The sequence below is a fragment of the Allorhizobium sp. Av2 genome (assembly GCF_021462805.2).
GTDB lineage: Bacteria > Pseudomonadota > Alphaproteobacteria > Rhizobiales > Rhizobiaceae > Allorhizobium > Allorhizobium vitis_G.
Genome location: NZ_CP192700.1, coordinates 230,686 through 282,788, shown reverse-complemented (window position 1 = coordinate 282,788; position 52,103 = coordinate 230,686). Strand labels below are relative to the sequence as shown.

The following is a 52,103-nucleotide window of genomic DNA, read 5'->3' as shown; positions in this document are numbered from 1 at the left end:
GGTGTAATCTCTTGTCACGGTTAATTGGCGCGTATTGCCATTTATCCGTGACGATTACCCAATGCGTGTGAGGTTGCAAGACGTTTTTGGTTAATGAAAGGTTAAACACGTTTCAATCGAAATCATAAAAAATGCCGATTCTTCAAATGCTATCTGTTAGTTAGACAGATTCCCTCCTTCTGTGCGACGTGTCACCACGTGCAGATTTGCACAACCTTGTCGGCATCTAGCCGTTCTCACCCACTCGCATTCTATGCCCTGGAACACCGACTCGGTAGAATCACCTCAGGTGCAAATCTGCACGTAGGCACACGCGCCGCGAGATGATTTTTTGTTCGCATGACCTGTTCATGTGGAGATCGTGATGCAGATACTGACAGTCTCGCCGGACCAATACGAACGTAGTCGAAGCTTCCTCAAACAAATGCACCGTCTTCGCGCGACGGTGTTCGGCGGCCGCCTGGAATGGGAAGTCTCCATTACAGCCGGGCAAGAGCGCGACCAGTACGATGGTTACAAGCCGACCTACCTTCTGGCGATTACCGATAGTGGACGTGTCGCAGGTTGCGCCCGTCTTCTTCCGGCTTTCGGCCCTACGATGCTGGAGCAGACTTTTCCGCAACTCCTCGAAACGGGTTCGCTCGTCGCGCATTCCGGGATGGTCGAGAGCTCGCGCTTCTGTGTCGATACCGCGCTTGTCTCGCGGAGGGACGCAAGCCAACTGCATGTCGCCACGCTCACCCTGTTCGCCGGCATCATCGAATGGTCTATGGCCAATGGCTACAACGAGATCGTCACCGCGACCGATCTTCGCTTCGAGCGCATCCTGAAGCGGGCGGGCTGGCCAATGCAACGGCTCGGCCCACCGGTCGCAATCGGCAACACCATCGCCATTGCGGGCAGCCTGCCGGCAGATAGGACGAGCTTCCGGCAGGTTTGCCCACCGGGCTATCATTCGATCCCCCGGATCGACGTGGCAGCGATCAGGAGTGCCGCGTGACCCAGTTGCGCTCCCATTCGCGTCTGGTCCGGAAACTCCAGGACGCCCTCGGCGATCAGCTTTGCGTCGCGCTTGATGATGCGATGGTGGTCGAGATCATGCTCAATCCCGATGGCAAGCTCTTCATTGAGCGCCTGGGTCATGGCATGGCCCCGGCTGGCCAACTCAGCCCCGCCGCCGCAGAAGTTATCATCGGCAGCGTCGCCCACGCACTACAATCAGAGGCCGACGACGAGCAACCGATCATCTCTGGCGAACTCCCGATCGGCGGTCACCGCTTCGAGGGTTTGCTGCCGCCGGTCGTTTCCGGGCCGAGCTTCACGATCCGCCGGCGTGCTTCACGCCTGATCCCGCTCGACGACTATCTGAAACACAAGATCATGACCGAGGCGCAAGCGTCGGTTCTGCGCAGCGCAATCGCGTCTCGCATGAATATCGTGATCTCCGGCGGTACTGGCTCCGGCAAGACGACGCTCGCCAATGCCGTCATTGCCGAAATCATCGCGAATGCGCCGGACGATCGGATCGTCATGCTGGAGGACACCGCCGAGATTCAGTGCGCGGCCGAGAACGCCGTGGCGCTCCATACAAGTGAAACGATCGACATGGCCCGCCTGCTCAAGAGCACGATGCGCTTGCGGCCCGATCGCATCATCGTCGGCGAGGTCCGCGACGGGGCGGCGCTTACACTGCTCAAGGCGTGGAATACCGGCCATCCTGGCGGTGTCACCACCATTCACTCGAACACGGCGATGTCCGCTCTCCGTCGACTGGAACAGCTGACAGCAGAAGCGAGCCAGCAGCCGATGCAGGAAGTGATCGGCGAGGCAGTCGATCTGATCGTCTCGATCGAACGAACGGGGAAGGGGAGACGGGTTCGCGAAGTGATCCATGTCGAGGGCTTCACCAACTCCCGTTACCAGACCGAACATTACGCCCAGATCGATGAGGACAGCCATGTCGCGTAAGACCGAGACTGCCATTGCACTTGCGGCGTTCGCCGTTGTCTTCTGCGTCAATCTGGCGGACCCAGCCTTCGCCTCTTCGGGCGGGGGTGGGTTGCCGTGGGAATCTCCGCTCCAGCAAATCCAGCAGTCGATCACGGGACCGGTGGCCGGCTTCATCGCCCTCGCAGCGGTGGCGATCGCCGGCGCAATGCTGATCTTCGGGGGCGAGTTGAATGATTTCGCAAGGAGGCTTTGCTACGTCGCCCTCGTGGGCGGCGTACTTCTCGGCGCGACCCAGATCGTCGCTCTCTTCGGAGCGACAGGCGCTTCGATCGGCAAGTTCGAGGCCCGACCCGCGTCTGGGAATGTCAAGATGTCGGCGGCACCTCGACCGGAAGGGGAGGGGGCTCATGGCTGAACCGGGCTCCAACCTCGCCCGCTCACGGGTCCATCGAGCGCTGTCACGCCCGAACCTGCTGATGGGCGCCGACCGCGAACTGGTGCTGCTCACCGGCCTTACCGCCGTGATCCTGATCTTCGTGGTGCTGACCTGGTACGCCGCACTGTTCGGCGTGGCCATCTGGCTGATCGCGGTCGCTGCCCTTCGTATGATGGCGAAGACTGATCCGCTGATGCGCCGCGTATATCTGCGGCACGTGTCCTATCGATCTCTCTACCGGCCGACCTCTACGCCGTGGCGCAAGTTCTGAAGAGGCGGACATGGTGGCACTGAACCTCTTCCGACACTCCGGACCGTCATTCGCCGATCTGGTTCCCTATGCGGGCCTGGTCGACAATGGCGTGATCCTTCTGAAGGACGGCTCACTGATGGCCGGCTGGTATTTTGCCGGCCCGGACAGCGAAAGCTCGACGGATGCAGAGCGCAACGAGGTGTCGCGGCAGATCAATATGATCATGTCGCGGCTGGGTTCGGGCTGGATGATCCAGGTCGAGGCTTTGCGGGTTCCGACGATCGACTATCCGGCAGACGACGCCTGCCACTTTGCTGATCCCGTCACGCGTGCGATTGATACCGAGCGCCGGACTCATTTCGAGCGGGAGAGCGGGCATTTCGAGAGCCGGCACGCGTTGATCCTGACCTGGCGGCCGCCCGAGCCTCGGCGCTCCGGCCTGGCGCGCTACGTCTATTCTGACACCGCCAGCCGTTCGGCCACCTATGCCGACACGGCGCTTGAGAGCTTCCGGACCTCCATCCGCGAGGTCGAACAGTACCTCGCCAATGTCGTCTCCATCCGCCGCATGGTGACGCGCGAAACCGAAGAACGCGGCGGCTTCCGGATCGCCCGCTATGACGAGCTGTTCCAGTTCATCCGCTTCTGCATTACCGGTGAGAACCATCCGGTCCGGCTCCCGGATATCCCGATGTACCTCGATTGGCTGGTCACGGCTGAACTCCAGCACGGCCTGACGCCGACGGTCGAGAGCCGATTCCTCGGCGTCGTCGCCATTGACGGCTTAGCCGCGGAGAGTTGGCCGGGGATCCTGAACAGCCTCGACCTGATGCCGCTCACCTATCGGTGGTCGTCGCGCTTCGTTTTTCTCGACGAGCAGGAGGCACGCCAGAAACTGGAGCGCACCCGCAAGAAATGGCAGCAGAAGGTCCGTCCGTTCTTCGATCAGCTTTTCCAGACCCAGAGCCGCTCGCTCGATCAGGATGCGATGATGATGGTCGCCGAGACGGAGGACGCAATCGCCGAGGCATCGTCGCAGCTCGTCGCTTATGGATATTACACGCCGGTCATCGTGTTGTTCGATGAACAGCAAGAACGGCTTCAGGAAAAGTGCGAGGCGATCCGCCGATTGATCCAGGCCGAAGGATTCGGCGCCCGGATCGAGACGCTGAACGCGACCGATGCCTTTCTCGGCAGTCTGCCGGGAGTTTCCTATGCCAATATCCGCGAGCCGCTCGTCAACACGCGCAATCTCGCGGACCTCATTCCGCTGAACTCGGTCTGGTCGGGAAGCCCCGTCGCGCCATGCCCATTCTACCCGCCGGGATCGCCGCCGCTCATGCAGGTCGCCAGCGGCTCGACGCCGTTCCGGCTCAACCTCCATGTCGATGACGTCGGACACACGCTGGTCTTCGGCCCGACCGGTTCGGGCAAATCGACTTTGCTGTCGCTGATCGCGGCGCAGTTCCGACGCTATGCGGATGCGCAGATCTTTGCGTTCGACAAGGGGCGGTCGATGCTGCCGCTAACGCTCGCCATAGGCGGTGATCACTACGAGATCGGCGGGGACGCGGCCGAAGGAGGGGAGAGGGACTCGCCACGACTAGCCTTCTGCCCGCTCGCCGAACTCGCGTCCGACGGCGACCGTGCCTGGGCGGCGGAGTGGATCGAGACGCTGGTCGCCCTGCAGGGCGTCACGGTCACGCCTGACTATCGCAACGCCATTTCCCGGCAGCTTGCCCTGATGGCGGAATCCCGCGGCCGCTCGCTTTCGGATTTCGTCTCAGGCGTGCAGATGCGCGAGATCAAGGACGCGTTGCATCACTACACGGTCGATGGACCGATGGGCCAGTTGCTCGATGCAGAGCAGGACGGGCTGGCGCTCGGCGCTTTCCAGTGCTTCGAGGTCGAGGAGCTGATGAATCTGGGCGAGCGCAATCTCGTACCGGTCCTGCTCTATATGTTCCGGCGGGTCGAGAAGCGGCTGACGGGGGCGCCCAGCCTTATCATTCTTGACGAGGCCTGGCTGATGCTCGGTCATCCGACGTTCCGCAACAAAATCAGGGAATGGCTGAAGGTGGTGCGCAAGGCCAACTGCGCCGTAGTGCTCGCGACCCAGTCGATCTCGGACGCCGAGCGTTCCGGGATCATCGACGTGCTGAAGGAATCCTGCCCGACCAAAATATGTCTGCCCAACGGCGCGGCACGCGAGCCAGGGACGCGCGAGTTCTATGAGCGCATCGGTTTCAACGAACGGCAGATCGAGATCGTCGCCACCGCACTGCCGAAACGCGAATATTACGTCGCCTCCCCCGAGGGCCGCCGGCTGTTCGATATGTCGCTTGGTCCCGTGGCGCTTTCCTTCGTCGGCGCTTCCGGCAAGGAGGACCTGAAGCGCATCCGCGCCCTTCACTTCGAACACGGGGCGGATTGGCCCAAGCACTGGCTCCAGCAAAGGGGGATCGCCCATGCCGAAACACTTTTCCAGGCCGCTTGAAGCGGCGCGCGCCGCTATGATCACGGCCATCATGATCCCGGTCGCTCTCCCGGTTCCGGCCTTTGCCGGCGGCGTTACCGGACAGGCAACCGAATGGACGCAACTCGCCAACAATGCGGAGCTCATCAGTCTTGTCGGCAAGTCGGCCGAGCAGGTGAACAATCAGATCACCCAGATCAGCCAGCTTGCAGAGCAGATCCAGAACCAGATCAACATCTACAAGAACCTGCTGCAGAACACCGCGCAGCTGCCGAACCATATCTGGGGTCAGGTCGAGAACGACCTCAACAAGCTCCAGAACATCGTCGCGCAAGGGCAGGGCGTCGCGTTTTCGATGGGCAACGTCGATGACGTCCTGAACCAGCGGTTTCAGAGTTTCGCCGACATGAAGAGCAACCTGCCGGACGGCCAGAGCTTCTCAACGACCTATCAGAACTGGTCCGACACCAATCGCGACACGATCGCCGGCACGCTGAAGGCGGCGAACCTCACGGCCGAGCAGTTTTCCAGCGAGGAATCCACCATGTCCTCGCTGCGCTCGATGTCGGAGAGCGCCGACGGCCAGATGAAGGCCCTGCAGGTCGGGCACCAGATCGCAACGCAGCAGGTGGCGCAGATGCAGAAGCTGCGCGGGCTGGTGTCACAGCAGACCACGATGATGGGAACATGGTTCCAGTCGGAACAGGCACAGAAGGATCTTGCCCAGGCCCGGCGCGAGAAATTCTTCAACGCGCCAACCAATAACATCCGCGGCGGGCAGACTATGGAGCCCCGCTGGTGAGCCCGCGTATCATCATCGCCCTCGCAGTCGCGGGTGTCGTCGCCTTCGGAGCCGGCATGATCGTCTGGGTGGTGGTCCAACCGGATGCTGCGACTGAAACACCGGCCGGGACGTCGCGTTTTGGCGCAGCGCACCGTGAGCACCGGGAGCGCTTCTTCGGGGGCGACCCGGATCGCGACGTGCGTGGCGGGCAGGAAATGAAGCCGCGATGGTAGTCATTCGCCCGTCCCGCAAGCTCGAAACCGCATTCATCGTCGTCGCGATCCTAGCTCTCGCGACAGCGCCGGCGCTCGCCCAACAGGGTTCCGTGCTCACCACCTTGGAGAACCAGGTCGTCACCGCCGCCAAGGGCTGGGAGACGACGATCATGAACGCGGCGCGCTCCCTGTTCTGGATCCTCGCCGGGATCGAGATCGGCATCGCAGCCGTGTGGCTGGCGATCAATGCGGCAAGCCTCGACGCCTGGTTCGCCGAGCTCGTGCGTCGGATCATGTTCATCGGTCTCTTCGCCTTCATCCTCGATCGCGCCCCTGCGCTCGCGAAGGCGGTGGTGGACAGCCTGTTCCAGATCGGCGCCGGCGGGGGCTCCGCTTCGCCGGCCAACATTTTCGATGCCGGTATCCGCGTAGCCTCCAAAATGTCGGAACAGGCGAAGTTCGGGCTTTGGGAGGATAACGCACTGGCGATCGCCGCCGTCTTTGCAATGATCGTGGTCGTCGTCGCCTTTTCGCTCGTCGCAGCGATCTTCGTCGCTGTCATGGTCGAAATGTATGTAGGACTGCTGGCCGGCATGATCATGCTCGGTTTGGGTGGCAGCTCCTATACCAAGGATTTCGCGGTCCGTTACCTCGTCTACGCCTTCTCCGTCGGCATGAAGCTGATGGCACTGGTCATGATCGCCAAGATCGGTTCCGACATCCTGATCGGGCTGGCCGAAGCGCCGACGGCGACCTCCGACCAGTTCATCACCACAATCGGCATCGCCGGCATCTCCGTCGTCGTGTTCATCATCGCCATGTATGTCCCGCCGATCATCCAGGGCGTCGTCCAGGGAGCATCGGTCTCGGGCGGCATGGAGGCGATCCGGCATGGCGGGCAGGCGGCTTCGTTCGCGGCGGGCGCCGCCTTCCTCACGGCAGGCGCTGCCAGCAAAGGTTTTCAGGCGGCGAGCGCCGCAAGGGCAGGGGGAGCGTCACTTGGCTCTGCCGCCATGCGCGGCATGGAAGCTGGCATCGGCGGCGCGAGCAGCGCAGTCGGTTCGGCAGCAAGGGAAAAAGCAATCGGATCGCCCGGCGCCTATGCCGGCTCACTGCTCGGTCTTGCAAACGCCAAGCTTGATCAGACCCGGCAATCCGGCAGGCCCTCGGCGCCTCCTCCGCCTCCACCCGTCAACGAAAACAAGTAAGAGGCTGACCGCACATGGCCGGACGCACCCCGCCCGACAATCCCTATATCGCTGCGAGAACGGAATGGAACGAGCGCTACGGCTCCTATGTGAAGGCAGCCGCGGCCTGGCGCCTGGTCGGCGTCACCGGGATGACCATGGCGGTGATCGGCTTCAGCTACGCTCTCTACCAGAGCACGCAGGTCAAGCTGGTGCCGTATATCGTCGAGGTCGACAAGCTCGGCACGGCCTCAAGCGCCGGGTTCCCGCAGCAGATCGAATATGCCGATCCGCGCGTGGTGCGCGCCACGCTTGGCAGTTTCGTCTCGAACTTCCGGTCGGTGTCGCCGGATGCGGTCGTGCAGAAACAATATATCGACCGCACCTATGCGCTGCTCCGCACCTCGGATCCTGCGACCGAAAAGGTCAACGCCTGGTTTCGCTCCTCGTCGCCCTTCGAGAAAGCGAAGAACGCAACGGTCGCCGTCGAGGTCAACAACATCGTCGCGCTGTCGAACCAGTCCTACCAGATCGATTGGACCGAGTTCGAGCGCGATCGCCGCGGCAAAGAGACAGCCACGCGCCGGTTCCGCGGGATTGCTACCGTGACGCTTACACCGCCGCAGGACGAGGGCGTCATCCGGCTTAACCCGATCGGACTCTATCTCAGGGATCTCGACTGGACCGCGCAGCTTTGAAAGGCATGGCCTCGAACATGAACATTCGACTGAGACGTTTTTCGGCCACGCTGACTGCTGCCACGATCGTCGTTGCTCTCGTGCCGTTGTCGGCTTCTCTTTCCTCACGCGCGCTCGCAGCCGATGGCGTCACCGCCAATGAGGCGAAGGGGATGGGGATTTCCACTCAGTGGCGCGGCTCACGCGGACTTGTCACGAAAGGACCGGACGGGAAGGTGATCTTCCTTTACGGCGAGGTGCAGCCCTCCGTCGTCTGCTCGCCGCTGCAGGTGTGCGACATCGAGCTTCAGGGCGGCGAAGTGGTGCGCGACGTCCTCGTCGGCGACACCGTAAGGTGGAAGGTCGAGCCGGCGACGTCAGGTGCTGCGGGTGGGCAGGCGATCCACCTGATCGTCAAGCCATCAGAGCCGAACCTCGTCACCTCGATGGTGGTGACGACCTCGCGCCGCACCTATCACATCCAGCTCAAGTCGCATCAGACACAATACATGGCCCGCGTCGGATTCGAATATCCGGAAGACGTGTCCAACAAAGTCGCCGACATCAATGCACGGATGGAGGCGAGCACGATCCCCGGCGCCGGCGTACCGGCCGAGCAGTTGAATTTCTCCTATTCCGTCTCCGGCAATGCCGGCTGGCGGCCGACACGGGTCTATAGTGACGGGGAAAAGACCTATATCCAGTTCCCGCGCTCGATCTCCGGCCAGGACGCGCCGGTGCTGTTTGTCGTCTCCGGCGGTCAGAACCGCATCGTCAACTACCGGATGAAGGGCGATATGATGGTGGTCGACTATCACGTCGATCGCGCGGTTCTCGTTTCCGGCGTCGGCTGGAAACAGGAGAAGGTGACAATCAAAAGGGGAGGGCGGTGATGCCAAGCCTGCCCTCCCGCACGCACCCCTTGCGCCCCCTCCGCAGCCTCGCTGCCACCTGCGCCCTCGCCCTCCTCCTTTCCGGATGCCAATCCGCCGGGACGGACGGGTTGAGCTCCAGCAATGCCCCTGCCGAGATCTCGGGGCCGGCGGCCAGCGCCATTGCCGGCGACATGGTGAGCAGGCTCGCCGAGCAGATCGGTCCTGGTACCGCGACCGTCTCGCTGAAGCAGGACGGCTCGCCCTTCGGGCAAGCGTTGGAGGCGTCCCTCAAGGGATGGGGTTATGCGGTCGTGACCGACCAGAAGACGGATGGCACGACGCGCACCGTGCCGCTCGCCTATGTCGTCATTCCCTTCGAGGGGCAAGTGCTCGCCCGTCTGTCGACCAACAGCGTCGAACTCGGCCGCGCCTATACCGTCACAACGATGAGCGCGCAGCCGGCGAGCGCGCTCTCGGTCATGCAACGCGGTTAGTGGAGAGGGCGGTCATGGTTCAATCGCTCAAGCTCGGCGGCTCTAAAAACGAGGAGGTGGGCTCCGGCATGCGCCGGATCAACCGCATGCCGATCATCGTCGTGATCGTGCTTGTGGTCGTCTTTCTAGCCGTCATCTTCTACGGCCTGACCTCACGCGGACTGTATTTCCGCGACACCGGCCCGGACACAAGCTCCGGCAATCCGGCGTCAACCTTCGCCGATCAGATCAAGCGCGGCGTTTCCGACGGCATCATCGGCGAGCCGCAGCAGGTGACGACGCTGCAGCCGACGCCGGTCGAGAGGGAAGAGGAGAAGCGCTCCGTCAATCCATTCACACCTCAGCCCGGTCAAAGGGAAGATGCGCGGACGGAACCGCAACTGGAATCTGAACAGGTCTGGCGCGCCCGCTTGCAGCGCGAGCAGGAAGAGCAATATCTTCGTGAGCGGCAGCGCCAGAGAATGGCCCGGCTGCAGGCCAATGACGCCGCCTATGACTCACCGATCGCTATCGACCGCGGCAAGTTTGACAGGCAGGGAGCTAATGCAAACGACACGGCCGGGACGACTAACGAGGTTTCCACGGCAACGGCTCCCGGAGCATCCGACCTCTACGCCGCCGCTCTTCGTGCGGGTCTCGCCGGGCAAAATGTTGATCCGAACGGCCAGAAGACGAAGGAGGATTTCTTCAATGCCGACCTCAAGGAGCTCGGTTATCTTCCGAACCGTGTCGTCCCCCAGCAGTCGCTTTACGAACTCAAACGTGGCTCGGTCGTTCCCGCGACATTGATCACCGGGATCAACTCCGACCTGCCCGGGCGTATCACTGCCCAGGTAAGCCAGAACGTCTATGACTCGGCGACAGGACACCGCCTCCTGATCCCGCAGGGAACGAAACTGTTCGGCCGCTATGACAGCAAGGTGTCGTTCGGCCAGAGCCGTGTGCTCGTCGTCTGGACGGACATCATCTTCCCGAATGGCTCGACGCTCCAGATCGGCGGCATGTCCGGGACGGACGCGCAGGGCTACAGCGGTTTCCGCGATAAGGTGGATCGGAAGTGGCTCCAGACGTTTGGTTCGGCCGTCCTTATTGCGGTGATCGGCACGGGGATCGACATGGCCGTGCCCGAGAGTTCGACACTGGCGACGCAGGATACGGCCTCCGATGCGGCGCGTCGGAACTTCGCCGAAACCTTCGGTCGTGTCGCTGACCGGACCATCCAGAGAAACATGGACGTGCAGCCGACGCTCGAGATCCGGCCTGGCTACAAATTCAATGTGCTGGTCGATCAGGACATTGTTTTCCCGGGAGCATATCGATGAGACACGTGTCCAGTCCCAACAAGTCTGCTGTGTTCAGGCAAAACAACACCGTGTAGAAAAGTACCCAACCGCTCGAATTGCGTAGACGCCCACCGCAGCGCTGCTTAAGATCAACGATGGTGACGCAGTCCTCCGAGCTCTGGGCGACCATTGATCGAACAAAACGCAAGAGCAGCGGTCCGACCGATCGACACCTAAAGAACTTTGGAAAGAAACTCTTTCGTCCGCAGGTCCTGCGCGTGGTCAAAAAGCTGAGCTGGCGGACCACTCTCTACGATCCGACCGGCATCCGTGAAATAGACCCTGTCGGATATTTCCCGAGCGAAACCCATCTCATGGGTAACAAGTACGCAGGTCATGCCCTCGGCCGCCAGTTCCTTGATGGTAACGAGGACCTCCTTGACCATCTCGGGATCCAATGCAGCAGTCACTTCGTCGAACAGCATGACGTCAGGACGCATGCAGAGGCTTCTGGCGATCGCCACACGTTGCTGCTGCCCGCCGGACAGCTCGGCCGGATAGGCATCGGCTTTCCCTTCGAGACGCACTTTAGCAAGAAGAGAGCGCGCGCGTTTCTCGACTTCGCCTCGCTTTTCACCAAGGACCAGCGTCGGCGCCATCATCAAGTTTTGAAGCGCTGTGCGATGAGGAAACAGATTATACTGCTGAAATACCATGCCAACTTTACGGCGGAGGGCCAACTTGTCCAGGTTTGCGTCGTGGACCTCTTGCCCCTCCACCTTTACAGATCCCTTCGTGACCGGCGTGAGACCATTGATCGTTCGGATCAGCGTCGATTTCCCGGATCCTGACGGCCCGATGATGCAGACGACCTCGCCTTTCATCACCTCCATCGTGATGCCTTTCAAGACTTCGAACGTGCCGAAAGACTTGTGCACGTCCTGGAGAGCGACGATCGGCTTGTCGGGCGACCAATTTGTAGAGGTGTTCATTTCAAACGACTCCGTTACGAGCCGGTCCCAAATCGCCGTTCGAGACGGCGCGTGAAAACCGAAAATGGATAGATGAAGGCGAAGAAGATCGTCATGAGGAAGAGATAGAAGGGCACCAGAAACTCCGGGCGTGAGCCGGCGGCTTCCATAGCCGCTTGCGTGTTTCCAAGTGCTTCATGAACACCAAGAATAGCTGCCATTGGGGTCATCAGTGTCAACAAAGCAAACCAGTTCATCCATGGAGGAAGCATTCGTTTGATGCACTGGGGTAAGATGATATGCCTTAAGTGTTGATTGCCACTGAGAACTGACCCGGTAGCATAGGATAGGGGGTGCGGACGAAAACTTGGACCACCAGGAGGTAGTTCATGTATTCCTACGCAGACAGACTTCGAGCTGTTGAGCTCTATATCCGACTTGGCAAGCGGCTCAAGGCGACCATTCGCCAGTTGGGTTATCCCACGAAAAATGCCCTGAGGGGCTGGTACCGCGAGTACGTCGAGAATCACGACTTGCGTGTTCAGGCGGTAGCTCGACCGCCAAAGTTTTCCGAGGCGCAAAAGCAGGCTGCCCTTGAGCATTACCGCACTCACGATCGTTGCATCTCTTCGACGATGAGGGCGCTTGGTTACCCTGGTCGAGGAACTCTAACCGCATGGGTTCGTGAGGCGTTTCCGGAGGCGCGGACATCGATGGTCGGTCGATCGTGGCACCCTGGCTATTCCGAGGAGGTCCGGCAAGCGGGGGTCATCGGATTATGCAGTGGAGATGAAAGCGCTCAACAGGTAGCTGACCGACTGGGCGTCTCAAGGCCGACACTGTACAGCTGGAAAGATCAGCTACTCGGTCACGAGGCTCCCTCATCCATGAAACGCCGCAAATCCAACCCCAAGGTGCCTGAACGTGAAGAGCTCGAGCGACAGCTTGAAGCCCTCCAGCGTGATGTCCGCCAGTTACAACTCGAGCATGATCTCCTGAAGAAGGCCAACGAACTCCTAAAAAAAGACCTGGGCGTCGATCTGCAGATCCTGAGTAATCGGGAGAAGACACAACTGATTGACGCCCTTAAGGAAGTTTATCGCTTGCCAGAGCTGCTTGCCCAGCTTCGGATTGCCCGAAGCTCCTACTTCTACCATCGCGCCCGCATGTGCCTGGCAGACAAGTATGCCGCCGTCCGCCACAGCCTAGCGGAGATCTTTGAAGCGAACCGTCGTTGCTACGGTTATCGACGACTGCAGGCGTCGCTGGCCAGACAGAGCGTGATAATCTCGGAAAAGGTTGTCCAGCGATTGATGAAGCAGGAGCAGTTGGTCGTTGCCAGTCCGCGTCGACGGCGGTTTGGATCCTATCTGGGAGAGATCAGTCCAGCGCCCGAGAACCTGATCAATCGCGACTTCCATGCAAAAGCGCCGAACGTGAAGTGGCTGACAGACATCACCGAGTTCCAGATCCCAGCTGGCAAGGTGTACCTTTCGCCTATCATCGATTGCTTTGACGGCATGGTCATCAGCTGGTCGATCGGAACGCAACCAGATGCGGGGCTGGTCAACACCATGCTGGATGCAGCCATCGGAACCGTCGCCAACGGCGAGGAACGGCCAATCATCCATTCTGATCGCGGAGCCCATTATCGATGGCCCGGCTGGTTAACCCGTATCAGCGAAGCAAGACTGGTTCGCTCGATGTCCCGAAAGGGTTGCTCGCAAGACAACGCCGCGTGCGAAGGGTTCTTCGGTCGGTTGAAAACCGAGCTCTTCTATCCACGAGACTGGAAGGCCATCACAATCGAACAGTTCGTGGCTGAGGTGGATGCCTATATCCGGTGGTACAATGAGAAGCGTATCAAGATATCGCTGGGATCGCTCAGCCCGGTCGAATATCGTAAAAGCCTCGGCTTGTTATTATGAAGCAGTCCAACTTTTTATCCGCACCCCCGCCGGGTCAGTTCTCAGTGAAAATCAACAGCGCGTGCGCTGGTCGGACGCAACAGCCTCACGTTCATCTCAAACGGCCTCGACATCGTGGCGGAACTGACCCGTGTCGAGGGGCAGAACTTATATTCTGTCGGTGGGGAATACTTTGAGGCGAACCGCTCGTTTGGTGGCCCGTTAGCCGAGCAGTTCATTCGCCAGTTCAACGTCGACAAGCTCATCCTCAATGCCGCGTCCATCGATGTGGATCGGGGACTGGTCTGCACCTCGACGCCGGTCAACGCGAGTATCGCGCGTGCCATGATTGAAGTTTCTCGCCGGGTGATCGTCGTGGCGGACCACTCCAAGTTTACAAAGTCTAGCATGTCGGTCACCGCAAAGATCGAGGACATCGGCGTCATCGTGACCGACGCCGGTGCTCAGTCCATCATCGAAGCGGCTCCGGAAAAACTGCGGAAGAAGTTCGTCATCGCGAGCTGACGTCCCGCACCAGGGCGACACACAGAAATATCCAGCGGAAACGGCTCGGAGCAATCCGAGCACGGTGTTGCTCGCTCAAATTTCCCCGTCGCAGATCTGTGCATGAGGGAAGACACCGCCGTACCGGCGGTTGTGGTTGGTGAAACAAGATCATTCGCGGGTACGGCAAGACCAGCCCGCTTTCTCAAGGAGTGGCTTCAATGAAGAGAAGAACCTTTATCGGTACGGCTGCTGCGATTGCCGTATCGCTTTCCAGTGGAATCGCTTTCGCTCAGGAGGACACGCGTCCGGACTTGCGCATTGCGGTTCAAAAGAACCCCGAAACGCAAGAACCGGTGGATACCGCATCGAACGTTGCTTTCCGCAACAATCCCTCGATCCACGAGACCCTGTTGAAACTCGACCTCAACGGTGACTACACGGTACAACCTAACCTCGCAATCACTTGGAAATGGGTCGATGACAAGACCCTTGAACTGAAGCTCCGCAAGGACGTCATTTTCCACGATGGCCGCGAGATGACCGCTGACGATGTCGCCTTCTCCTTCGGCCCGGAACGTTTGACCGACACGAAGGCCCCCGGTTATCCATCGTATCTCACGAATTTTAGCAGCCTCGATCATGTCGAGGTTGTCGATCCGGAAACCGTGCGCTTCGTGACAAAGTTCAAGGATCCTATTCTGTTGCAGCGCCTCGCCGCCTATCCGGCGGTTGTCATCAGCAAGGACGCTTGGGTAAAGATGGGCAGCGACTGGGTCAAGTGGAAGCAGAAGCCCGTCGGTGCCGGCCCGTACAAGGTGGTCGAATCTGTCGCGAACGACCATGTCACACTGGCTGCCAACGACCAGTATTTTGGTGGAAAGCCGAACGCAAAGACCATCACGTTCAAGGTCGTGCCTGAAGTTTCGTCTCGTATTGCTGGCCTTCTCGCGGGTGACTACGACATTGCTACCGATCTCCCCCCGGACCAGCTCGACGTTGTAAACAAATCGGACAATGCAAAGATTGTCGGTGGCCCGGTTCCTAACAACCGTATCCTGTTCTACGACAAGAACAACCCGGCGCTGAAGGATCCGCGGGTCCGTCAGGCGCTCAGCCTCGCCATTGATCGTCAGGCGATTGTCGACTCCATCTGGAACGGCAAGACCGTCGTCCCGAATGGCGCGCAATTCAAGGAATTCGGACCGGTCTACCTGAAGGGCCGCCCGAAACCCGAGTACAATCCGGAAAAGGCACAGCAGCTCCTGAAGGACGCCGGCTATGACGGCGAGCAGATCACGATCCGCTCGCAGAACAACTATTACACGGCAGAAAACCCGGTCAGCGAGGCGATCGTTGCCATGTGGCAGGCCGTCGGCATCAATGCCAAGCTGGAATTTGTCGAAGCCGGCAAGCTGTTCGACAATGCCAATGGCCGTGCAGCCGGTAATTGGTCGAGCACCGCAGTCATTTCGGACCCGTATGTTTCAATCTATGCGCTCTCGTTCGCAAAGACCGCGACGATGGGCACGCAGAAGATCTGGATCAACGACGATTTCGACGCCCTCGGTGCGAAGCTCGAACAGGCCGTCGCTCCAGCCGATCGCGCCAAGACCTTCTCCGACATGCTTGATATCATCGAGTTGAAGGATCCCGGCATCACCGTCCTGCACCAGAACGCCGTCTTCTACGGGATTTCCAACAAGGTGAAGTGGGAACCGAAGCAGAGTTTCGCCATGGACCTTGGCCCCCTGAGCCTCTCCTTCGGAAACACCCGGTAAAGTCTGCGAGCGGACGCTTTTCTCGGCGGCCGCTTTCATGCCTTGCCGTGGCCGGTATTGTGCCGGCCATGGCCACTGCTTTTCAAGGCGAATGGGGAGACCACGCCCAACGGTCAAGCCAGGATCATGCGGGGGCTCAAGAGCAAAATCTGCTCTGTCGACAATGCGAGCCTCCTATCCGCGGTTTCGGGCCCTGTTTCACCTGATTGGCTGACGCGTCGGCGTCAATCCCGGGGTGCTGCCCCGAAGCTTTGGATCTCGGGCAACCTGACGACACAACCACCATCAGCCTGATTTGCCTTTTATGATCGATTTCGCTCAACATACAGCAGGATTTGTGCGACGCAGCACACAATTAATTCAATTCGTCAGCAGATTTACTATGCAAAAGCCAACAAAGCTGTCATATAGCTGTCATCTACGGGAGGTAGATATCGCTCACGATTGATCGATAAGCATCACATACGGACGAGGAGGAAACGCGTGTTGACCCAAGCGGAAGATCGCCAAGCGAAAATTGTCGACCTGCTGCGGACGCGTAATTTCGTGGATATTCGTACACTGACGGAGCACCTCGACATCTCGGTCGCGACTGTCCGCCGTGACCTTGGCGAGATGGAAGCGGCCGGATTGGTGCGCCGGACGCACGGCGGCGCCGTCAATATCAACCAGGTCGCGATGGACGCATCCAACGCCGCCCGTGCCGTCTCAAACCAGACCGAGAAGGCGGCCATTGCCGCTGCCGTGGCTGAGATGGTTGTCGATGGCGACACTGTTCTTCTTGATGCAGGCACGACAGCATTGGAAGTCGCCAAGCACCTCGCTGGACGCAACACCCTCACATTCATTTCCAACGGCCTCGACATTGTTGCCGAACTGACGCGTGCCGAAAGGCAGAGCATTTACTCGGTAGGAGGCGAATATTCCGAAGCGAACCGCTCTTTCCGGGGGCCGCTGGCGGAGCAGTTCATTCGCCAGTTCAATGTCGACAAGCTTATCCTTAACGCGGCGTCGATCGACATAGATCGTGGTTTGATCTGCACCTCAACGCCCGTGAACGCGAGTATCGCTCGCGCCATGATCGAGGTTTCCCGGCGTGTCATCGTCGTGGCGGATTATTCGAAGTTCACAAAGTCCAGTCTGTCGGTGGCAGCAAAGATCGAAGACATCAGCGTCATCGTCACCGATGCGGGCGCCAAGTCGATGATCGACACCGCTCCAGAGAAGCTGCGCAAGAAGTTCGTGATTGCAACGTGAGGGTCCACGCTCGGTGTGCGTCCATCCTCGAACAGAGTTCGATGGGCATTGATTGCCCGTCTCAGGTCTCGTCTCGCCGGATCAAAGCGTGGGGGAAGTCGCCAACATAGCGTCGGCGACAGGGAGTGAAAGCAAGAAGCACCGGCTCGGTACAGCCCAGCTGACCGGCCTCGTCAGGGAGTGGAGAATATGAAGAGAAGAACATTCATTGCGTCGACGGCACTCGTCATTGCCTCGCTGGCGGCCGGGGCAGCCGTCGCTCAGGAGGACAATCGTCGCGACTTGAGAATAGCAGTTCAGAAAAACCCCGAGACCCAGGAGCCGGTCGACCAGGCATCCAACGCCGCGTTCCGCAATAACCCATCGATCCACGAAACTTTGCTAAAGCTCGACCTGAACGATTACACGGTTCGGCCGAACCTTGCGATCTCGTGGAAATGGATCGACGACACGACCCTGGAAATAAAGCTTCGCAAGGGCGTCATCTTCCACGACAGCCGTGAAATGACCGCAGACGACGTGGCATTTTCGTTTGGTCCGGAACGCTTGACTGATCCAAAGGCGCCTGGATATCCAACCTACCTGACAAGCTTTAGCAGCCTTGATCATGTCGACGTTGTCGATCCGGAAACAGTGCGCTTCGTCACGAAGTTCAAGGATCCCGTCTTGTTGCAGCGTCTGGCGAACTATTCCGCCGTTGTCATCAGCAAGGACGCCTGGGTGAAGATGGGCGGCGACTGGGTCAAGTGGAAGCAGAAGCCAATCGGCGCGGGCCCGTACAAGGTCATTGAGTCTATCGCGAACGATCATGTCACGCTGGCTGCTCACGATCTATATTTCGGCGGTAAGCCCAATGCTAAAACCGTTACTTTCAAAGTGGTGCCGGAGGTCTCGTCGCGCATCGCCGGTCTTCTCGCGGGCGACTATGACATCGTCACCGATCTTCCGCCGGACCAGCTCGACGTTGTAAACAAATCAAATGAGGCGAAGATCGTCGGCGGTCCGGTTCCGAATAATCGCATCCTGTTCTACGACAAGAACAATCCTGTGCTCAAGGATCCGCGCGTTCGCCAGGCGCTAAGCCTGGCCATTGATCGACAGGCAATCGTCGACTCCATCTGGGATGGAAAAACCGTCGTCCCGAATGGCGCGCAGTTCAAGGAATTCGGACCGATCTACCTGAAGGATCGTCCAAAGCCCGAGTACAATCCAGAAAAGGCGCAGCAGCTCCTGAAGGACGCCGGCTATAACGGCGAGCAGATCACGATCCGGTCGCAGAACAACTATTACACGGCAGAAAACCCGGTCAGCGAGGCCATTGTCGCTATGTGGCAGGCCGTGGGTATCAATGCCAAGCTGGAATTTGTCGAAGCCGGCAAATTATTCGAAAACACAAATGCTCGCGCGACGGGCAATTGGTCCAGCACTGCCATCGTTTCGGATCCTTATGTATCCGTGTACGCGCTTTCGTTCGCAAAGACCGCAACGATGGGTACACAAAAGATCTGGGAGAACCCGGAATTCGACGCTCTCGGTGCGAAGCTCGAACAGGCCATCGATCCGGCTGATCGCGCCAAGATCTTTTCCGACATGCTGGACATCATCGAGTTAAAGGATCCGGGCATCACCGTCCTGCACCAGAACGCCGTCTTCTACGGGATTTCCAACAAGTTGAAGTGGGAGCCTAAGCAGACTTTCGCCATGGACCTCGGCGCCCAAAGCCTGTCCTTCGCAAACACCACCAAATGAGGATGCGCCAATGAGTGAACCCGTTCTCTCCATTCGAGACTTGAGCATTTCCTTTTTGAAACTGACTCCAGTCAAGTCCGTCTCTTTCGATGTCAAGGAAGGCGAAATTCTTGGGATCGTGGGAGAGAGCGGTTCGGGAAAATCGCTCTCCTGCCTCGCCATAGCCGGCCTCCTGCCGGCTATGGCTCATGCTTCCGGTACGGTGACGATCGGCGACCACGCATTTGAAGCCTCCGATCTGCCAGGGGCACTTGCGTCGAAAATGCTTCCACCGATCGGTATGATTTTCCAGGAGCCGGTCTCCTGTCTTAATCCGGTGCGAACTGTTGGCGAACAAATCGCCGAGGCCGCAAGAAGTGCCGGACACTCTGCGGAAGAAGCTCGCAAGATAGCACTGCAGCTCCTGAAGGACGTCGCGATCGACGAGCCTGAAAAGCGTTATCACTACTACCCCTCGCAATTTTCCGGAGGCATGTGCCAGCGCGTCATGATCGCAACGGCCCTTGCTCTTGAACCGCACCTGGTCATTGCAGATGAGCCGACGACGGCCCTGGACGTTACTGTTCAGGCCCAGGTCGTTTCGCTTCTCGTTTCGTTGGTCCGTAAACGCGGCATCGCCATGATCTTTATCAGCCATGATCTCGATCTAATCGCCGAGGTCTGTGATCGCATCGTCGTCATGTACGGCGGCGAAATCATGGAAATCGATACGACTGAGAATATCTACGAGCGGCCGAGCCATCCCTACACACGCCTCCTGCTGGACGCGATGCCAGGACACGGCGAACCGCTGACCAGGTTGGTGGAAATGCCTCAGAACTGGCGGCTCGAAGCCGTAGCATCAACAAACGAAACGGAGCTCTCGCCATGAGTCTGGAAACATTGGGCAGGACGACCGTTCTCGAAGCCCGCGATCTTGATTTCACTTACAAATCCGGCTTTTCACTTTTGCCGAATAGCCACAAGGGTCACCATGCCGTCCGCGGCGTCTCCCTCACCCTCGGCCAGGGCGAAACGCTCGGTCTGGTCGGTGAGTCTGGATGCGGTAAATCGACCCTTTCCGCACTTCTTTGCGGTGACCGCAATCCCGATAGCGGATCGCTGGAGCTGTTCGGCGAGCCATTCAAAACGTATCTCCGGCCGAACCGTCGGCGCCTGGCACGTGTCCTTCAAGTCGTCGCCCAGGATACGCTTGGCGCTTTCGACCCGCGCCATACGATCGGTCACCAGATCGAGGAAGTGCTCGCCATTCATTCGATCGGACGCAAGACAGATCGGCGTGATATGGCCAGGGATGCGCTCGATGCAGTCGCACTTCCAAGCGCGATGCTGGACCGCTATCCCCATCAGATGTCGGGCGGCCAGCGGCAACGCGCCGCCATCGCCAGGGCGCTCGTTGCCGAACCGAAGATCCTGCTCTGCGACGAACCTGTCTCGGCGCTGGACGTGTCGGTCCAGGCACAGGTTCTCAATCTCCTGCTCGATCTTCAGGAGAAGCGCGGTCTCTCCATCCTGTTCATCAGCCATGATGTGCGCGTGGTGCGGCATGTGTCGCATCGCGTCGTCGTGATGCAGGCCGGTCGCGTGGTGGAGACAGGACCGACCGCAAAAGTCTTTGCCGGGCCCTCCGATCCCTACACGGTGAAACTGCTCGCGGCGGTCCCGAAAGGCAGGCGCCGGGCAAATTCGGCGGATTCCGCATCCAACCGCCAGATACCTACGGAGGCTGCATCATGCTGAACACAATGACCAGCGCAGTCCTGCGCGCAATCTTAACGGTCTGGCTCGTCATCACCTTCACCTTCGTCATGCTTCGCATCAGCGGCGATCCGATGACTTCGCTTCTTGGTGTCGAAACCCCACCCCAGGTCATCGAGATGCTGCGCCAGCAATGGGGTCTGGATCGTCCTGTCACCGAACAGTATTTCGCTTATATCGGGCGCATGCTGACCGGGGATTTCGGAGTGTCGCTACGTAGCGGCCAAGACGCGCTCGGTACAGTCCTCGGAAAGCTTCCGGCCACTTTGCAGCTCATGGCGGCAGCACTTGTACTTGCTCTCGTCGTCGGTGTTCCACTCGGCATCGTGGCCGCACGTTACCGTGGCGGTATCGTCGACCGGACCGTGATTGGCCTTGCTGTGCTGACCCATTCCGTCCCGACTTTTCTGACCGGAATTCTCCTCATCCAGCTCTTCGCCGTGAAATTGCGGATCCTGCCGTCCGGCGGAGGATCGACGCTCGCTCACCTGGTGATGCCCACATTGGTAATCGGTCTTTACAACGCGGGAGTCATCGCGAGGTTCGTTCGCTCCAGCGCCCTCGAGGTCATGGGCCAACGCTATATCCTCGCGGCGCGCGCGCGTCGTGTCTCGGAGTGGGGACTTATCGTCAGGCATGTGATGCCGAACGCGGCCCTCCCACTTCTGACACTGCTCGGATTTCTGCTTGGTGGAATGATCGGTGGATCGGCGGTCGTTGAAGCCGTCTACGCATGGCCCGGCGTCGGCCTCCTCCTCATCAGTTCCGTGGCGTCCCGCGATGTCGCGGTCGTGCAGGCTATCGTCATTCTCATCACGATCGCCATGGTCAGTGCAAATCTGCTCGTCGATTTCCTCCAGACGCTGGCTGACCCGCGCCTGCGCTACTCGAACCGGTCTTGAAGGAGGCATCCATGACAGATCTTACGCCCGCTACTCCGAAGAGCTCCGACCTCGTCTCGAAGCTGCCGCGCATCAACCCTCTGCTGGCCATGTGCCTTTTCGTGATGGTTGCAGCTATTTGCCTGGCCGTCTTCGCCGACAAACTGGCACCATACGGATTTGCTCAGATTGACCTGAAGGCGCGTAAGATGCCGCCGCTTCACGTCGGGACCGGCGCCGTGCACTGGTTCGGCACGGATGAGATGGGGCGCGATATCCTCAGCCGCATCTTCTATGCACTGCGCATGAGCATCATGATATCGCTCGGTGCGGCGATCATCAGCATGACCATCGGCACCACGCTGGGCCTTATTGCCGCCTTCCGCCGTGGTCTCGCCGATGCCATTATCCGGGTAGCTGTCGATTTCCAGGCATCCATGCCGTTTATCATCATCGCACTAACGGTATTGGCCTTCCTCGGAAACAGCCTGACGCTCTTCATCTGCCTGCTTGGCTTGTTCGGGTGGGAGCGTTTCGCGCGACTGACGCGGACCATGGCCGGTCTTGAACTGGAAAAACCGTATATCGCTGCCTTGCATCGCAATGGCGCCGGCAGCTTCCGTATCGCGGTGAAGCACGTTCTTCCCAACATTCTTGCCATCGTGCTCGTCACGTTCACGGTCGTGATGCCCGAGGTTCTGATTCTGGAATCTTCATTGAGCTTCCTTGGGCTCGGTGTGCAGCCACCGATGGTCAGCCTTGGATCGCTGGTTGGTGCGGGCCGCGACTACATCATGACGGAATGGTGGATTTCGATCGTTCCCGGAGTCGTCATTTTCGTACTTGGACTGACCATCAGCCTTATCGGCGATCAGTTGCGCGACATCTTCGACCCCACGCTGAAATGACCGGAACGGTTTAATTTCGTCTGACGCCCCACTCCGGCCAGATAGTCCACAACCGGCGTCCGGACGGCGTACTTAGCCAGTGACAGGATTTATACCATGTCGATTTTACGATCAGAGACCGGGACAGTTCATATCTGCGGACACCGCGGTCACCTTGTCGCTTCGCCTGAAAACACGTTTGCGTCCTTCCGCATGGCAAAGGAGCTCGGTGCAACCATTTGCGAGACCGATCTGGTCCTGTCGGCCGACGGTGAGTTGATCCTTTTCCATGATGCCACGGTCGACCGCACATCGAACGGCAAAGGCTTGGTGTCAAAGATGACGCTGGCCGAACTCAAGGCGCTCGATGTCAGCAGTTGGTTTTCTCCGGAGTTTGAAGGCGAGCGCGTACCGACATTGCGCGAGGCCATCGTGTTTGCCCGGGAGAACGGGATGCTGCTGCAACTTGAGCTGAAGGTTCAGGGACTGGACGACCTGCTCTTTCCGAAGACGGCTGCGTTGCTCGATGAGCTGGATGCCCACGACGTCGTGTGGTTTTCGTCGCTCGACTTCAGGCAACTTCGGGACATCAAGAGACAGATCCCGGAGGTCCCGACCGTCGGTCTCAGCCACACCAGCTTCATGGATCCGGTCGCGCTTGCGAAAGAGGCGCATCTCGATGCGCTTCAGTTCGATTGGCACCGGTTCTCGCCAGAGGAGGCAATCCTGCTCCACAGGAATGGCATCGCAGCCACTGTCGTCGTCATCGCAACCCAAAAGGAGATCGAGCGTCGAGCCTCCTATGGCGACGATATCGAACGCCGTGTGGCCGGTTGGATATCAGATGGACATATCGACCAATTGCTGGGCGACGACGTTGCCTGGGTCGAACGCGTCGTGCGCAGCGCAAGCTGACATCCGCCTGGAGATGGGCAGTTTTTGTATGCCGACAGAAATTACCTGCGTGATCTCCCAACGCGCAGTTCGGTTGAACGAAAGGAAAGAAAATGAATCCGCTTAGAATGACGCCGCAGACTCTGCGTCTTGGTGGTCACCGAGGCCATAGCGCCGGCGCTCCGGAGAATACGCTCACAGCCTTTAGAAAGGCATCCGAATTCGGGGGCCCCAAGGTCACCTGCGAGACCGACCTCTCGATCACGCGCGATGGCGAACTGGTCCTCATTCACGACAAGACGGTCGACCGGACCACCAACGGTCGCGGTCTCGTCCAGAACATGACCTATTCGGAGATTTCCAGGCTCGACGCCGGAAGCTGGTTCGGCGAACAATTTGCCGGAGAACGGATCCCGCTGCTGAAAGATGCCCTTCAGCTCGCCCGTGAACTCGACATGATCTATCAGGTCGAGCTCAAGATCTACGACCAGAATGACATCTTCTTCCCGAAGCTGAGAGCGCTCGTCGACCAACTGGGTTGTGCCGACCTTATTCAGTTCTCCTCGTTCGATTATGTCCAGCTGAAGGCCGTGAAAGCAGCGATACCGGAAGTGCCGACCGTTGGTCTCATGCACTCCCGCCTGATCGACCCTGCCGCTATTGCCCGCCAGGCCAATCTCGATGCGATGAACATTGAGATCTACCACTTCGCCAGCGGCGAGGCGCGCCAGCTTCGGGACGAGGGCTTCGCGGCATTCTGCTATTTGCCAGCCGGACATCACGAAAAGCTGATGCAGTACGGCGTCAATGTCGAAGCTCAGGTCGTTCAGGGGATTCGCGATGGTCAGCTCGACCAGCTACTCGGAGACGACGTCGCACAGGTTGCAAGGCTGAAAGAAGAAGCAAATGGCTGATCAGAATAATCCGAAGTCTGCGGGCCAAGATACCGCGGCCATTGTCGAGAAGATCGCGCGCAAAGCCGGCGAGCGCGCCCTTGCTCACTTTCGTTCCCTGTCGAGCCTTCCGGTAGAGACAAAGGGACACCTTGATCTCGTTACCGAGGCTGACAAGGACGTTGAGGAATTTCTGATTGCCAGCTTGCGAAAGGCATTCCCGGATGACGGCATCATGGGTGAGGAGAGTGGCGAGATCGCTGGTACCTCCGGTCGCGTCTGGGTCATCGATCCGATCGACGGAACATTCAACTTCGTCCGCGGCGGCCAGAACTGGGCAATCTCGGTCGGCCTTTACGAGAACCGTCGTCCATCATTTGGGGTGATTTATGCGCCTGTTCGAGATCTGACTCTGGTCGGCGGGAAGACTGTTCCGACTCAACTCAACGGTCAACCGATCAAGCCGCTGCCTGCGCTTGATATGTCGCGCGCCTCGACCGGTTTTAGCTATCACCCCTCGGCATCGACGGCTGACCGGCTGGAGGTCATTCGCTTTATTTCGGATGACCTGAATATCAGCTTCCGGTTCTGCGGGGCGGCGACGCTGTCGATGATCGAAGTGGCGATGGGCGAGACCGACGGCTACGTGTCGCTCGGGGATTCGACCTGGGATGTGATGGCAGCACTGCCGATACTCAGCAATCTGGGTATCTCCAATACGATCGACTGGGACAGCATCGATCTCTCTTCGAAGCTCCGCTTTGCGTGTGGAAGCGAGGAATTCCTGAGCAAGGTGCGCCCGCTGATCGAAAAGGTCTCTGCGGCTGCATAGTCGCGGCCCTGGCGGTTTGATTGGACACCTCTTCGCAATCCGGGCGCCGCGTCATTGCTGGTCGCGGCGCCCCTCAAAAGCCGGGCGCGGTCCCTTGTTTCAGGGCGATGCTGCTTCGGAAAGGAACATTCAGTTCGTAGAGCGTGCCCCTCACCGAGGATGGCCGCCATCGCTTTCTCAATTTGAGGGTGGATCACGCCATGCCCGGTGAACCTGCAGGACAAACAGCTTTAACGCGGTTGACCCTGGTAGCAGACAAGCTCTGGAACAGAGAGAGCAGGCCCCAGTACGCGGCGATCTGCTACCGGCGAACCGGCGAAAGTTCATGCCCAATTGAGATTCTTCTCATCACCAGCCGCGGGACCGGTCGATGGGTCATACCCAAAGGTTGGCCAATGGGGAAAAAGAAGCCGCACGAGGTCGCAAGCCAGGAGGCCTGGGAAGAGGCAGGTGTCCGGGGGCGCGTCCGAAAAAAGGCTTGGGGTCACTTCACCTATGTCAAGAGGCTCGATGACGGTGAGCTCATCCCGGCAACGGTGCAGGTTCATCTTCTCGATGTCCAGACAACGGAAGATGACTTTCCGGAGCGCCATCAGCGCGATCTTCAATGGTTCAGCCCGAGCACGGCGGCATCTGCGGTCGGAGAGCCGGAACTGCGCGGCCTCTTCGCGAGACTGGAACAACGAGAAAAGCAACGGACCGCAGGCGGCGCCTCCAAGGCGGGCTGAAACATGAGGAGCGGAAATCACTATGAGCAATATCATTGCAACCGGCTTCAATACGGCATCGGCAGACGGCGAGCTTGGCAGCCTCGAGAGAGATCTGCGCCGGCTTCAGTCAATCGGCGTCGACACGGTCGAACTGGCCCTTTCCAGCCTCGATCTGATCGCGGGCGGCCGTATCATCAAAGAGCGAGCCAATCGGCTCAGGACCCTGCTTCAGACATTCTCCTTTCGCTATACCGTCCACGGCCTAGTGTCCTCGAACTTCATGGACCCCGCCACGCACCGGTATCAGGTCGATGCTGCAAAGGCATTGGTCGAGATATGCGACAGCATTAACGCGCGCGTCCTCGTCCAGCACGCGGGGTTTCTTCGCGCCGACCAGGTTGCTGAACGCGCCAGCGCTGACGAGCGCCAACGCGAAGCCCTGTCCGAATTGGGCGAGCACGCCAAAGGATACGGTGTTCGCATCGCTTTCGAGAATATTTTTACCACAGAGCCGGGCCAGTATCGTCAAACTCCGGCCGAGGTTGCGGCGACGGTAAAGGCCGTCAACCACCCGAATGTCGTAGCCCTGATCGACTTCAGTCACGCCTATCTCGAATCAACCTATCGGGGCCTTGATTTTCGCGATCAGCTCCGCGCCATGGCCCCGGTCGCTGGTCATCTGCATGTCCACGATTCCTTTGGCCGACCGTTTGAATTCTACAAGGGACATTTCCCCCAGGAATACACGGCACTGGGTATCGGCGACTTACACATGCCTCTCGGGTGGGGCGATATCCCTTTCGACGAAATCTTTGCCGAACTCGACTTCCTTCCGGAAACCATCCTGATGATGGAGATCAACTCTCGCTATCGCAGCGAACAACCGGACTGCCTTCAGCGCGCCCATGAGCTGATCGACTTAAATCGAGGTCGATGAAGATGGCCGAGGGCTTCGACATGGATACTGATCTCCTAAGACGAACAGCAGATCTGCGTGCTCTGGCAGATATTCGGCTTGTGACACTGGACGACGGACCAGGGCGCGGCCAGCGACTGTTGATCGGCCGAAATGCAAATGGCGTCGCATTCGAAATCGCGGTCGATCGAGGCTTCGATGTTTCGGGCCTGTCGTTCAGAGGCACCAATGTCGGATGGCATTCTCCGACTCAAATGGTGTTTCCGACCCACGATCCCGACTCCGAGGAAGGATTGGGCTTTTTCCGCAATTTCGATGGCTTCATGGTCACATGCGGCCTGGATCAGTACAGCAGGCCTTATGACGCCGACGTAGGGCACTACAACTATCCCAACCTGAGAACCCGGAGGATGCCCCAGCATGGCAGGATCTCGACTGAGAAAGCGCGACTGCATCGATATGTTGTAGAACCAGGAACCTTGAGAATCGTATGCGAGGGGATCGTACGCCAGGCAAGCGTCTTTGGCGAGGTTTTGGAACTGCATCGCAAGATCACCCTCCCCGTTTTCGAAACCGCTCTGATCATTGAAGACACAATTACGAACCGCAGCTTCCGACCTTCGGACCATGCAATCCTCTATCATCTGAACTTCGGCTATCCCTTTCTGGATGACGGCTTGACGATCGCCGGACTTCCGGAGGGGATCCTCGCTGAGATCAATTCCACGCCGCCCGTTCCACAGGATGGCTTTGGCGAGAAAGTCGACCACGTCGATTTCCGTGTAACGCCACACGAGGCACCGATCAGACTTCACAACCCGACGTGTGGGTTTGCCGTCTCTTTGAAATATGACCAGAGCGCCCTTCCTAAGTTCGCGGCATGGCGGGCATATCAGTCGGGAGTCTTTGCGCTTGGCATCGAGCCGCGCTCGGATCTTCGGCCGGCTGAAGGAGGAAAACTCGGCCCTGGTGAGAGCCGTAGCTATTCTTTGCAATTGAGCTTCACTCAAGAATGACGGCGGGATCGAAGCACATAGCCCCGCGCGAGGGGCCTCGCGAAATGGCAAGAGCTCCCTGGCGACCGATGTCTGCTGGTGCAGATCAAGAGACAAGCAAGCTTGAGCTCTTCCCTGTCGCTCCCACCAAGGCCAGCGCCTTTCGCCAAAACAAGACACTTATCCTGCCCGCGTGGCAAAGTCGGCAGGATAACGGTGGGCAGCGATCCTCCCTTGCTGTCCACCGACCTTTTCAAGCTGCTGGATCGACGAAATACGTGAGGATCCTCATCGCGCGACGCGCGTCGGCCAAACCCGTGTCCATACCATCACCTTCAGCGGTCAACGTTCAGTCGTGCGGTGTGCCCGGCCGATCGAGAAAGGAATAGCCGTTGGAATCGACCATCGTCATGATCAATCTGCTTGGCGCCGTGGCATTGCTCTTGTTCGGCCTCTCTCAGGTGAAGGACGGCGCGACCCGCGCATTGGGAGCCAGATTGCGATCTGGTCTCGCAACGGGAACGCGCAGCAGTCCCCGTTCTTTCCTCTCCGGCTTCGTCGCCACCGTCGCCCTTCAAAGCTCCACGGCAACAGCACTGATGGTCTCGTCCTTTGTGGAACGGGAGCTGATCAAGCCAAGGATGGCGCAGGTAGTTCTGCTCGGCGCCAACGTTGGAACGGCTGTCACGGCATGGATTGTGGCAACCGGCATAGAATGGATTTCACCCGTTCTCCTTTTTCTTGGCATCATACTTCATCGGAGTGGCTCGACATCTCGCCAAGGCGCAGGAGCGGCACTGATCGGCATAGCCCTTATGTTGCTCTCTCTCCATCTGCTGAGCACCGCCACCGAGCCTTTGCGGCATTCTGCGGCGCTTGCAGCCTTTGTCGGTTTGCTCGACAACGCCTGGCCGGTGGCTATGATTTTCGCAGCCGTCATTGCCTTCGTGTCATCGTCAAGCCTCGCCGCCGTCATCCTCATTCTGTCACTGACGTCGGCAGGCATGCCGTCGGGTGGCCTCATCGTCGCACTGGTCCTTGGTGCAAATCTCGGCGGAGCCATTCCCCCCGTGATTGCATCGCTGTCAGGCTCAAGCGCCGCGAGGCGCGTTACCCTCGGCAATCTGATCGTCCGGGCGATTGGTTGTTTGTTGACCTTGCCCATCGCCCAGTCTTTGGCTGAATGGCTCGCCTTGATACCGCTCCCGCCATCGAAACTACCCGTCGATGCGCATCTTGCCTTCAACCTTGCGCTTGCGGCGCTCGCCTGGCCATGCTCAAGGCTTATCGCTCGCTGGATGGCAGTTCTCATCCCGGATCAAACCCAGGCGGAAAACACACCCAACTACCTCGACACGGACGAACTTTCGACGCCGGTCGTCGCTCTGGCCAGTGCGGCGAGAGAGGTGCTCGGCGTCGGCGATATTGTCGAGAAGATGCTCCTGAAGGTTTCCGATGCCTTCGACCGGAACACCACCGCGAGACTGGCGGACATTACCTCTCTCGAGCGTCAGGTCGATCGGTTGCAGCAGGAGATCAAAGTCTATCTTTCAAAGCTGGGACGTAACGGGCTGTCGGAGGAAGAGGGGCGCAGATCGATTGTCATCATCGACTACGCCATCAATCTCGAACATATCGGCGACATCATCGAAAAAGGCCTGGTGCCCGAAGTCACGAAAAAGGTCGCGCAGGGCCTGAAGTTCTCAGACGATGGTTTCGAGGAACTCCAGCAGCTTTTCCAGTTGACAATCGACAACCTCAGGATCGCGCAAACGATCCTGATTACTCGCGACATAAAACTCGCCACGCAGCTGATGGAAAGGAAGATCGACGTACGCCGCATGGAGAAACGCTCTTCGGAGCGTCATCTGGAACGCTTGCGCGACGGGCGCGCCGACAGCCTGCAAACGAGTTCACTTCATCTCGACATCCTTCGCGATCTCAAAAGGATCAATGCTCACATCACCTCGGTGGCGCATCCAATCATGGACGAAGAGGGCCTGCTTGGAGAAAGCCGGCTTCTCACCAGCAATTCTGCGCCTGACGCATAGGAACATTCGACGGCCCAATTCGATGGGTCGGACGCTCGATTATGGAGAAACTGGTGCTCAGTACCAATTCAGGACAAAGCCATACGACAATATCGTCGAAGACGATGCAGGGGATGGAAACGATCGAGGTTACAGGGCCCCGGTACCGTGCCCGAATAGCTTTGCAAGGCGCCACGCTTCTCGACTGGTGGCCAAGAAGCGTCGATGGTCTGGAAGACGAAAGCCTCGTTGACGGCTATCGTGACCTGCACGAACTGAAGTCGCAGAACGGCGTCCGCAATGGAATCCTCGCTCCGTTTACCAATCGCCTCACAGGAGGTCGATTCGATTTCGACGGCCGTGTCCACGAGCTTTCGCCGATCGCCGAAGGCGAAGATGAGGTTTATCACGGATTTGCACGTGTCAGGCTTTTTGCGCTTGGTCAGGTCGATTCTGACGGAGACAATCTCCGGATCGAGCTCATCCATAAAACGGCAGATGTCGGCGCCACCGGCTACCCGTACGATCTTAGAATCTCCGTTGTATATATGTTTTCTGCACATGAGGTCGAGCTTCAGATCGCCACCACGAACCTCGGCCAACAGCGAGCTCCCTATGCTGCTGGATGGCACCCCTATTTCAGATTGCCCGGAACCACCGCGATCGATGATCTGATTTTGCAGGTTCCATCGCGGTCTGTTGTCGAAACCGTTGATCTCATCCCCAAGGTCGCGTCGAACGGCGAGGTGAAGCTTCGAGACGACGATACCTTCAACGAGCCGGAGAGGATTGGGGATCGGGTTCTCGATTGCTGCTTTACGAACCTCGTGAATGAGAGAGGCACTCTACGCACGATCCTTGTTGATCCGGGCTCTGGAGCGGAATTGTCGGTATGGCAAGAACGCGGGCACATGCACGTTTTCACGGGTGACACCCTTGCGAGGGATCGACGCAGGTCCATCGCGCTCGAACCCGTTGAAGATTTGACAAACGCCTTCAATCTGCCGGGTCGCATCGATCACTTACTTCTCGATCCGGGGATAACTCGAACCTTCCGGTGCGGATTCACGTACGAGGAAGGCGAGAGATCATGACAACAATCTCATCGGCGAGGCTCTTTCGATGCTCTTTTTTGGACGAGCGGACCTTGATCGACAGCTGTCCTGGAGAAAGTCGACCGTCCTCGACTGAAGCAACTTACAGAAGTCGAAGACCAACGTACCTCAAGCGCCAGACAGTAGACCGAGAGTTTTGAATGAAAAACAGTGTACAACTTATCACCTACGTCGACCGGTTAAGCGGAGGCGGTTTCCCGGAGTTGAGAGCTTTGCTCGACGGGAGGCTACAAGGCCTGTTCGGCGGCGTCCATGCCTTGCCTTTCTTCAACCCGATCGACGGCGCTGATGCCGGGTTCGATCCCACCGATCACACGATTGTCGATCCTCGCCTCGGTAACTGGGATGACGTTCGCGGCCTAGCCGCTTCCGTGGAGATCATGGCCGATCTCATCGTCAACCACGTCTCGGCGCAATCGAGCTGGTTCCAGGACTTCATCACAAAGGGACCTGAATCAGAATTTGCAGACATGTTCATGACATTCGGCAAGGTCTTTCCCCGTGGTGCCAGCGAACAGGACCTCCTGAATATCTATCGGCCGCGCCCTGGCCTGCCGTTTTCAAAGGCCACGCTTGCAGATGGCCGCCAGCGGATGCTGTGGACCACATTCACCCCCCAACAGATCGACATTGATGTCCACAGTGCCCATGGCGCCTTATACTTGGAGACCATCCTCGATCGCTTTGCTGAAGCCAACGTAACGGCAATCCGCCTCGATGCCGCCGGCTACGCGATCAAGAAGGCCGGAACCAGTTGCTTCATGATTGATGAGACCTATGCCTTCCTTGCCAAGCTCGCCGAAAAGGCACGGGATCGCGGGATGGAGGTTCTTGTCGAAATTCACAGCTACTATCGTGACCAGATCGAAATCGCCAGGAAGGTTGACCGCGTATACGATTTCGCGCTGCCGCCACTGATATTGCATTCATTGTTCACGGGCGATGCGACAGCGCTGGCGCGTTGGCTGGAGATCAGCCCTCACAACGCAATCACCGTCCTCGACACTCACGACGGGATCGGCGTCATCGATGTCGGCGCGCACAGTGATGGCCGACCCGGACTTTTGGAACCGCAGGCAATCGACCATCTGGTCGAGGAGATTCACAGGCGCTCAGAGGGACAGAGCCGTTTGGCAACAGGCGCTGCAGCCTCTAACCTGGACCTCTATCAGGTGAACTGCACCTATTACGACGCGCTCGGCCGTAACGACGACGACTACCTCATCGCCCGCGCAATCCAGTTTTTCGCACCCGGTATCCCGCAAGTCTATTACGTCGGCCTCCTGGGCGGGATCAATGACATGGAATTGCTGGGAAAGACGGGCGTCGGGCGTGACATCAATCGGCACTTTTACGAAGACCGGGAAATTGATCTCGCTCTTGAATCGCCGCTCGTCAAACGACTGTCGGACTTGATCCGCTTCCGTAACACCCATCCGGCCTTCAATGGATCGTTCGAGGTAGCAACCGATGACACCGGAAGCCTTGTTCTAAGCTGGAATTTCGACGCCGAGTTTGCTCGGCTAGTAGTTTCGTTCTCCCAAGGCAAGGCAACGATCACGGCTTCAGGCTGCTACGATTTCACATTCTCAGGAGAGGCCGCATGAGCAACCTGGTGAGACCGGGAAGCCACATCCCATCTGAAGTTCAGCCATCGATGTCCTCGATATGCTGTCGGACGAACAGCGACGACGAGGATACTGGCGACACCTAGAAGGAGATAGAGAATGCAGCATTGGCTGGACAAGCTGACCGATCTTACGGCAATTGAGGGCGATGGGTGCATCCTCAAAACAGGGCTGGCGGACGTCGCCGACCATTTCGGCTTCACCGGCTATGCTTATCTCCACATCCAGCACAAGCACATCATCGCCGTGACCAACTATCATCACGATTGGCGGTCGCTCTACTTCGACAAGAAATTCGACGCTCTCGACCCGGTCGTCAAACGCGCAAGATCCAGGAAGCAGGTCTTCGCCTGGTCTGGCGAACAGGAGAGGCCGAAGCTATCGGAGGAAGAACGCGCCTTCTATGCACAAGCGGCCGATTTTGGCATCCGCTCCGGCATCACCATCCCCATCAGGACCGCCAACGGTTCGATGTCGATGTTCACGCTGGCGTCGGAGAGGACGGCAATCCCGCTTGATCGGGAGATCGATGCGGTTGCAGCAGCGGCGGCCGTCGGGCAGCTCCATGCCCGCATCTCCTTCCTTCGCACCTCGCCCACCGCGGAAGATGCCGCGTGGCTCGATCCAAAAGAGGCGACTTATCTGAGATGGATCGCCGTCGGTAAGACGATGGAGGAGATCGCGGACGTGGAGGGGGTCAAGTACAACAGTGTCCGCGTCAAGCTTCGCGAGGCAATGAAGCGCTTCGACGTCCGCAGCAAAGCTCATCTCACCGCGCTCGCGATCAGAAGGAAACTGATCTGAACGGAATACGATTTTGACCGCCGCACACTCGGGATCCCGGAGGAATGAAATTGGCAGATGGATTGCATTGCACATTGTACAGTTATTCGCCGGCAACCGCTCAGCGCAAGCAGCGCTGGCATGAAGACGGGGGTCAACGGCATTTCTATGGAACTGCAGAGGCTGCCCGCCAGGCGGTTCTCTACCTCAAGCGCGAAGTGAAGAGAGATCCTGAGCACGTGTGGGAGCCTATGCATCTTGAGAAACTAGAAATTGCCGTGCCTTCGACGGACGTTCTCGTTGTCTTGCTGAACCAGGGTGTCTCGTCGCTCGTCAAAAGCTGCGACATCATCGAGACCATCGACAACGTCGACTAATATGAGAACGCACAAACGACATGGTCGAGGAGCAAACGGCGGCGAGCCATAGTCTTGCATGCGAAGCTACGGCGCTGCTCGAATTGCCGGAGCAATTCAGGTTCGATGATGTGAAGCAGGCGCCAACCTCCAGCAACTGCGTTCACCATTGCCCAGCCGACGGGACTGCCTGGCGAGGGCCCCACGTGCTCCCGCTTCCCGCAACCCAGGGCTCAGCGCTCGGACCGGCAAAGGCCTAGTCGGCCCGAAGCTGCGATTTTGGCCAACCCGAAGAACGTTGTGGGAACATAGCCTGCGGGATTGACCTGATAAGCGTCTGTTCGTGACATTGCGCTCCGATTTGAGGAGCGTTGCAATGAGTACGGATATTTCGAGTTCGGATTTTGTCGGCCAATGGAGCCTGAGCTTCGCCGACATAGATTTCATCAATTCCAAACCGGCAATAACAAGGTTGGGTCTGGCAACGCAGTTGAAGTTCTTCAGCGCACGCGGTTTTTTCGCTGACGATGGCACATTGGTCCCGAACGATGCTGCCGAATATCTGGCCGAGCAGATCGGCGTCCGAGCCGACGAACTATCCGGCTATGATTTCAGCGGGAGAACTGCCCGTCGGCATTGCGCCGAGATTTTACAATATCTCGGATTTCGCCGCATGAAGCGGGTGGACCGGGAAGCGCTGTCTTTCTGGATTATCGACGACCTTTGCCCATCCGGCCGATCTGTCAGCGCTATGCTTGAGGCGGTGTTCCTCTGGTGCCGGGATCGCGATATCTATGGTCCCTCGGCCAAGGAACTGGAACGGCTGGTTCGCTCGCAACGCCAACAATATCTGGATGGTTGGCTTCATGAGGTGAGCGCCGCGCTTCCGCCTGAGACTGTTGCAGCGATGGAAAGCTCCCTGGCTGACGCAGAAGGACCGACGGGCTTCAATGCGATGAAAGCCGATGCAGGTCGGGCAACGCTGGACAACATTCTGGAAGTCACCGAGCGGCTGTCGTTCATCCGAAAGCTCGCTCTTCCCCGGCGTTTTCTCTCGAACATTAACCCGGCGTGGATTGAACATGTCGTCCGCCGCGTTTCCGGCGAAAAGGCGTCGGAGATGCGCCGTCACACGGAGGCTCGCCAACTCGCGCTTTATGCGGTGTATCTGATGGCGCGGGAAACGGCGATCACGGATGCGATGGTCTTCTGGTGGAGACGGTGCACAAGATCGTAACCCGGTCGAAACGAAAGGTGGTGGGCGATATCGCCAAAGATGTTGAGCGGGTCTATGGCAAGGAACGGCTGCTCGTCGATATTGCTACAGCATCGATTGACGATCCGGTTGGTCGCATTTGCGATGTCATTTTCCCGATTGTCGGCAAGGAAAAGCTGGCGGCGATCATCAAGGAGAGCAATGCCAAAGGCGCGCTTGACCGCCGCATTTACGCGGTGATGCGCAATTCATGGGCCAATCACTATCGTCGAATGCTGCCAAGTCTGCTTTCAGTGCTTGAGTTCCGCTCGAACAATACGGTCTGGCGACCGGTCTTGTCCGCTCTCGACTGGATCAGGGCGAGGCTGGATGATGGGTGCCGGTTCGTGCCGCAACACGAGGTGCCGATAGAAGGCGTGATCCCGGCAAAGTGGCGCAGTTCGGTCATCGACGGAAATGGTCGGGTCAACCGCATCAGTTATGAACTCTGCGTCCTGACCCAATTGCGGGAATGCATCCGGTCCAAGGAAATCTGGGTTGTCGGCGCTGACCGTTACCGCAATCCCGACGATGATCTGCCGAAGGATTTTGCGGCTCGACGCTCCTCTTATTACTCCCGGCTGAACCTGACGCGAAATGCCAGCGAATTTGTAACGTCAGTTCGCAAAGAGTTGGAGCATGCGTTGCTACTGCTGAATGAGACAATCCCGCGAAACGAGAAGGTTCGCATCCTCTGGCGCGGCGAAAACCGGATTTCGATCACGCCTTTCAAGCCAGCGCCAGAGCCGAAGGGGCTGGCCGCCATCAAATCGGAAATCGGTCAGCGCTGGCCGATGACCGGCCTTCTTGATGTCCTGAAGGAAGCAGCCCTCGACACTGGGCTTCTCGACGCGTTCGAAACGTCGGCGTCCCGCGTCGCGCTGCCCAAGGCTGTTCTGGATCAACGACTGCTTCTTTGCCTCTATGGCCTCGGCACCAATGCCGGGCTGAAGCGGGTCGCCGGTGCCAGCTATGAGGAGCTTCTGCATGTGCATCGTCGCTTCGTTCACGCGGGCGCTTTGCGGGAAGCCTGCGGTCGGGTCGCCAATGCCACGCTTGCAATTCGCAATGCAGCGGTCTGGGGTGATGCAGGAACCGCCTGCGCATCGGATTCCACTAAATTCGGAGCCTGGGATCGCAACCTGATGACCGAATGGCATGCCCGCTATGGCGGGCGCGGCGTTATGATTTACTGGCATGTCGAAAAGCGCGCCACCTGCGTCTATTCCCAGCTCAAACGGTGTTCGTCATCGGAGGTCGCATCGATGATCGAAGGCGTTCTCCGGCATTGCACCGATCTGGAAATCCAGCGGCAATATGTCGACAGCCACGGGCAGAGCGCCGTTGGTTTTGCCTTTTGCCGGTTGCTCGGCTTTGAACTCGCCCCACGCCTGAAGGCGATTGCCCGGCAGAAACTGGCGTTACCGGATGCGAGCTTCCGGACAAGATTGCCGAACCTGCTTCCGATCCTTTCCAACCCGATCAACTGGGAGGAGATCGAGCAGCAATATGACGAAATGGTCAAATATGCCGCCGCCATGCAGACGCGCACAGCTGACCCCGAGGCGATCCTGCGCCGTTTCGCGCGGGCGGAAGTGATGCACCCGACCTACAGAGCGTTGAGCGAGCTTGGTCGCGCGGTCAAGACGATCTTTCTATGTCGCTATTTACGGCAAGAAGCATTTCGTCGGGAAATTCATGAAGGGCTTAATGTTGTTGAAAATTGGAACAGCGCCAACGGGTTCGTCTTCTTCGGCAAGGGCGGTGAGATGGCAACCAACCGCACCGATGAGCAGGAGGTTTCCGCGCTGGCGCTGCATCTGCCTCAAGCATCGCTCGTCTATGTGAATACGCGCATGCTGCAAACGGTGCTCGCCGAACCGTTGTGGGAAGGCCGCATGGCACCGGAAGATTATCGCGGCCTCACGCCGCTGATCTATGCCCACGTCAATCCCTACGGCCGGTTCGATCTCGATCTGGACAGCCGGATAGATTTCGGCAAAATCGCTGCCTGAGCAGCGGCGCGAAAGTGCGCGTTGCAAAACTCAAGCGCAAAATTCCAACTTCTGTTGGGATTATTGCGACAAATAAGAGAATGTCGATATATGGAAATGTTGCTTTTGCACGCGTTGCCTTTCGACGGCTCGATGTGGGCGGACCAAATGCATCTGCTGCCCGGATCGACCTTTGCACCAACGCTCTATTCTTTGGGTGAGAATATCGAGGAGTGGGCCGTCAAAGCTCTGGAGCTGGTTGAAGGTGATCATATCATCGTCGTTGGTTGTTCGATTGGGGGGTCTTGTGCGCTGGAAGTTGCCGCACTTGCACCCGACCGAATAGCAGCTCTGGTTCTGATCGGAACGAAAGCGCGCCACAGGCCGGAGCCGGCCTTCCAATCTTCGGCTCTGAAATTGCTTCAGGAACAGGGGCCAGAAGCAGCATGGGAAACCTATTGGGCTCCGCTATTTTCAAGATCAACCGACTGTCAGGTGGTCGAGACCGCGAAGACCAACGCGCTTCGACAGTCGCTACACGACATTGAGAACGGTGTCAGGGTGTTTCACACGCGGCCGAGCAGAGACCAGGTTCTGTCAAGCTTACCGAAGCCAATTCTGGTCGTCACCGGCGAAGACGACATTGCGCCTGGTCTCAAGACTAGTTCGAAGCAGGCGAAGCAGGCACAACATGGGCGGCTTCAGATCGTCCCAGATTGTGGTCATTACGTTCCACTGGAACGGCCCGGATATCTCAACGGGGTGCTGAACGAGCTGATCCTGTCTTTACGCCCGGCGAGCCTTGACAGGAATCGGCCGAACGAACATTTTTGCAAGCAAGGTTGATGCTGCCGGCCGCTCACGCCCATCCGGGATGGTGAAAGCATCTGAATGACGATCAATTTCCTTGCGAGAGGTCGATCCGTCAGCAACGTGAGCACTGGCTTTTGGATTGACCCATCACAGGGAAACTCAATGCACACCTACCGAGACGCCAAACGTATGGCGAAAGTTCTCGAATCTTCTCTACGCGAGAAGAATGTCGATATCTCTCACGGCGAAAGCCTGAATATCATCGCAAAGCAATTTGGGCTGGATGATTGGAATACCCTCTCAGCTAGGATCAAGCGGACCGAAGCCTCCGATGCACGCCGCATGCAAGCGCTTCAGTCCTGGGATTTCGTGGGCGAGCACCCAACCGAATTCGATTATGGAGTTGATGACAACGCACTCGGGTCCGGCCGGAGGGCGGCGCTGATCCGCTACACACGGTTCCCATTCACACGATATCGCGATACGGCACGGGTGTTCGGAACGCTCGCGCAAACCATCGCGGCAACACCCTACCATGGAAAACGGCTTGAAATTCGCGCGGACTTGGCGACCGAGCGGGTTTCGCACGGCGCAACCCTATGGGCGCGGGTCGATAAATCGCCTGGACACTCCCTCGCATTCGACAATTTGAAGCATCACCCTGACGGATGGCTCTTTGGTGACAATGGTTGGACCACCCGCAGGATCGTCGTGGATGTGCCATCGGAAGGCATATCGCTTTTCTTTGGTTTCTTCTTGAAGGGAACCGGCGCTGTCTGGGCGGCAAATTTTGGGCTTACAGTTGTGGACAACACCGTTCCGCTAACCCGCGAGCCGAAAGACCAAGCACCACGCGAAATGGGTTGGATTACGCCTCAAAACCTCGACTTTTCGAAAGTCGTCGATTTGATCTCTTGAAGAGCAGGGAGCGGGAAGCCTTCCCGCTCCCTTGTCGCAAATGTCGGTCGGAAAAGTCTGCCTGAAGCGGGTGACTTTTGCGACAGCGTTTTGCCCAGCGTCACTTTTGGGTATACCCTAGCGAGACGTTGGAGAGTTACGCAACGATGTGTAACAAAAAGGTGGATTTTCGATCAAAGTGACGTTACGCAATCGAAACCACCCTAATGTGACAGATTCGCAATGGCCCGCATCGGATACGCTCGCGTCAGCACCACAGACCAGGATCTCGATATTCAAAACGAGCGGCTGAAGGCCGCCGGTTGCGAAATCATCCGGTCAGAAACCGGATCGGGAGCCTCCCGGAGAGGTCGCTCTGAGCTGGAAACCATCATGCAGTTTCTGCATGCAAGCGACGAACTGGTGGTTCTGCGGCTTGATCGGCTCGGTCGATCTACCCGCGATGTTCTCAATCTCGTTCAGGAGCTTGACGAAAAGGGCGCATCCCTGCGCGTCCTTGAACCGGAAGTCACGACGGCAGGCAGCATGGGCCGAATGGTCATCACCATCCTCGGCATGGTCGCCGACATGGAACTCAAGTTCATCAAGGACCGGCAACGAGCGGGTATCGACGCGGCAAAAGCTGACGGCATCTATAAGGGCCGGAAAAAGAATGTCGATGACGCCGAAATCCGCCGGCGGATTGCTGCTGGCGCGACCAAAGCCGCCGTTGCCCGCGACCTGAACATTTCCAGGATGACTGTCTACCGCGCCTTGGAAGGTCAAGGCGCACCGTCAGATTCTATTTGATCACGAGTTCGCCATCTGTTCTTTGAGTTGGCCAAAATCGCAGCTTCGGGCCGACTGGGCCAAGCTCGGCGGCGCCAAGAACGAGGAGACGGGCTCCGGTATGCGCCGGATCAACCGTCTGCCGATCATCGTCGTGGTCGTGCTGGTCGTCGCCTTCCTCGCCGTCATCTTCTTCGGCCTGACGTCGCGCGGGCTTTATTTCCGCGACACCGGACCGGACACAAGCTCCGGCAATCCGGCGTCAACCTTCGCCGATCAGATCAAGCGCGGCGTTTCGGACGGCATCATCGGCGAGCCGCAGCAGGTGACGACGCTGCAGCCGACGCCGGTCGAGACGCAGGAAGAGAAGCGCTCGGTCAATCCGTTCACCCCGCAGCCCGGTCAAAGGCAAGAGGCACGGCCGGAACAGCAACTGGAATCTGAACAGGCCTGGCGCGCCCGTTTGCAGCGCGAGCAGGAAGAGCAATATCTTCGTGAGCGGCAGCGCCAGAGAATGGCCCGGCTGCAGGCCAATGACGCCGCCTATGACTCACCGATCGCTGTCGACCGCGGCAAGTTCGACAGGCAGGGATCAGATACAAACGACACCGCCGCGACGAAGACGAACGGCGTTTCCACTGCGACGACACCGGGCGCATCCGACCTGTACTCGGCCGCTCTTCGTGCGGGACTCGGCGGTCAAAATGTTGATCCGAACGGCCAGAAATCCAAGGAGGATTTCTTCAATGCCGACCTCAAGGAGCTCGGCTATCTTCCGAACCGTGTCGTGCCCCAGCAGTCGCTTTACGAACTCAAGCGCGGCTCGGTCGTTCCCGCGACCTTGATCACCGGGATCAATTCCGACCTTCCCGGTCGCATCACCGCCCAGGTGAGCCAGAACGTCTATGATTCAGCGACGGGACATCGGCTTCTGATCCCGCAGGGAACGAAACTGTTCGGTCGGTACGACAGCAAGGTCTCGTTTGGCCAGAGCCGTGTTCTGGTCGTCTGGACCGACATCATCTTCCCGAACGGCTCAACGCTCCAGATCGGCGGCATGGCTGGCACAGACGCGCAAGGTTACAGCGGCTTTCGCGACAAGGTCGATAGGAAGTGGCTCCAGACATTTGGATCGGCGATCCTCATTGCGGTGATCGGCACGGGGATCGACATGGCCGTTCCGCAGAGTTCGACGCTGGCGACACAGGACACCGCCTCGGATGCCGCCCGGCGGAATTTTGCCGAGACCTTCGGTCGTGTCGCAGACCGGACCATCCAGAGAAATATGGACGTGCAGCCGACTCTCGAGATCCGGCCGGGTTACAAGTTCAATGTCCTTGTCGACCAGGACATCGTTTTTCCTGGGACATATCGATGAGCGCTTGGCCGGACAAACGGTCGCCCATCTTTTTGTTTCTTGGTGTATCGCGCTCAGAACGTGCCGGCAAACGCGTCCTTTATATGCCCAACTAGCCGACGTTCGATTTCACTGAGTGGATTGTCGGTGGAAAAAATCGCCCATAGACGCCGTCTGGGCACGATATGGTCGAGGGGGAAGGCCTCTACCAAGTCATCCTCAAGCTCCTTGCGCACGACAGAAGCGGGCAATATCGTCCCGAATGGCGAGCGCCGTATGACCGAAACAATCAACGGGATTGAGCCAAGTCGCATGACTGGTTCGAGTTGCACCGTCGCCTTGGCAAGCGCCGTAATCAGAGTTTGATGCATCGTCACTTGTGCCGGTGCCAGAATGAGCGGAATTCCCCGTAGCTCGTCGGCAGACACGCGTTTGGATTGTGGACAAAACCCAACGTTCTTATTTACGATTAACGAAATGTCTTCGCTCGCGCCTACGGGTAAACTCCCGACTTGAAGGTCAACTCTCCCCACGACAGCTATATTAAGTTGACCGCTGCGTACTCCTCCATGGAGAGTGTCACGGGGACCTTCAACGACTTCAATCCGGCAATCTGGAAATTCACGGTGAAACGCGCTCAACGCTTCGGCCATGCATTCCGACGTGCGCGAATCGCTGCTCCAGCTCGGGGGTAGACCGATGCGAATAGACTGCCGGAACTCCGCAGCCACCTTGCCGCTCTTTGCGAGAGCATCATTGAAGCATTGTTCGATCCCAAGGCAGATAGGATGTAGCCTCATGGCGGATTCCGTTGGAGTGGAACCCCCGCGGCCCTTAACAATCAATGAGGTTTCCAGGGCAGTTTCAAGCAGAGCGATCTGCGTCGGGACCATAGGAGCAGTCAGGCCAACAGCGCGCGCAGCGGCGGCCATGCTGCCCGTTTTCACGACAAGGTTGAACGTTGCTATCTGCTTTAGCGTCGCCGCAGGGCTGAAGGGCTGGAAGCGGCCGCCGGACGAGCCGTCTGTTGAAAGAGACCGCCGCAACTCTGCCAGGAATGTTTGCATAACGGGGTCCAATCCCGACTCGCGCGCATGAATGACGCAAGGTGGACCATCAGGCACCGCGTACATTCGTGGTGCAATATCTGCAATACGGGCTGGCATAAGCGGCCGCGGCAACAGAAGGTCATGACTGGAAAAGAGAAGTGCCATGCCGAAGTAGTCTTGAAGGCCAACTGCCGCTGTACCGACTTTGTGCGACAGCCGGGGCCAATTAGGGTGTCGTGCTATGTCATCGCTCAATGTTCCCGGGAGTTCGGGAACTATCATGTCTCTGAGCGCATCCTTATTCATCTGCGGATCGAACGCACCTTCACCTACCGCCATCCACGTACCGATGGGCATCACGGAAGGTTCGTCTGGTCTGTTATTTCCTTTGGTGCACCGGACGGACAACTCCAATATTGACGAGGAGTTTGCAATCATAGGCTGCTGGTCGGCGCGTGACTCAAAAGGCGAATGACGCGACGAAATAAGATCGAGAAAGCAATCCTGCTGGATGGAATGCACGCGTCGGATCGCGTCCTGGACAGCAAGCGCCATATACGTTCCTGTATATGCTTCGTCCAATTGGATGATAACGCTTCGAATAGTTTCTTCGGCGCCCGAGCGAACGCGCAGGCGCAGGCGCAGAAATTCCTCCGCCAGCAGAAGGCGGACACTCCGATTATACAGCCAAACGGCTGATGGCAGCGGCCACATGTTCCGACCGTGGCGAGCGAAGAGTTTCAACCCAAGCCGCGTTTCCAACCCATGCAGTCGTGCGCTGAAGGCAGAGGTTGTGAGTCCAATCGCATCCGCCGCTCGCGACATGCTGATACTATCGCAGGCGGTGATAAAAGCTGCCAGATGTGAGAGGTCTATTTTCGGCGTGGTCATCCTGGCCCAACTCCTCACATTCTAGACGCATTGACTATTAAAGCGCGTCCCCTCGCTAACTCTCTGAAACGCCTGACGATGTGCGCGTGCTAGAGCGTTGCTACTGAAGGCGCGGATTCACTTACCCAGGACACTATTGTTCTGGCCAGTATTCCCGGCAAGGCCTGCTGGAAAATCATGTGCGCAAGAGATCGAGAAATTCGGACTGTTTATCCATTTCTCGCAATCCTGCAAAAAGCGTTTCAGGATGGACCGGCCTAAGTCTCCCGGCTCGCGCCAGGCCGTCCCGCAGCTTTCCGATGATATCTTCCCAATCTGCGGGGGTTTCTGGAGATCCTCGGGGAACGTCCCGGTACGCCGTCAAACGTAATCCGCCCTTCAGGATTACCTCGATTTCCCCAGCGTCCTTCTCGTCTGGGCGAACGACCATGTGAACCTTAGGCATGAGCAATGCGATATCGTCATGCCCCAGAGCGGCCGTTTCGAAATCGTCCAGTGTCACTTTGCCGCGCGCCAACGCCACGGCGACTGTGTAGTTCATGCTGAATTTGCCCTCGATGCCGGTAGCCGGATTGGGGAAGCGCAAGTAATGCGTGCATTCTTCGCGAACCGCACACGTGACTTGCTCAATTCTTTCCGGGTCGATCGCATGACGGCGTTGAATTTCAATCGCCCCGTCGATGGCCAGATGGGTGCAACTGCAGCATGGGTAAAGCTTTACAGCGAGGCCAGGAGAAACCAGTTCCCAAACGTCACCAATTCCAGAGAGGTCGATGCGGTCCTTAGATCGGTCGGTTAGTGCGGCCAGAAACCCATTCTCGGCCTCCAGGATATCCGCGCCGGCGGAGAAACCTTGCTCGGCAAGCGCGGCGGCGAGATAGGCGGCCTGCGCCGCACGCCCACAATGGAGGCTTTTGGTCATGGTTCCCGTGTTACCCAGAAGCCCTCCAGCGAAAGAAGAGGCGATTGCCAGGGCACGCTCGGTTTGACCGGTATGAAGACCACGAAGATGGGCGGCGGCAGCCGCGGCGCCGAGAGTTCCGAGGGTCGACATAGTGTGCCAACCGCGACGCGTATGTGCCGTGCCGATGGCGCTGCCGAGCTTGCAAGCTACCTCGATCCCAACAGCATAGGCGCGAAGCATTGCCATACCGCTCGCTTTTGTCGCAACGGCGGTCGGTATCAGCGCGCTGACGATGGGCGCGCTGGGATGACCATTCATCGAATACTCGCTGGTATCGTCAAAATCGTCCGCGTGCGCGCAGACACCGATAAGCATGGCCGCCAGAGCCGGATCGCTCCAGCGTCCCAAACCGGGGGCGATAAATGGCGCGTTGTCGTCGGAAGGTGCGCAGACCCGCTCCAAAAGCGCTACGGCTTCAGAAGCGGAACCGGCATAGATGCATGCCAGAGTATCCGCGATATGTAGCTTGGCTTTTTCCGAAACCTCCGTCGGCAATTCGCGTACGTTCGCGATGAATTCCGAAAGGCGGGTAGTTGCGGAGATAGCCATGACGATTGTTCCATTGCGTCGATCCGCAGGGTTTCGGACCGTCATTTAAGCCTCTCCGGGCCAGCGACCTTGTTTTTCCAACCCTGATCGCCCAGGAAGTCGGTTCGGAGCCAATGATGGCTCGATTACTCGACCTCTGTTGCGGTCAAGCAATACGTTCCAGGAAGGACGCTGTACGCGCGTTTTTCGGTGCCGAGAAAATCTGCTCAGGTGGTCCTTCCTCGATAATGGAGCCCTTGTCCATAACAACGACACGATCAGCCACTTCACGGGCAAATCCCATCTCATGTGTCACGACAATCATGGTCATTCCTTTTCCCGCCAGTTCCTTCATAACAGCTAGAACCTCGCCAACCATTTCAGGGTCAAGCGCGCTGGTTGGTTCATCAAACAGCACGACTTCTGGATTCATGGCGAGGACACGTGCAATCGCGACACGCTGCTGCTGTCCTCCTGATAATTGAGCGGGATACTGATCTCTTTTGTCTGTCAGACCCACACGATCGAGGAGCGCCAACCCGCGCTCGGTCGCCTCCCGTTTTGTCTGCTTGAGCACATGGACCGGTGCTTCAATGATGTTTTGAAGGGCGGTCAGATGTGGGAAAAGATTGAACCGCTGGAAGACCATACCGACGTTGCGTCGTATAGAGGCCTTCTCCTTTTCGCTGAGGTCAACCTTCTTGCCGCCAACAATCTTGTTGCTGACGAGGGTTCCATTCATAAATATCTCGCCGTTCTGGATTTCTTCGAGATGATTTATACACCGAATAAGCGTCGTCTTGCCTGATCCAGACGGACCGATCACGACAACAGTCTCTTTGGGTCGAACGGTCATCGAGATATTTTCAAACACGCTCAAGGTGCCGAATGATTTGCTCACGTTGCGGAGTTCAACGGCAGGTGCGACGCTGCCTTCGGAATGATCGGCCATATCAGGTATCCATTTGTAAGAGGTTGGCAGCTTTTGCGTCTGGTCTTCGCGCGGCGGTTCGCGGGCTCCAGGAAAGCCGGTTCTCGATCCATTGCTGCAACCCAGTCCATACTCCGGTCAGGACGAGGTAGTAGACGGAAATCGCGGCATAGGCTTCAAATGTCTTGAAGTTTTGCGATCGCATGCTGTCAGCAACATGGACGAGTTCCGGTACGGCGATAACGCTCAGGAACGCGGTGGTCTTGAACATCATGTTGCACTGGTTTCCGAGCGATGGCAGGATTATGCGCAGCGCCTGGGGAAGAATGATACGACGCATCGCCATCGATGGCATCATGCCGAGTGCCTTCGCAGCCTCGCTTTGTCCATTGTCGACCGACCTGATACCAGCACGCGTGATTTCGCTCATGTAAGCTGCTTCATGGAGGCTAAAGGCTAAAATCCCGGCGACAATAGCGCCGCTGATCGAGAAGACCGGTGTGCTGATCGTGGACGGAAAAATATCGACGCCGATGAGGTATGGCAGCCCGAAATAAATCAGAAACAGCTGGACAAGAATTGGCGTACCGCGGAAGAACCAGACGTAGAGCCAGTTGAACCCCCTGAGCACACCGAAGCGGCTCAATCCGAACAGGGCCAGAAACAAGCCGGCCACCACGCCAGCTATCATCGAGGTAAGTGTGACGGAGACTGCGATCCAAACAGCATACAAAAGCTGCGAGGGCGGCGAGAAAACCAGCTCAAGGAAGTAGTTGAAATCGAAGTTCATGGTTGAGCTCCCGGAGCAACTTGTCTGCGTTCACGAGAAATTTGTGGCTTAGCGCGAAGACGCTTGCAGAATGGGGGACGGAGCGGTGTCATATCGATGCGAACCCCTTTGAATAGCGTTTCTCCAATGCGGCTTGGACGAAGCTCCACGCGGTTGTCAGGGCCAGGTAATAGATCGATACACCGAGATAGACCTCGAAAGTCTTGAATGTCACAGAGTTGACTGCATCGGCGATGAACAACATCTCCGGAACTGCGATCAGGTATAAGAGTGATGTCGCCTTGAACATGCCGTTCATCTGGTTGCCCAGCGGTGGCAGCATGATGCGGATCGCCTGTGGCAGAATGATTCTCTGCATCAGCAGCCTCGGTGTCATTCCCACGGCCTTGCCAGCGTCCCACTGCCCGTGATCTACCGACGCGATCGCGCCGCGGGATATTTCGCTGAAAAATGCGGCCTCATGCAATGCAAACGCGGTCACTCCCGCGACTATTGTGCCGCTGAGTGAAATAAACCCGAACAGGTGAAAGTCTTGTGGAAAAAGGTCAATATTGGTGAGGTAGGGCAGCCCGAAATAGATGATAATGACCTGCACTAGAAGTGGGGTGCCTCGAAACACAAAGATGTAAACACTGTTGAACCAGCGAAGCACACGCAATCGCGAAAGCCCGAAAAGCGAAAGCACCAGTCCCAGCACGACGCCGATGACCATGGAGGCGAATGCCACCAGCACCGTCGTCAGCAGGCCTCGCAGAAGCGCCGGGCGAGGATTGAAGACAAAATCCAGGTAAAAGGTGATATCGAACTGCATTTCGATAATGGTCCCCATTTATTTTGTTTGAGTCCGCCGCGCCGAGAGATGGTCCTCTTATGACGGAAGCCTGCCGCCGCGGCGGCAAGCTAAAGCCTTACAGCTGCCCGAACGCATGGAGCTTACAGCGTCATCGCCCGATCACGGGCACTGCTTGTCATCGCGGCACAGCTCGACGTGGCCATCCATACCCCAGGTCTTGGCCGCTTGCTCGACATAGCCGCCCTCAAAAAGAGCGACGTAGGCCTTACGCACTGCTTCGTGCAATGCAGGATCGTCCTTTCTGAGGACGATTCCGATCGTTAGGGGATCGATCGGAAGGCCGCCGATCTCATACTTGTCGTCCGTAAGCTTCATGAAGTAGGACAACGTCATAGCGTCGCTGACAAATGCGTCGACGCGCTTCAGATCGAGCTGGCGGAACGTGGTTGTATTCTGGGGGTAGGATTGAATTTCGATAGCTGGCTTGCCTTCAGCTTCGACTTTCGCGCTCGCCTCTTTCAGCAACCGTTCATTCGTGCTCGAGACAAGTACCGCGACGCGATGGCCTGCAAGATCCTCATATGTCTTGATATTAAGAGGGTTTCCCTTCGGGACGAGAAGCCCCATGCGTTCGCGGATGTATTCGACGAAGTTGTACTTAGCAATACGGGCCGGGCTTTTCGAATTGTTGGACATAACCGCATCGCATTTGCCGGTGTCGAGGGCAGCGAATATACTTGCGAACGGGTAGTGAACCACTTCACTTTTGATGCCCATGACTGGGCCGATTGCCGACATGACGTCAACGTTGAATCCCTTGGGGGTTACCCCGTCTTCAGCCAGGAAACCACCGGGCGGATTGCCCAGTTCCGTGCACATCACGATCTTGCCGGCCTTAGCCAGCTTCTCGGTCGGCTCGACGCTCTTCGCGGGCGTGGTCGGAAGCTTGACCTCGTAGGCGGTACCTTCTTTTGCCTCCTGGGCGCTGGCGATCGAAGTCGTCAAGGCCACTCCGGCGGCGAGCCAAAGGCTCATGATCATTGCGGACGAACGAGTATTCATTGTATTCCCCTTTCTTTTCATTGCGTCAAAGCCGAACTGTTTAAAACTCCCAGTTTCGACAACAGTCAGGCTTGGTGTTGTTCACATAGAGCGAAGTGTATCAACGGATTACGGCATTGGACTCTCCATTATAGTTGAAGCGGCCGGCCTGCCGACCGCTCCCGCATCCCACTACAATTGCAGTTTTCTGTTTTCCTCGGCCAGAGCGTCGGATATTGCTTCAATGGTCGCGGTTTTGCTGCTCTCCATGAAGCGCGAAACTGTGTTTCGCACGAGGATTGGTCTTACCGAAGCGTCATAAGCGAAGGCTCCAACCGCAAGCGCGGCTCGGACATCGGTTGGCCAGATCGCATCGAATGCTCGCCGGGTCTCGCAAACGGAGAACCGCCCTTGACGAGCTGCCATTTGCGATCGGGCGGCTTTGGTTTCCGCATCGTCGATTGTATAATCATCACGAACGACAACCCCGTAGGCGGTTCGAGCCCAATCCACTGAGACCAGGCCACGCTTGACGTCGCTGGCGACCTGGTGGGGATCCCTTTCTGCAGCAGGGCCGAACCCGCCACCGGCTGGAGTGATCAAGCGAACCACGTCACCGCGTTTGAAATGCAGAACATCGATCTTGCCGATGTCGCGCTCATCCTTGCGGCCTGGGTTCATGATGACCCGGGCGAGCGATCCCGGCGCTCCGCCTTCGACGCCCCAAGGGCTGAATTTGAGACGATCCATTCCGCGGACGGTCATGACCGCTTCGACATCGGTATTCTCGAGATCAAGAACAACGGCCGCGCCACTGCGCCAGCGTCCCGGCGCCTGACTGTCTGCGAGCAGACCATAGCGCCGCACGCGCATGATCGTTTCGACTTCGACAGTTTCCGCGGGGACCGTCAGCAACGAACCGGAACGGTTGTCGATGCCATCGATCCCATCCTGTCCGATTCGACCACCGCCGCCGCCGCAAATCGGATTGATTACACTAACGCGCTTACCACCATGCAGCCTGTCGCGGCCTGTCACGACTATAATGCCGGACATGCCAGGACCCGCCGCTGCCAGCGCGTCGGGTATTGCTGCGTTCAAGCAACCGAGGACAACGTCGTATACGCGTGTCGACGCAGTAACACGCGATCCCCCGGCCGCTGGGAAGTTCGCGTTAATGATGGTGCCGCGAGGCGCTATGATCCTGACGGGGCGGAGGAGACCCCGGTTTCGTGGCGCATCGGGCGCCTTCGTCAGAATGTAGTAGATGAGCGATTGCAACGTATACGGGTGGGTTGTCGTCCCCGTCACGTAGTTGAACGCCGCGAGCACCTGTGGATCTGTACCCGTAAAATCGAAGATCAGGTTGCTTCCGTCGACGGTCATGCGCGCGTGAATATTGATGTACTCACCAGGCCGCATTCCTTCGATGTAGTCAGCGAACTCGTAGGTGCCATCCGGGATGGCCGAGATCACTTCCCGTGCACGCGCCTCCGACAGCGCGAGGGTCGCGTCCATTCCCTTCAGGACCTCGTCGGTCGAATAGCGATCGCACAACTGGCCCAGCCGGACATCCATGCTTTTCAATGCCGAGAGCATCGCCTGGATATCACCCCAGAGTTCGCTGGAGATGCGACTATTGTCCAGGAGGATGTTCTTCACAGATTCATTGAGGACACCTTCCCGATAGAGTAGGACCGGGCGAAGTCGCAGCCCTTCCTGAAAGACCTCGGTCAGGGTCGGAGCAATGCTACCTGGCACTGCGCCGCCAATATCGGACGCATGTACGAATGCCCACGCCAATGCGATGAGTTGGCCATCCCGGAAGATCGGACGGACAAGCGATACGTCCATCATGTGAGTAACCATCCCGTCGCTGGAGAACGGGTCATTCGTGATAATGCAATCACCTGGCTTGAGCGAAGAGAGCGGGATATCCCCTAGCCCTCCTTTCACCGACAGGCCTATGAACGCACTGACGCCAGTATTGATCGGGTAGGCAAATGCTTCTCCATCCGCATTGGCGAGCGCGCATTGAAAGTCCTGGACGAGCTTCACGAAGGTCGTGTGCGCCGTGCGCTGCAGCGTCGACGACGCTTCTTCGACAATTGCGTTGAAGCGATTTGCCATGATGGCGGTTTGAACGGGATCCATGTTTTAGCCCCTCCGATCCAGAGAAATAGCACCGGAGCTGATTGCTTCGGCCGTGTAGGCAGGCGGGACAAGGATCGTTGAGTCATCCTCTTCGATGATGCATGGCCCCTCGACCCTGCTTCCTCTTTCGAGGTCACTGCGGGCATAGATCGGAGTATTTGGATAAAGCCGCCCCGCGATACGGAGGTCGCGCCTGGCGATGGCTGAGACCTCGCCCCTCCTGGAGCTCCCCTCGATATTCACCTGCGAGGGAGAGGGCAGGCTTCCGCGGATGCGAACGCGCAACTCTACAAATTCGACGGCAGCATTCCGGTCGCAATGGGCATAAAGCCTGTTGTGCTCGTCATGGAAGCGATCGGAAATCGTTGCCAGATCCGGGAAGCTGCCATCGGCTTTGGTCGGGACGACGACCGGAACCTGGAATGACTGCCCTTTATATCGTAGTTCCGCCCAAAATTCGTGATCGATCGACGTCAGGCGATCGAGTTCCACCTGCTGCTTGAGCCAGTCGACCGTCTCCGATGCGAGGTGCCTGAATGCGTCAGAGAGCGATTCATGCGTTATCGTCGTGCCTTGAATGACGTTGACGACATCGTGGGTGAGGGTCGTGACCACGCCGCCACAGGCGCAGAAAACCGAAGGCGCGGCAGGCACGATGACCGAATTTATTCCAACCTCGTCCGCAAGCAGTGGTCCATGCAGAGCTCCGTTTCCGCCGAACGTCACAAGCGTCACGTTCTGCGGGTCGAGTCCGTGCGCAGCGAGATAGGGCAATATCCTGCTGACCATTGTCGAGGTTGTCACCGAAAGGCAGGCATCGGCAGCTTCCGCAGTCGACACACCAAGCCGGCCCGCAATACTGTCATATGCGGTCGCAGCGCGGTTCACGTCCAACGGCATGGCACCGCCAAGGAAATTGCCGGCATTGAGGTAGCCGCACAGAAGATAAGCGTCGGTCACTGTTGGGCGGACGCCACCCCTGCCGAACGCTGCCGGGCCAGGATAGGCACCAGCGCTTTCAGGGCCTATCCGCATTGCGGGTCCCTCGAGATAGACCAAGGAGCCGCCGCCAGCGCCAATCGCTTCTATCTCGGTCACGGGCAGGGTGATCGGAAAGTCGCCTACTGCTCCCTGCGAGGTGACCGTCGGGTTGCCCTGACGGACCAGCGACACATCTGTGCTCGTGCCGCCCATATCAAAGGTGAGCAAGTATTCATGCTTGCTGAGCGAAGAGACAGTCTGTGCGGCGGTCACCCCGGACGCCGGCCCCGACAACAGCGTGTGAACCGGAAACTTCGCCGCGTCCGCAAGCCCAAGTGCACCACCATTGGAGCGCGTCACAAACAGCCGGACAGATGAAAGCCTGTTAGTGACGTAGCGCTCAATCTCCTGCAGATATGCCTGGACGCGGGGTTTGACATAGGCGTTTAAAGTTGCATTGACAGCACGCTCGTATTCCCCGATGCGCGGCCAGATTTCACTCGAAATACAGACGTCCATTTCCGGGTCGATCTCATTGATCAAGCCACGGATCTCGCGCTCGTGCTTAGGATTTCGAAAGCTGTGAAGAAAAACGACGGCGATTGCCTTAACGTCGGCGGCCTTAACGCCAGCCACTGCCCGGCGAACTGCTTCGGCGTCGATCGGTGTAAGCACCTCGCCATCGGCATCGAGACGTTCCGGGATCTCGAAAACGAGGTCCCGAGCTACAAGCGGAATTGCGCGGGAGGAGAATAAATCTACGGGATTCTTGAGACGAAGGCGCTGGAGCTCAAGGATGTCGCGGAAACCCTCCGTCACGAAAAGCGCGATGGGTTCTGCGGATCGTTCGATCACCGTATTGGTGCTAACCGTCGTACCGTGCATGACAACGACTTCGTCATCATCCGAAATTCGCAGCTGGTCGAGAAGCGGCTCAAACCCGTCCTTGAACCCTTCCGCAAAGTGCGGAGGCGTAGAGGGAACCTTCAGACGAGTAATTCCCTGGGAGCTGTCAGAACGCCAACCGACAAAGTCGGTGAACGTTCCGCCGATATCCACTCCTATGCGGACGAGAGCCATCAAACACTTCCTATCTTGACCTTTGCAACGGCAACAAACGTCCTTCCCGGGCGAAATGCTCGGGCGTACTAATCTGTCGCAATCGGCTTTGATGAGGATTATGTTATGTCGGAATGGCCAATGGTTTATAGCGGGGTTTCATTGAAATGGGCGAATAGTTTCTTCGAACCATCAGGGCTGCATTGCAGCCTGTTCCCAAGGGCTAAAGAGGCCGGCGATTTGTCTTCGCCCGGAAACGCAGTTCAAGTGGAAAACCGCGACGAAGCCACCGAAAAAGTTCGGCAGCTTCGCCAACCCACCAACTTACAAAGTTTGGCTT

Annotated in this window: 47 protein-coding genes and 2 pseudogenes; 39 read left to right on the top strand and 10 right to left on the bottom strand. The window is 58.1% G+C overall.

Annotated elements, in window-relative coordinates:
• Positions 1–364: 364 nt before the first annotated feature.
• Genes traI through trbI (FS819_RS28575) form a run of 12 tightly spaced genes read left to right on the top strand, consistent with a single transcriptional unit; the run spans position 365 to position 10,669 of the window.
• Entirely contained in the window at positions 365–1,000 is a 636-nt protein-coding gene (gene traI / locus FS819_RS28630) for an acyl-homoserine-lactone synthase (RefSeq protein WP_060716501.1), read from the top strand.
• Complete coding sequence (gene trbB, locus FS819_RS28625) at positions 997–1,968, top strand: P-type conjugative transfer ATPase TrbB (protein WP_060716500.1); 972 nt, start codon at positions 997–999, stop codon at positions 1,966–1,968. Before traI ends, trbB begins: the two co-directional genes overlap by 4 nt.
• Positions 1,958–2,365: a conjugal transfer pilin TrbC gene (gene trbC / locus FS819_RS28620; RefSeq protein ID WP_060716499.1), complete on the top strand. Its 408-nt coding sequence runs from the start codon at positions 1,958–1,960 to the stop codon at positions 2,363–2,365. Before trbB ends, trbC begins: the two co-directional genes overlap by 11 nt.
• Positions 2,358–2,657 (top strand): conjugal transfer protein TrbD, encoded by a 300-nt coding sequence (locus FS819_RS28615; protein WP_045023373.1) that lies wholly within the window; start codon positions 2,358–2,360, stop codon positions 2,655–2,657. Before trbC ends, FS819_RS28615 begins: the two co-directional genes overlap by 8 nt.
• Positions 2,658–2,667: 10 nt before the next feature.
• On the top strand, positions 2,668–5,136 hold the full coding sequence (locus tag FS819_RS28610; RefSeq protein ID WP_060716498.1) for a conjugal transfer protein TrbE: 2,469 nt from the start codon (positions 2,668–2,670) through the stop codon (positions 5,134–5,136).
• Between the two features lie 16 nt (positions 5,137–5,152).
• Positions 5,153–5,917 carry a P-type conjugative transfer protein TrbJ gene (gene trbJ, locus FS819_RS28605; protein ID WP_409050128.1) on the top strand — a complete coding sequence of 255 codons (765 nt, stop codon included), beginning with the start codon at positions 5,153–5,155 and terminating at the stop codon, positions 5,915–5,917.
• Positions 5,914–6,132 carry an entry exclusion protein TrbK gene (gene trbK / locus FS819_RS28600; protein ID WP_060716496.1) on the top strand — a complete coding sequence of 73 codons (219 nt, stop codon included), beginning with the start codon at positions 5,914–5,916 and terminating at the stop codon, positions 6,130–6,132. The genes trbJ and trbK overlap by 4 nt, the downstream gene beginning before the upstream one ends.
• On the top strand, positions 6,126–7,322 hold the full coding sequence (gene trbL, locus FS819_RS28595; RefSeq protein ID WP_060716495.1) for a P-type conjugative transfer protein TrbL: 1,197 nt from the start codon (positions 6,126–6,128) through the stop codon (positions 7,320–7,322). The genes trbK and trbL overlap by 7 nt, the downstream gene beginning before the upstream one ends.
• A gap of 14 nt (positions 7,323–7,336) precedes the next feature.
• Positions 7,337–7,999 (top strand): conjugal transfer protein TrbF, encoded by a 663-nt coding sequence (locus FS819_RS28590; protein ID WP_060716494.1) that lies wholly within the window; start codon positions 7,337–7,339, stop codon positions 7,997–7,999.
• Between the two features lie 17 nt (positions 8,000–8,016).
• The gene (gene trbG, locus FS819_RS28585) at positions 8,017–8,871 is read left to right on the top strand and encodes a P-type conjugative transfer protein TrbG (RefSeq protein WP_114386965.1); all 855 of its coding nucleotides are present in this window, start codon (positions 8,017–8,019) and stop codon (positions 8,869–8,871) included.
• Positions 8,871–9,347 carry a conjugal transfer protein TrbH gene (trbH, locus tag FS819_RS28580; protein WP_045025162.1) on the top strand — a complete coding sequence of 159 codons (477 nt, stop codon included), beginning with the start codon at positions 8,871–8,873 and terminating at the stop codon, positions 9,345–9,347. The genes trbG and trbH overlap by 1 nt, the downstream gene beginning before the upstream one ends.
• 14 nt (positions 9,348–9,361) lie before the next feature.
• Positions 9,362–10,669, top strand: coding sequence for an IncP-type conjugal transfer protein TrbI (gene trbI, locus FS819_RS28575; protein ID WP_060716492.1), 1,308 nt, complete (start codon positions 9,362–9,364; stop codon positions 10,667–10,669).
• Between the two features lie 194 nt (positions 10,670–10,863).
• On the opposite strand, the gene FS819_RS28570 is transcribed toward trbI (FS819_RS28575), so the two are convergent.
• Positions 10,864–11,622 carry an amino acid ABC transporter ATP-binding protein gene (locus FS819_RS28570; protein ID WP_060716491.1) on the bottom strand — a complete coding sequence of 253 codons (759 nt, stop codon included), beginning with the start codon at positions 11,620–11,622 and terminating at the stop codon, positions 10,864–10,866.
• A 14-nt stretch (positions 11,623–11,636) separates the two neighbouring features.
• A complete protein-coding gene (locus FS819_RS28565) occupies positions 11,637–11,822 on the bottom strand; it encodes an ABC transporter permease family protein (protein ID WP_197433256.1) in 186 nt (61 codons plus the stop codon).
• A 168-nt stretch (positions 11,823–11,990) separates the two neighbouring features.
• On the opposite strand from FS819_RS28565, the gene FS819_RS28560 reads away from it, so the two are divergent.
• From FS819_RS28560 to trbI (FS819_RS28430), 27 genes and pseudogenes are all read left to right on the top strand, one after another.
• Complete coding sequence (locus FS819_RS28560) at positions 11,991–13,529, top strand: IS3 family transposase (protein ID WP_156550876.1); 1,539 nt, start codon at positions 11,991–11,993, stop codon at positions 13,527–13,529.
• A gap of 57 nt (positions 13,530–13,586) precedes the next feature.
• A pseudogene (locus tag FS819_RS28555) lies at positions 13,587–14,033 on the top strand (sugar phosphate isomerase family); the annotation flags it as partial.
• Positions 14,034–14,233: 200 nt separating this feature from the next.
• The gene (locus FS819_RS28550) at positions 14,234–15,793 is read left to right on the top strand and encodes an ABC transporter substrate-binding protein (RefSeq protein WP_156538610.1); all 1,560 of its coding nucleotides are present in this window, start codon (positions 14,234–14,236) and stop codon (positions 15,791–15,793) included.
• A 483-nt stretch (positions 15,794–16,276) separates the two neighbouring features.
• Positions 16,277–17,050: a DeoR/GlpR family DNA-binding transcription regulator gene (locus tag FS819_RS28545; protein WP_060716490.1), complete on the top strand. Its 774-nt coding sequence runs from the start codon at positions 16,277–16,279 to the stop codon at positions 17,048–17,050.
• A gap of 189 nt (positions 17,051–17,239) precedes the next feature.
• Positions 17,240–18,799 (top strand): ABC transporter substrate-binding protein, encoded by a 1,560-nt coding sequence (locus tag FS819_RS28540; RefSeq protein WP_060716489.1) that lies wholly within the window; start codon positions 17,240–17,242, stop codon positions 18,797–18,799.
• 10 nt (positions 18,800–18,809) lie between these two features.
• Positions 18,810–19,670: an ABC transporter ATP-binding protein gene (locus FS819_RS28535; protein WP_060716488.1), complete on the top strand. Its 861-nt coding sequence runs from the start codon at positions 18,810–18,812 to the stop codon at positions 19,668–19,670.
• Positions 19,667–20,539, top strand: coding sequence for an ABC transporter ATP-binding protein (locus FS819_RS28530; RefSeq protein WP_156550875.1), 873 nt, complete (start codon positions 19,667–19,669; stop codon positions 20,537–20,539). Before FS819_RS28535 ends, FS819_RS28530 begins: the two co-directional genes overlap by 4 nt.
• On the top strand, positions 20,533–21,459 hold the full coding sequence (locus tag FS819_RS28525) for an ABC transporter permease (protein ID WP_012654931.1): 927 nt from the start codon (positions 20,533–20,535) through the stop codon (positions 21,457–21,459). Before FS819_RS28530 ends, FS819_RS28525 begins: the two co-directional genes overlap by 7 nt.
• A gap of 11 nt (positions 21,460–21,470) precedes the next feature.
• On the top strand, positions 21,471–22,346 hold the full coding sequence (locus FS819_RS28520; RefSeq protein WP_041723951.1) for an ABC transporter permease: 876 nt from the start codon (positions 21,471–21,473) through the stop codon (positions 22,344–22,346).
• Between the two features lie 192 nt (positions 22,347–22,538).
• Positions 22,539–23,240: a glycerophosphodiester phosphodiesterase gene (locus tag FS819_RS28515; RefSeq protein WP_234613996.1), complete on the top strand. Its 702-nt coding sequence runs from the start codon at positions 22,539–22,541 to the stop codon at positions 23,238–23,240.
• Positions 23,241–23,332: 92 nt separating this feature from the next.
• Positions 23,333–24,133 (top strand): glycerophosphodiester phosphodiesterase family protein, encoded by an 801-nt coding sequence (locus FS819_RS28510; protein WP_012654928.1) that lies wholly within the window; start codon positions 23,333–23,335, stop codon positions 24,131–24,133.
• Positions 24,126–24,944: an inositol monophosphatase family protein gene (locus FS819_RS28505; protein WP_012654927.1), complete on the top strand. Its 819-nt coding sequence runs from the start codon at positions 24,126–24,128 to the stop codon at positions 24,942–24,944. The genes FS819_RS28510 and FS819_RS28505 overlap by 8 nt, the downstream gene beginning before the upstream one ends.
• Positions 24,945–25,144: 200 nt before the next feature.
• A complete protein-coding gene (locus tag FS819_RS28500) occupies positions 25,145–25,672 on the top strand; it encodes an NUDIX hydrolase (protein WP_060716598.1) in 528 nt (175 codons plus the stop codon).
• A gap of 22 nt (positions 25,673–25,694) precedes the next feature.
• Complete coding sequence (locus tag FS819_RS28495; protein WP_012654925.1) at positions 25,695–26,591, top strand: TIM barrel protein; 897 nt, start codon at positions 25,695–25,697, stop codon at positions 26,589–26,591.
• Positions 26,588–27,586 carry an aldose 1-epimerase family protein gene (locus FS819_RS28490; protein ID WP_081088903.1) on the top strand — a complete coding sequence of 333 codons (999 nt, stop codon included), beginning with the start codon at positions 26,588–26,590 and terminating at the stop codon, positions 27,584–27,586. Before FS819_RS28495 ends, FS819_RS28490 begins: the two co-directional genes overlap by 4 nt.
• Positions 27,587–27,957: 371 nt before the next feature.
• On the top strand, positions 27,958–29,616 hold the full coding sequence (locus FS819_RS28485; RefSeq protein ID WP_060716485.1) for a Na/Pi cotransporter family protein: 1,659 nt from the start codon (positions 27,958–27,960) through the stop codon (positions 29,614–29,616).
• A gap of 41 nt (positions 29,617–29,657) precedes the next feature.
• On the top strand, positions 29,658–30,689 hold the full coding sequence (locus tag FS819_RS28480; protein ID WP_060716484.1) for an aldose 1-epimerase: 1,032 nt from the start codon (positions 29,658–29,660) through the stop codon (positions 30,687–30,689).
• Positions 30,690–30,850: 161 nt separating this feature from the next.
• Positions 30,851–32,317, top strand: a complete 1,467-nt coding sequence (gtfA, locus tag FS819_RS28475) for a sucrose phosphorylase (RefSeq protein ID WP_498724802.1) — start codon at positions 30,851–30,853, stop codon at positions 32,315–32,317.
• A gap of 120 nt (positions 32,318–32,437) precedes the next feature.
• Positions 32,438–33,142 (top strand): autoinducer-binding transcriptional regulator TraR, encoded by a 705-nt coding sequence (gene traR / locus FS819_RS28470; RefSeq protein WP_156538608.1) that lies wholly within the window; start codon positions 32,438–32,440, stop codon positions 33,140–33,142.
• Positions 33,143–33,186: 44 nt separating this feature from the next.
• Entirely contained in the window at positions 33,187–33,498 is a 312-nt protein-coding gene (locus FS819_RS28465) for a hypothetical protein (protein ID WP_060716481.1), read from the top strand.
• 20 nt (positions 33,499–33,518) lie between these two features.
• A pseudogene (locus FS819_RS28460) lies at positions 33,519–33,737 on the top strand (methyl-accepting chemotaxis protein); the annotation flags it as partial.
• Between the two features lie 116 nt (positions 33,738–33,853).
• The gene (locus FS819_RS28455) at positions 33,854–34,714 is read left to right on the top strand and encodes a DUF4158 domain-containing protein (protein ID WP_234614335.1); all 861 of its coding nucleotides are present in this window, start codon (positions 33,854–33,856) and stop codon (positions 34,712–34,714) included.
• Positions 34,690–36,747 carry a Tn3 family transposase gene (locus FS819_RS28450; RefSeq protein ID WP_411910138.1) on the top strand — a complete coding sequence of 686 codons (2,058 nt, stop codon included), beginning with the start codon at positions 34,690–34,692 and terminating at the stop codon, positions 36,745–36,747. The genes FS819_RS28455 and FS819_RS28450 overlap by 25 nt, the downstream gene beginning before the upstream one ends.
• A 90-nt stretch (positions 36,748–36,837) precedes the next feature.
• Positions 36,838–37,572, top strand: coding sequence for an alpha/beta fold hydrolase (locus tag FS819_RS28445; RefSeq protein WP_060716479.1), 735 nt, complete (start codon positions 36,838–36,840; stop codon positions 37,570–37,572).
• 45 nt (positions 37,573–37,617) lie between these two features.
• Entirely contained in the window at positions 37,618–38,457 is an 840-nt protein-coding gene (locus FS819_RS28440; protein ID WP_234625151.1) for a glyoxalase superfamily protein, read from the top strand.
• A 222-nt stretch (positions 38,458–38,679) separates the two neighbouring features.
• Positions 38,680–39,246, top strand: coding sequence for a recombinase family protein (locus FS819_RS28435; protein WP_060716477.1), 567 nt, complete (start codon positions 38,680–38,682; stop codon positions 39,244–39,246).
• Between the two features lie 100 nt (positions 39,247–39,346).
• On the top strand, positions 39,347–40,603 hold the full coding sequence (trbI, locus tag FS819_RS28430; RefSeq protein WP_060716596.1) for an IncP-type conjugal transfer protein TrbI: 1,257 nt from the start codon (positions 39,347–39,349) through the stop codon (positions 40,601–40,603).
• Between the two features lie 53 nt (positions 40,604–40,656).
• On the opposite strand, the gene FS819_RS28425 is transcribed toward trbI (FS819_RS28430), so the two are convergent.
• The 8 genes from FS819_RS28425 to FS819_RS28390 form a co-directional block, all read right to left on the bottom strand.
• Positions 40,657–42,522 carry a LysR family transcriptional regulator gene (locus FS819_RS28425; protein ID WP_060716476.1) on the bottom strand — a complete coding sequence of 622 codons (1,866 nt, stop codon included), beginning with the start codon at positions 42,520–42,522 and terminating at the stop codon, positions 40,657–40,659.
• Between the two features lie 175 nt (positions 42,523–42,697).
• Entirely contained in the window at positions 42,698–44,035 is a 1,338-nt protein-coding gene (locus tag FS819_RS28420; protein WP_197433276.1) for an MmgE/PrpD family protein, read from the bottom strand.
• Positions 44,036–44,180: 145 nt separating this feature from the next.
• Positions 44,181–44,966: an amino acid ABC transporter ATP-binding protein gene (locus FS819_RS28415; RefSeq protein ID WP_060716474.1), complete on the bottom strand. Its 786-nt coding sequence runs from the start codon at positions 44,964–44,966 to the stop codon at positions 44,181–44,183.
• A 1-nt stretch (position 44,967) separates the two neighbouring features.
• Positions 44,968–45,735, bottom strand: coding sequence for an amino acid ABC transporter permease (locus FS819_RS28410; protein ID WP_060716473.1), 768 nt, complete (start codon positions 45,733–45,735; stop codon positions 44,968–44,970).
• Between the two features lie 88 nt (positions 45,736–45,823).
• Positions 45,824–46,546, bottom strand: a complete 723-nt coding sequence (locus FS819_RS28405) for an amino acid ABC transporter permease (protein WP_060716595.1) — start codon at positions 46,544–46,546, stop codon at positions 45,824–45,826.
• A gap of 141 nt (positions 46,547–46,687) precedes the next feature.
• Positions 46,688–47,590 carry an ABC transporter substrate-binding protein gene (locus FS819_RS28400; RefSeq protein ID WP_153517046.1) on the bottom strand — a complete coding sequence of 301 codons (903 nt, stop codon included), beginning with the start codon at positions 47,588–47,590 and terminating at the stop codon, positions 46,688–46,690.
• A 171-nt stretch (positions 47,591–47,761) separates the two neighbouring features.
• Positions 47,762–49,723: a hydantoinase B/oxoprolinase family protein gene (locus FS819_RS28395; RefSeq protein ID WP_060716471.1), complete on the bottom strand. Its 1,962-nt coding sequence runs from the start codon at positions 49,721–49,723 to the stop codon at positions 47,762–47,764.
• Positions 49,724–49,726: 3 nt separating this feature from the next.
• Positions 49,727–51,784 (bottom strand): hydantoinase/oxoprolinase family protein, encoded by a 2,058-nt coding sequence (locus tag FS819_RS28390; protein ID WP_156551567.1) that lies wholly within the window; start codon positions 51,782–51,784, stop codon positions 49,727–49,729.
• Positions 51,785–52,103: the final 319 nt, after the last annotated feature.

Coding starts and splice junctions, on each gene's coding strand:
- traI (WP_060716501.1), top strand. CDS start 365: ATGCAGATACTGACAGTCTCGCCGGACCAATACGAACGTAGTCGAAGC.
- FS819_RS28415 (WP_060716474.1), bottom strand. CDS start 44,966: ATGGCCGATCATTCCGAAGGCAGCGTCGCACCTGCCGTTGAACTCCGC.
- FS819_RS28480 (WP_060716484.1), top strand. CDS start 29,658: ATGGAGAAACTGGTGCTCAGTACCAATTCAGGACAAAGCCATACGACA.
- gtfA (WP_498724802.1), top strand. CDS start 30,851: ATGAAAAACAGTGTACAACTTATCACCTACGTCGACCGGTTAAGCGGA.
- trbC (WP_060716499.1), top strand. CDS start 1,958: ATGTCGCGTAAGACCGAGACTGCCATTGCACTTGCGGCGTTCGCCGTT.
- FS819_RS28515 (WP_234613996.1), top strand. CDS start 22,539: ATGGCAAAGGAGCTCGGTGCAACCATTTGCGAGACCGATCTGGTCCTG.
- FS819_RS28560 (WP_156550876.1), top strand. CDS start 11,991: ATGTATTCCTACGCAGACAGACTTCGAGCTGTTGAGCTCTATATCCGA.
- FS819_RS28615 (WP_045023373.1), top strand. CDS start 2,358: ATGGCTGAACCGGGCTCCAACCTCGCCCGCTCACGGGTCCATCGAGCG.
- FS819_RS28390 (WP_156551567.1), bottom strand. CDS start 51,784: ATGGCTCTCGTCCGCATAGGAGTGGATATCGGCGGAACGTTCACCGAC.
- FS819_RS28610 (WP_060716498.1), top strand. CDS start 2,668: ATGGTGGCACTGAACCTCTTCCGACACTCCGGACCGTCATTCGCCGAT.
- FS819_RS28420 (WP_197433276.1), bottom strand. CDS start 44,035: ATGGCTATCTCCGCAACTACCCGCCTTTCGGAATTCATCGCGAACGTA.
- FS819_RS28425 (WP_060716476.1), bottom strand. CDS start 42,522: ATGACCACGCCGAAAATAGACCTCTCACATCTGGCAGCTTTTATCACC.
- trbG (WP_114386965.1), top strand. CDS start 8,017: ATGAACATTCGACTGAGACGTTTTTCGGCCACGCTGACTGCTGCCACG.
- FS819_RS28505 (WP_012654927.1), top strand. CDS start 24,126: ATGGCTGATCAGAATAATCCGAAGTCTGCGGGCCAAGATACCGCGGCC.
- FS819_RS28510 (WP_012654928.1), top strand. CDS start 23,333: ATGAATCCGCTTAGAATGACGCCGCAGACTCTGCGTCTTGGTGGTCAC.
- FS819_RS28540 (WP_060716489.1), top strand. CDS start 17,240: ATGAAGAGAAGAACATTCATTGCGTCGACGGCACTCGTCATTGCCTCG.
- FS819_RS28530 (WP_156550875.1), top strand. CDS start 19,667: ATGAGTCTGGAAACATTGGGCAGGACGACCGTTCTCGAAGCCCGCGAT.
- trbL (WP_060716495.1), top strand. CDS start 6,126: ATGGTAGTCATTCGCCCGTCCCGCAAGCTCGAAACCGCATTCATCGTC.
- FS819_RS28455 (WP_234614335.1), top strand. CDS start 33,854: ATGAGTACGGATATTTCGAGTTCGGATTTTGTCGGCCAATGGAGCCTG.
- FS819_RS28550 (WP_156538610.1), top strand. CDS start 14,234: ATGAAGAGAAGAACCTTTATCGGTACGGCTGCTGCGATTGCCGTATCG.
- FS819_RS28445 (WP_060716479.1), top strand. CDS start 36,838: ATGGAAATGTTGCTTTTGCACGCGTTGCCTTTCGACGGCTCGATGTGG.
- FS819_RS28565 (WP_197433256.1), bottom strand. CDS start 11,822: ATGGCAGCTATTCTTGGTGTTCATGAAGCACTTGGAAACACGCAAGCG.
- FS819_RS28465 (WP_060716481.1), top strand. CDS start 33,187: ATGAAATTGGCAGATGGATTGCATTGCACATTGTACAGTTATTCGCCG.
- FS819_RS28490 (WP_081088903.1), top strand. CDS start 26,588: ATGAAGATGGCCGAGGGCTTCGACATGGATACTGATCTCCTAAGACGA.
- trbJ (WP_409050128.1), top strand. CDS start 5,153: ATGATCACGGCCATCATGATCCCGGTCGCTCTCCCGGTTCCGGCCTTT.
- FS819_RS28535 (WP_060716488.1), top strand. CDS start 18,810: ATGAGTGAACCCGTTCTCTCCATTCGAGACTTGAGCATTTCCTTTTTG.
- trbI (WP_060716492.1), top strand. CDS start 9,362: ATGGTTCAATCGCTCAAGCTCGGCGGCTCTAAAAACGAGGAGGTGGGC.
- trbH (WP_045025162.1), top strand. CDS start 8,871: ATGCCAAGCCTGCCCTCCCGCACGCACCCCTTGCGCCCCCTCCGCAGC.
- traR (WP_156538608.1), top strand. CDS start 32,438: ATGCAGCATTGGCTGGACAAGCTGACCGATCTTACGGCAATTGAGGGC.
- FS819_RS28405 (WP_060716595.1), bottom strand. CDS start 46,546: ATGCAGTTCGATATCACCTTTTACCTGGATTTTGTCTTCAATCCTCGC.
- FS819_RS28395 (WP_060716471.1), bottom strand. CDS start 49,723: ATGGATCCCGTTCAAACCGCCATCATGGCAAATCGCTTCAACGCAATT.
- FS819_RS28570 (WP_060716491.1), bottom strand. CDS start 11,622: ATGAACACCTCTACAAATTGGTCGCCCGACAAGCCGATCGTCGCTCTC.
- FS819_RS28590 (WP_060716494.1), top strand. CDS start 7,337: ATGGCCGGACGCACCCCGCCCGACAATCCCTATATCGCTGCGAGAACG.
- FS819_RS28400 (WP_153517046.1), bottom strand. CDS start 47,590: ATGAATACTCGTTCGTCCGCAATGATCATGAGCCTTTGGCTCGCCGCC.
- FS819_RS28500 (WP_060716598.1), top strand. CDS start 25,145: ATGCCCGGTGAACCTGCAGGACAAACAGCTTTAACGCGGTTGACCCTG.
- FS819_RS28435 (WP_060716477.1), top strand. CDS start 38,680: ATGGCCCGCATCGGATACGCTCGCGTCAGCACCACAGACCAGGATCTC.
- FS819_RS28495 (WP_012654925.1), top strand. CDS start 25,695: ATGAGCAATATCATTGCAACCGGCTTCAATACGGCATCGGCAGACGGC.
- FS819_RS28440 (WP_234625151.1), top strand. CDS start 37,618: ATGACGATCAATTTCCTTGCGAGAGGTCGATCCGTCAGCAACGTGAGC.
- FS819_RS28410 (WP_060716473.1), bottom strand. CDS start 45,735: ATGAACTTCGATTTCAACTACTTCCTTGAGCTGGTTTTCTCGCCGCCC.
- trbI (WP_060716596.1), top strand. CDS start 39,347: ATGCGCCGGATCAACCGTCTGCCGATCATCGTCGTGGTCGTGCTGGTC.
- FS819_RS28520 (WP_041723951.1), top strand. CDS start 21,471: ATGACAGATCTTACGCCCGCTACTCCGAAGAGCTCCGACCTCGTCTCG.
- FS819_RS28525 (WP_012654931.1), top strand. CDS start 20,533: ATGCTGAACACAATGACCAGCGCAGTCCTGCGCGCAATCTTAACGGTC.